This is a genomic window from Thalassovita mediterranea (genome assembly GCF_001458435.1).
GTDB lineage: Bacteria > Pseudomonadota > Alphaproteobacteria > Rhodobacterales > Rhodobacteraceae > Thalassobius > Thalassobius mediterraneus.
Window position 1 is genome coordinate 1 of record NZ_CYSF01000002.1, and the last position, 55,667, is coordinate 55,667.

59 protein-coding genes and 1 tRNA gene (1 of these 60 running past the window's edge) are annotated in these 55,667 nt (G+C 59.0%); 35 read left to right on the plus strand and 25 right to left on the minus strand.

Annotated elements, in window-relative coordinates:
* Window positions 1–502 (minus strand): IS21 family transposase (locus tag TM5383_RS01340; protein ID WP_503169796.1); only part of this gene is annotated, 502 nt, incomplete at its 3' end.
* A 42-nt stretch (window positions 503–544) separates the two neighbouring features.
* Here TM5383_RS01340 and TM5383_RS01345 point away from each other — a divergent pair.
* The 6 genes from TM5383_RS01345 to TM5383_RS01370 all read left to right on the plus strand — a co-directional run bounded on the left by TM5383_RS01345 (window position 545) and on the right by TM5383_RS01370 (window position 4,880).
* Complete coding sequence (locus TM5383_RS01345; RefSeq protein ID WP_231724988.1) at window positions 545–1,045, plus strand: hypothetical protein; 501 nt, start codon at window positions 545–547, stop codon at window positions 1,043–1,045.
* Complete coding sequence (locus TM5383_RS01350; RefSeq protein WP_058317260.1) at window positions 1,042–1,875, plus strand: hypothetical protein; 834 nt, start codon at window positions 1,042–1,044, stop codon at window positions 1,873–1,875. The genes TM5383_RS01345 and TM5383_RS01350 overlap by 4 nt, the downstream gene beginning before the upstream one ends.
* A 77-nt stretch (window positions 1,876–1,952) precedes the next feature.
* Window positions 1,953–2,495 (plus strand): DUF4453 domain-containing protein, encoded by a 543-nt coding sequence (locus tag TM5383_RS17065; RefSeq protein WP_082645357.1) that lies wholly within the window; start codon window positions 1,953–1,955, stop codon window positions 2,493–2,495.
* 8 nt (window positions 2,496–2,503) lie between these two features.
* The gene (locus TM5383_RS01360) at window positions 2,504–2,920 is read left to right on the plus strand and encodes a hypothetical protein (protein ID WP_076400217.1); all 417 of its coding nucleotides are present in this window, start codon (window positions 2,504–2,506) and stop codon (window positions 2,918–2,920) included.
* Between the two features lie 2 nt (window positions 2,921–2,922).
* Window positions 2,923–3,831, plus strand: a complete 909-nt coding sequence (locus tag TM5383_RS01365) for a hypothetical protein (protein ID WP_058317263.1) — start codon at window positions 2,923–2,925, stop codon at window positions 3,829–3,831.
* Window positions 3,832–3,836: 5 nt separating this feature from the next.
* A complete protein-coding gene (locus TM5383_RS01370; RefSeq protein WP_058317264.1) occupies window positions 3,837–4,880 on the plus strand; it encodes a hypothetical protein in 1,044 nt (347 codons plus the stop codon).
* A 415-nt stretch (window positions 4,881–5,295) separates the two neighbouring features.
* On the opposite strand, the gene TM5383_RS01375 is transcribed toward TM5383_RS01370, so the two are convergent.
* A tRNA-Ser gene (locus tag TM5383_RS01375) sits at window positions 5,296–5,385 on the minus strand.
* 330 nt (window positions 5,386–5,715) lie between these two features.
* On the opposite strand from TM5383_RS01375, the gene TM5383_RS01380 reads away from it, so the two are divergent.
* From TM5383_RS01380 to TM5383_RS01415, 7 genes are all read left to right on the plus strand, one after another.
* Window positions 5,716–6,561, plus strand: a complete 846-nt coding sequence (locus TM5383_RS01380) for a DUF2059 domain-containing protein (protein WP_082645363.1) — start codon at window positions 5,716–5,718, stop codon at window positions 6,559–6,561.
* A 291-nt stretch (window positions 6,562–6,852) separates the two neighbouring features.
* Window positions 6,853–7,434 carry a 50S ribosomal protein L21 gene (locus TM5383_RS01385; RefSeq protein ID WP_058317266.1) on the plus strand — a complete coding sequence of 194 codons (582 nt, stop codon included), beginning with the start codon at window positions 6,853–6,855 and terminating at the stop codon, window positions 7,432–7,434.
* A gap of 22 nt (window positions 7,435–7,456) precedes the next feature.
* Window positions 7,457–7,726, plus strand: a complete 270-nt coding sequence (gene rpmA / locus TM5383_RS01390) for a 50S ribosomal protein L27 (RefSeq protein ID WP_058317267.1) — start codon at window positions 7,457–7,459, stop codon at window positions 7,724–7,726.
* 311 nt (window positions 7,727–8,037) lie between these two features.
* Window positions 8,038–8,613 (plus strand): GNAT family N-acetyltransferase, encoded by a 576-nt coding sequence (locus TM5383_RS01400; RefSeq protein WP_058317269.1) that lies wholly within the window; start codon window positions 8,038–8,040, stop codon window positions 8,611–8,613.
* 56 nt (window positions 8,614–8,669) lie between these two features.
* Window positions 8,670–9,719, plus strand: a complete 1,050-nt coding sequence (gene obgE, locus TM5383_RS01405) for a GTPase ObgE (RefSeq protein WP_058317270.1) — start codon at window positions 8,670–8,672, stop codon at window positions 9,717–9,719.
* Window positions 9,707–10,813: a glutamate 5-kinase gene (gene proB / locus TM5383_RS01410; protein WP_058317271.1), complete on the plus strand. Its 1,107-nt coding sequence runs from the start codon at window positions 9,707–9,709 to the stop codon at window positions 10,811–10,813. Before obgE ends, proB begins: the two co-directional genes overlap by 13 nt.
* A 38-nt stretch (window positions 10,814–10,851) precedes the next feature.
* A complete protein-coding gene (locus tag TM5383_RS01415) occupies window positions 10,852–12,114 on the plus strand; it encodes a glutamate-5-semialdehyde dehydrogenase (protein WP_058317272.1) in 1,263 nt (420 codons plus the stop codon).
* Between the two features lie 8 nt (window positions 12,115–12,122).
* On the opposite strand, the gene TM5383_RS01420 is transcribed toward TM5383_RS01415, so the two are convergent.
* Window positions 12,123–12,755, minus strand: a complete 633-nt coding sequence (locus TM5383_RS01420) for a histidine phosphotransferase family protein (RefSeq protein WP_076400212.1) — start codon at window positions 12,753–12,755, stop codon at window positions 12,123–12,125.
* 42 nt (window positions 12,756–12,797) lie between these two features.
* Here TM5383_RS01420 and TM5383_RS01425 point away from each other — a divergent pair, with 42 nt between their 5' ends.
* The 3 genes from TM5383_RS01425 (at window position 12,798) to olsA (ending at window position 14,748) form a co-directional block, all read left to right on the plus strand.
* Window positions 12,798–12,980, plus strand: a complete 183-nt coding sequence (locus TM5383_RS01425) for a DUF3553 domain-containing protein (RefSeq protein ID WP_058317274.1) — start codon at window positions 12,798–12,800, stop codon at window positions 12,978–12,980.
* 158 nt (window positions 12,981–13,138) lie between these two features.
* On the plus strand, window positions 13,139–13,912 hold the full coding sequence (gene olsB, locus TM5383_RS01430; protein WP_058317275.1) for an L-ornithine N(alpha)-acyltransferase: 774 nt from the start codon (window positions 13,139–13,141) through the stop codon (window positions 13,910–13,912).
* A gap of 14 nt (window positions 13,913–13,926) precedes the next feature.
* A complete protein-coding gene (olsA, locus tag TM5383_RS01435) occupies window positions 13,927–14,748 on the plus strand; it encodes a lyso-ornithine lipid O-acyltransferase (protein ID WP_058317276.1) in 822 nt (273 codons plus the stop codon).
* Window positions 14,749–14,830: 82 nt separating this feature from the next.
* Here the strand turns inward: olsA and mnmA are convergent, their stop codons facing one another.
* Window positions 14,831–15,973, minus strand: coding sequence for a tRNA 2-thiouridine(34) synthase MnmA (gene mnmA, locus TM5383_RS01440; protein ID WP_058317277.1), 1,143 nt, complete (start codon window positions 15,971–15,973; stop codon window positions 14,831–14,833).
* Window positions 15,974–16,204: 231 nt separating this feature from the next.
* On the opposite strand from mnmA, the gene sciP reads away from it, so the two are divergent.
* The 5 genes from sciP to TM5383_RS17070 all read left to right on the plus strand — a co-directional run bounded on the left by sciP (window position 16,205) and on the right by TM5383_RS17070 (window position 22,078).
* Window positions 16,205–16,483 (plus strand): CtrA inhibitor SciP, encoded by a 279-nt coding sequence (gene sciP, locus TM5383_RS01445; protein ID WP_058317278.1) that lies wholly within the window; start codon window positions 16,205–16,207, stop codon window positions 16,481–16,483.
* A gap of 114 nt (window positions 16,484–16,597) precedes the next feature.
* Window positions 16,598–17,362, plus strand: coding sequence for a response regulator transcription factor CtrA (gene ctrA, locus TM5383_RS01450; protein ID WP_058317279.1), 765 nt, complete (start codon window positions 16,598–16,600; stop codon window positions 17,360–17,362).
* Between the two features lie 132 nt (window positions 17,363–17,494).
* Window positions 17,495–19,750: an NAD-dependent DNA ligase LigA gene (gene ligA / locus TM5383_RS01455; protein WP_370695950.1), complete on the plus strand. Its 2,256-nt coding sequence runs from the start codon at window positions 17,495–17,497 to the stop codon at window positions 19,748–19,750.
* Window positions 19,747–21,837 carry an ATP-dependent DNA helicase RecG gene (gene recG / locus TM5383_RS01460; RefSeq protein WP_058317280.1) on the plus strand — a complete coding sequence of 697 codons (2,091 nt, stop codon included), beginning with the start codon at window positions 19,747–19,749 and terminating at the stop codon, window positions 21,835–21,837. The genes ligA and recG overlap by 4 nt, the downstream gene beginning before the upstream one ends.
* Before the next feature lie 118 nt (window positions 21,838–21,955).
* On the plus strand, window positions 21,956–22,078 hold the full coding sequence (locus tag TM5383_RS17070; protein ID WP_268807778.1) for a hypothetical protein: 123 nt from the start codon (window positions 21,956–21,958) through the stop codon (window positions 22,076–22,078).
* Window positions 22,079–22,460: 382 nt separating this feature from the next.
* Here the strand turns inward: TM5383_RS17070 and TM5383_RS01465 are convergent, their stop codons facing one another.
* Window positions 22,461–22,913, minus strand: a complete 453-nt coding sequence (locus TM5383_RS01465; protein WP_058317281.1) for an iron-sulfur cluster assembly scaffold protein — start codon at window positions 22,911–22,913, stop codon at window positions 22,461–22,463.
* Between the two features lie 48 nt (window positions 22,914–22,961).
* Between TM5383_RS01465 and hisI the strand changes: the two genes are divergently transcribed.
* Complete coding sequence (gene hisI, locus TM5383_RS01470; RefSeq protein WP_058317282.1) at window positions 22,962–23,339, plus strand: phosphoribosyl-AMP cyclohydrolase; 378 nt, start codon at window positions 22,962–22,964, stop codon at window positions 23,337–23,339.
* Between the two features lie 16 nt (window positions 23,340–23,355).
* On the opposite strand, the gene gluQRS is transcribed toward hisI, so the two are convergent.
* The 4 genes from gluQRS to TM5383_RS01490 form a co-directional block, all read right to left on the minus strand.
* Window positions 23,356–24,210: a tRNA glutamyl-Q(34) synthetase GluQRS gene (gene gluQRS / locus TM5383_RS01475; protein ID WP_058317283.1), complete on the minus strand. Its 855-nt coding sequence runs from the start codon at window positions 24,208–24,210 to the stop codon at window positions 23,356–23,358.
* Window positions 24,210–25,577 carry a methylenetetrahydrofolate--tRNA-(uracil(54)-C(5))-methyltransferase (FADH(2)-oxidizing) TrmFO gene (gene trmFO, locus TM5383_RS01480; RefSeq protein ID WP_058317284.1) on the minus strand — a complete coding sequence of 456 codons (1,368 nt, stop codon included), beginning with the start codon at window positions 25,575–25,577 and terminating at the stop codon, window positions 24,210–24,212. The genes gluQRS and trmFO overlap by 1 nt, the downstream gene beginning before the upstream one ends.
* 49 nt (window positions 25,578–25,626) lie before the next feature.
* Complete coding sequence (locus TM5383_RS01485) at window positions 25,627–26,952, minus strand: cytochrome-c peroxidase (RefSeq protein ID WP_058317285.1); 1,326 nt, start codon at window positions 26,950–26,952, stop codon at window positions 25,627–25,629.
* 143 nt (window positions 26,953–27,095) lie between these two features.
* Window positions 27,096–27,908 carry an enoyl-CoA hydratase gene (locus TM5383_RS01490; protein ID WP_268807779.1) on the minus strand — a complete coding sequence of 271 codons (813 nt, stop codon included), beginning with the start codon at window positions 27,906–27,908 and terminating at the stop codon, window positions 27,096–27,098.
* A 41-nt stretch (window positions 27,909–27,949) separates the two neighbouring features.
* Between TM5383_RS01490 and TM5383_RS01495 the strand changes: the two genes are divergently transcribed.
* From TM5383_RS01495 to rpsI, 4 genes are all read left to right on the plus strand, one after another.
* Window positions 27,950–28,369: a PaaI family thioesterase gene (locus TM5383_RS01495; protein WP_058317287.1), complete on the plus strand. Its 420-nt coding sequence runs from the start codon at window positions 27,950–27,952 to the stop codon at window positions 28,367–28,369.
* A gap of 388 nt (window positions 28,370–28,757) precedes the next feature.
* Window positions 28,758–30,134: an aminotransferase-like domain-containing protein gene (locus TM5383_RS01500; RefSeq protein WP_058317288.1), complete on the plus strand. Its 1,377-nt coding sequence runs from the start codon at window positions 28,758–28,760 to the stop codon at window positions 30,132–30,134.
* Between the two features lie 172 nt (window positions 30,135–30,306).
* A complete protein-coding gene (gene rplM / locus TM5383_RS01505) occupies window positions 30,307–30,768 on the plus strand; it encodes a 50S ribosomal protein L13 (RefSeq protein ID WP_058317289.1) in 462 nt (153 codons plus the stop codon).
* Between the two features lie 4 nt (window positions 30,769–30,772).
* The gene (rpsI, locus tag TM5383_RS01510) at window positions 30,773–31,261 is read left to right on the plus strand and encodes a 30S ribosomal protein S9 (protein WP_058317290.1); all 489 of its coding nucleotides are present in this window, start codon (window positions 30,773–30,775) and stop codon (window positions 31,259–31,261) included.
* Window positions 31,262–31,444: 183 nt separating this feature from the next.
* Here rpsI and TM5383_RS01515 read toward each other — a convergent pair whose 3' ends face one another.
* The 9 genes from TM5383_RS01515 to guaA all read right to left on the minus strand — a co-directional run bounded on the left by TM5383_RS01515 (window position 31,445) and on the right by guaA (window position 40,065).
* Window positions 31,445–32,062 (minus strand): TetR/AcrR family transcriptional regulator, encoded by a 618-nt coding sequence (locus TM5383_RS01515; protein ID WP_058317291.1) that lies wholly within the window; start codon window positions 32,060–32,062, stop codon window positions 31,445–31,447.
* A 6-nt stretch (window positions 32,063–32,068) separates the two neighbouring features.
* Window positions 32,069–32,938, minus strand: a complete 870-nt coding sequence (gene ppk2 / locus TM5383_RS01520) for a polyphosphate kinase 2 (protein ID WP_058317292.1) — start codon at window positions 32,936–32,938, stop codon at window positions 32,069–32,071.
* 45 nt (window positions 32,939–32,983) lie between these two features.
* Window positions 32,984–33,940, minus strand: a complete 957-nt coding sequence (locus TM5383_RS01525; protein WP_058317293.1) for an alpha/beta fold hydrolase — start codon at window positions 33,938–33,940, stop codon at window positions 32,984–32,986.
* Complete coding sequence (metA, locus tag TM5383_RS01530) at window positions 33,937–34,893, minus strand: homoserine O-acetyltransferase MetA (RefSeq protein ID WP_058317294.1); 957 nt, start codon at window positions 34,891–34,893, stop codon at window positions 33,937–33,939. The genes TM5383_RS01525 and metA overlap by 4 nt, the downstream gene beginning before the upstream one ends.
* A gap of 96 nt (window positions 34,894–34,989) precedes the next feature.
* A complete protein-coding gene (locus tag TM5383_RS01535; RefSeq protein ID WP_058317295.1) occupies window positions 34,990–35,862 on the minus strand; it encodes a hypothetical protein in 873 nt (290 codons plus the stop codon).
* Between the two features lie 155 nt (window positions 35,863–36,017).
* Window positions 36,018–37,100: an OmpP1/FadL family transporter gene (locus tag TM5383_RS01540; RefSeq protein ID WP_058317296.1), complete on the minus strand. Its 1,083-nt coding sequence runs from the start codon at window positions 37,098–37,100 to the stop codon at window positions 36,018–36,020.
* A gap of 126 nt (window positions 37,101–37,226) precedes the next feature.
* The gene (locus tag TM5383_RS01545; RefSeq protein ID WP_058317297.1) at window positions 37,227–38,084 is read right to left on the minus strand and encodes a DMT family transporter; all 858 of its coding nucleotides are present in this window, start codon (window positions 38,082–38,084) and stop codon (window positions 37,227–37,229) included.
* Entirely contained in the window at window positions 38,081–38,359 is a 279-nt protein-coding gene (locus tag TM5383_RS01550) for a putative quinol monooxygenase (protein WP_058317298.1), read from the minus strand. Before TM5383_RS01550 ends, TM5383_RS01545 begins: the two co-directional genes overlap by 4 nt.
* A gap of 146 nt (window positions 38,360–38,505) precedes the next feature.
* Window positions 38,506–40,065: a glutamine-hydrolyzing GMP synthase gene (gene guaA / locus TM5383_RS01555; RefSeq protein WP_058317299.1), complete on the minus strand. Its 1,560-nt coding sequence runs from the start codon at window positions 40,063–40,065 to the stop codon at window positions 38,506–38,508.
* 378 nt (window positions 40,066–40,443) lie between these two features.
* Here guaA and TM5383_RS01560 point away from each other — a divergent pair, with 378 nt between their 5' ends.
* The 3 genes from TM5383_RS01560 (at window position 40,444) to TM5383_RS01570 (ending at window position 44,384) form a co-directional block, all read left to right on the plus strand.
* On the plus strand, window positions 40,444–41,151 hold the full coding sequence (locus tag TM5383_RS01560; RefSeq protein ID WP_058317413.1) for an MgtC/SapB family protein: 708 nt from the start codon (window positions 40,444–40,446) through the stop codon (window positions 41,149–41,151).
* A gap of 184 nt (window positions 41,152–41,335) precedes the next feature.
* Window positions 41,336–42,880 carry a trimethylamine methyltransferase family protein gene (locus TM5383_RS01565; protein ID WP_058317300.1) on the plus strand — a complete coding sequence of 515 codons (1,545 nt, stop codon included), beginning with the start codon at window positions 41,336–41,338 and terminating at the stop codon, window positions 42,878–42,880.
* Between the two features lie 364 nt (window positions 42,881–43,244).
* A complete protein-coding gene (locus tag TM5383_RS01570; RefSeq protein ID WP_058317301.1) occupies window positions 43,245–44,384 on the plus strand; it encodes a DUF6456 domain-containing protein in 1,140 nt (379 codons plus the stop codon).
* Here the strand turns inward: TM5383_RS01570 and TM5383_RS01575 are convergent.
* Together TM5383_RS01575 and TM5383_RS01580 are read right to left on the minus strand one after the other, a co-directional pair.
* Window positions 44,381–45,073, minus strand: a complete 693-nt coding sequence (locus TM5383_RS01575; protein ID WP_058317302.1) for a VIT1/CCC1 transporter family protein — start codon at window positions 45,071–45,073, stop codon at window positions 44,381–44,383. The genes TM5383_RS01570 and TM5383_RS01575 overlap by 4 nt on opposite strands.
* A 155-nt stretch (window positions 45,074–45,228) precedes the next feature.
* Complete coding sequence (locus TM5383_RS01580; RefSeq protein WP_058317303.1) at window positions 45,229–45,777, minus strand: peroxiredoxin; 549 nt, start codon at window positions 45,775–45,777, stop codon at window positions 45,229–45,231.
* Between the two features lie 320 nt (window positions 45,778–46,097).
* On the opposite strand from TM5383_RS01580, the gene lipA reads away from it, so the two are divergent.
* Entirely contained in the window at window positions 46,098–47,048 is a 951-nt protein-coding gene (gene lipA, locus TM5383_RS01585) for a lipoyl synthase (protein ID WP_058317304.1), read from the plus strand.
* Window positions 47,049–47,129: 81 nt separating this feature from the next.
* Here lipA and hpt read toward each other — a convergent pair whose 3' ends face one another.
* Window positions 47,130–47,681: a hypoxanthine phosphoribosyltransferase gene (gene hpt / locus TM5383_RS01590; RefSeq protein ID WP_058317305.1), complete on the minus strand. Its 552-nt coding sequence runs from the start codon at window positions 47,679–47,681 to the stop codon at window positions 47,130–47,132.
* Between the two features lie 80 nt (window positions 47,682–47,761).
* Here hpt and TM5383_RS01595 point away from each other — a divergent pair, with 80 nt between their 5' ends.
* The 3 genes from TM5383_RS01595 to TM5383_RS01605 all read left to right on the plus strand — a co-directional run bounded on the left by TM5383_RS01595 (window position 47,762) and on the right by TM5383_RS01605 (window position 50,353).
* The gene (locus TM5383_RS01595) at window positions 47,762–48,211 is read left to right on the plus strand and encodes a type II toxin-antitoxin system RatA family toxin (RefSeq protein ID WP_058317306.1); all 450 of its coding nucleotides are present in this window, start codon (window positions 47,762–47,764) and stop codon (window positions 48,209–48,211) included.
* Between the two features lie 94 nt (window positions 48,212–48,305).
* Window positions 48,306–49,601: an MmgE/PrpD family protein gene (locus TM5383_RS01600; RefSeq protein ID WP_058317307.1), complete on the plus strand. Its 1,296-nt coding sequence runs from the start codon at window positions 48,306–48,308 to the stop codon at window positions 49,599–49,601.
* 374 nt (window positions 49,602–49,975) lie between these two features.
* Window positions 49,976–50,353: a hypothetical protein gene (locus tag TM5383_RS01605; protein WP_058317308.1), complete on the plus strand. Its 378-nt coding sequence runs from the start codon at window positions 49,976–49,978 to the stop codon at window positions 50,351–50,353.
* Between the two features lie 295 nt (window positions 50,354–50,648).
* On the opposite strand, the gene TM5383_RS01610 is transcribed toward TM5383_RS01605, so the two are convergent.
* The 4 genes from TM5383_RS01610 to TM5383_RS01625 all read right to left on the minus strand — a co-directional run bounded on the left by TM5383_RS01610 (window position 50,649) and on the right by TM5383_RS01625 (window position 54,142).
* Window positions 50,649–51,827: an ammonium transporter gene (locus TM5383_RS01610; protein ID WP_058317309.1), complete on the minus strand. Its 1,179-nt coding sequence runs from the start codon at window positions 51,825–51,827 to the stop codon at window positions 50,649–50,651.
* 152 nt (window positions 51,828–51,979) lie between these two features.
* A complete protein-coding gene (locus tag TM5383_RS01615; protein ID WP_058317310.1) occupies window positions 51,980–52,456 on the minus strand; it encodes a CinA family protein in 477 nt (158 codons plus the stop codon).
* A 2-nt stretch (window positions 52,457–52,458) separates the two neighbouring features.
* Window positions 52,459–52,950, minus strand: a complete 492-nt coding sequence (locus TM5383_RS01620) for a phosphatidylglycerophosphatase A family protein (RefSeq protein ID WP_058317311.1) — start codon at window positions 52,948–52,950, stop codon at window positions 52,459–52,461.
* A 4-nt stretch (window positions 52,951–52,954) separates the two neighbouring features.
* Complete coding sequence (locus TM5383_RS01625) at window positions 52,955–54,142, minus strand: bifunctional 2-C-methyl-D-erythritol 4-phosphate cytidylyltransferase/2-C-methyl-D-erythritol 2,4-cyclodiphosphate synthase (protein ID WP_058317312.1); 1,188 nt, start codon at window positions 54,140–54,142, stop codon at window positions 52,955–52,957.
* Window positions 54,143–54,346: 204 nt separating this feature from the next.
* On the opposite strand from TM5383_RS01625, the gene dusB reads away from it, so the two are divergent.
* Both dusB and TM5383_RS01635 read left to right on the plus strand, forming a co-directional pair.
* The gene (gene dusB, locus TM5383_RS01630; protein ID WP_058317313.1) at window positions 54,347–55,330 is read left to right on the plus strand and encodes a tRNA dihydrouridine synthase DusB; all 984 of its coding nucleotides are present in this window, start codon (window positions 54,347–54,349) and stop codon (window positions 55,328–55,330) included.
* A protein-coding gene (locus TM5383_RS01635) for a two-component system sensor histidine kinase NtrB (RefSeq protein ID WP_058317314.1) crosses the window boundary here: on the plus strand, window positions 55,327–55,667 show its 5' end (the start). Its footprint extends 757 nt past the window's final position; 341 of the gene's 1,098 nt are visible here — the first part of the coding sequence; its start codon is at window positions 55,327–55,329; its stop codon lies off the right edge, out of view. The genes dusB and TM5383_RS01635 overlap by 4 nt, the downstream gene beginning before the upstream one ends.

A 55,667-nucleotide genomic window follows, 5' to 3' on the forward strand; every position in this document is an offset into this window, starting at 1 on the left:
CCTCGGTATTGGCCGCAGGATAGGCCCGGATGTAGCATGCGTCGCTGTGCGGCAGATCGAGGGCAAAGAAGTGTGCCTTCTGCTCGACGCCGCCGATCACGACAAGCGCTTCACCAAAATCGGCCTGTGCATGACCGGGCGGATGGCTCAGCGGCACGAACATCTCCTTGCCGGTCCGCTTCCGGTCTCGAACGTAATCCTTGACGATGGTGTAGCTGCCATCAAAACCGCACTCGTCCCGCAACCGCTCGAAAATACGCTTGGCGGTGTGACGCTGCTTGCGAGGGCGGCTCCTGTCTTCAGCAAGCCATTGGTCCATCTGGCTGGTGAACGCATCCAGCTTCGGGCGCCTGATCGGCGCTGTCCGCCGATATCCCGGCGGTTCCGAATAGGCCAACATCTTCGCAACACTGTCCCGGCTGATCCCAAAATCCCGGGCAATCTGACGCCCGCTCAATCCATCCTGGAAATGAGCGTGACGCACCTTCAAATACAAGTCCACGGTGTATATCCCCAAGCCCTCCCGAAATCCGAAAGGGCAAAAGTGGACGACTTTTACGCCGCCCGCGACAACACTATGCCGTCGCTACCGTGGCCGAGTATTGCTCCGCCGTTCACAGGTGCGCTGCAGGCTGGGCAGTTCTGCGAGCTTGACGGGACTGAAATATTCTCCTGCACGCTGAAGGGTGGCACGCGCGGTGTCGAACTGTGCAATGCGGTTTGGGCTGATGGCACCAAGGCCGCCTATGGGTTCTTCAAATCCAACGGAACGGTGGAAAAAGAAATCCTGCAGGACATGGCCACACTCACCGCGATGCCGTGGAATGGCATGGGGAATTTCATGAATGAATCCGTGACCTTTGATGGTGGCGGTGGCTACGCCTATGAGGTTTGGTGGGGCAGCGAACGCACTGCAGGGGCCACGGAAATGGGCGGGATCAATGTGCTGAAAGACGGCGCACTGATTGCCGATATCCCTTGTGATGCGGGCAGCGTGAACAGCGACCTGACCTCCCTCATCGAACTGATCGAAGCGGCGCAATGACGGTTGTTTCAAAACATCGCTTCGCGTTCTCTGCGACTGCTGCTTTGGCGCTGTCCACTTGGGGCGGCACCGCTGCGGCGCAATCCGTTTGTGGTGGCGACGTGGTATTCCAATGCGCAACAGATAATGCCGATTTCCGCGAACAGATCACGGTCTGTGCGCAGGATCAGCGCTACGCGCTGACGCGCCATGCGCTGTCCTCGGGTGAGATGTATTACGACACGCCTTTGATCGCGGATGCCAATACCACCTGGTTTCGCTGGATCGAAGACGATCAGGCGCAGGTGGAAATCGGGTTTTGGAGCGTAGATTTGGCCGAACCGGTGACCCTGCATGTGGATCTGCCGTGGGATGACATGAATGAAACCGTTGCAGATACGGGTAATTTCAACATGTGGCTGCAATCCCCACACTGGCGGGCCAGTGTGGATCAAACCTTATGTGCCTCTGATACGGTTTACGCCGCGCCAGAGGGGCTGTGGCAGGCCCAGCGCGCGCGCGGCCCTATTGGCACATTCTTTTCGCATGATGACGTCATCCCCCGCGTAGACACGGTGGGCGTGGCACGGGTGACTGATGGGGATGCCAGCCCAGAGGGCGTGCCAGTCTATGCGTCCTCGCGCCCATCGGCCGCGACACCGATCTGGTGGATGCTGCAGCCTGGCGAAACTATTGATATCCTTGGTCGCGCAGGTGATTTCATCGCTGTTGCGATCCCAACCAACGGGCTGACGCAATGTTTCTTGCGTCCCGAAGATTTGGGGAAACCCTACACAGGCCCCTGCGCTACGGGATGGGTCGATCGCGCCCATCTGCAGCACATTCAATAAAACACAAACAGGCGTGCGTGCCTCCTCCTGATGCTCTGCTCACAGAGCCAGCGCACTGCCGCCTATGGAGACGATAGATGAGAACACTTCTCTTAACCGGAGCACTGGTCTGCACAGCCGGCACGGCCAGCGCCCTATGCGAGGATGCGTGGTATTTGCGGAACTTGGCCTTTGACAGGGCAGGGTATTGCTTTGGCTCCACCTTAGGAAAATCGGTATTTAGCGCAGACTGCTCGACGAAATCCCCCCACCTGACGGACTGGGATCAGCGCATGGTCAGCGCGCATAAACAACTGGAAGCCAGCTACAGCTGCAACATCAACACGAAAGGCCGTCACTTGGCCTCGTCGCTGATCGGCAAGCTGGAGGACATCGACCTGTTGCCGACGCTTTCAGAATTTGAATCCTCCTGTGTTGGATACACCGGTGCCCCCGTCACCATGACCAGCGGCATTGGTATGCGTAACAGCTATCCGACAGGTAGCATCACGGGTGGCGAAACGGTGCATTTCCGTTTCGAACCATGGGGCGGGTTCGAGTTTGTCGAAACAGACAGCGGCACTGGCTGGGTGCCCGAAGGTGCGATCACCCCCAATTCATGCGAGGTGTTTGCTGGATGATCGGGGGTATGCGTTCATCGCTGTTGTGCGTGCTGACTCTGGTGCCTGTCATCTCTCACGCGGGCTGCCAGCCTGCTGAAACCCTTGCGCTGTCTTGCACCTTGTCGAACGGGGGACAGCTTGCACTGTGCTGGACCCCGCAGCAGGCCCGCTTGGCGTATGACAAAGCCCCAGAGGTTCCCGCCGAAGTTGGCGTGCCTTTGGGGGATGTGACGGGGCTTACATCAAGCGACTGGGCGTCTTCGACACTCATCAGTGTGGGGGCGAGTTATGAAGTTTACCTCTCTGGGCAGATAGCAGGCCTGAACCTGATCCGGGACGGTGGCAGCCCCACCTCATACATCTGCGCAACTGGAACAGTGACTGGATCGCTGGCGAACCTCAACGAAGCGGCCATTTATGCCCCAAGTTCAAAGGAAGATTAGACGTGCGATCGTTTCTAACAGTATTCGGGGCTAGTCTGCTGTGCTCTGCCGGTGTGGCGCAGGCCTTTTGCGACGACATTTTGGCGACACAGGTGCTTTGCCTCACCGAAGACGCGGATGAGATCAAAGTCTGCGCCAGCGCGCATCCCGAAACAGAAAACCCTGTGCTGGAACTTCATGTGACGCCTCAGATATCGGATGGTCCGATCTATCAGCTGGCGGCGGATGTGCCCTTTGGCATGACGCCGGGCACTGGGGGCTTTCCGTGGGATATCTACGAGTTTTCCTTTCTGCATGATGGTGGCCGGGCTGTTTTAAGCGTGAAAACCCCCATCGGCAGCATCGATACTGCTGACGCAGAGATTTGGCTGGATTTGTTTGGACACGGCACCGCGCCGGATCGCACCCTAACCTGCATGCAGCCCGCCCTCAGTGCTGAGCTTGAAAGCCTGCTGGCTTTGCGCCGCGTATCGATGAATGCGATGCGCACTGGCCCAAGCGTCGACAGCGCCGCCTATTATCAGCCCAGCAAACCGATCATCGGGGCGACGCCCTATGGCAGCTATGACTGCCGTGAGGTGGCTGGTGTTCTTAGCAACGAAGGCACCGAAAATGGGCAGATCGCGCTTTATGCGGCGCCATCAGACGGTGCAGCCATCCTTGGTTATGCATTTCCATCCGACCTTGGCTCGGCTTTCGAGTGTGTGAACGACGCTGGCTTCTCAGGCATCATCTGGATCGATCCCGACAAGGGCGATGGCAAAGGCGGCTACTTGTCCCGACAAGACTATGAGGCGCGTTTGGCCGCCTGCGCTATGGCGCCCGATGCGTGGCCGCCCAACATGGCCTATTGGGGCAACTGTTCCAGCGCCTGGGTCAAACAAAGCAATATCGCCGGTTTTGGAGGGTGACACAGATGAAACATCTTGCATGTGCGGCGGCTGTGACATTCTACGCCGCCCCGACATTTGCCGACTGCGGCACTGACGGCACGCAGATCTTTTACTGCGACACGGAAAACGCCTCCCGCGTTCAGGTGTGCCTGCGCGATGAAACGGTCCAGTTTCTTGGTGGGCCCGATCTGTCCAGCCCTGTCTATGACATATCCATGCCCGTTCGCTTCATGCCCTACCATTCAAGCGGCATTGCACACTCCGAAGAGGACTTCAGCTACATCCGTTTTTATGAAGGCAAGCGGGTTTTCACCGTGGGCGTAGATCGGGATCTGGAGTTTGCCTCGGCGGCGCTGGGGTTGGCGCATGACTTCCTGCCCTCAAACGAAGAGGCCTGTAATCCTGACTCTATCGTCGATCAATTCCAGATACTGGACCTGATCGCGCGCAGTATGGGCCGTGTCTCTCCGGTTATATCTGTGCCCGAGGTTGCATCAGACTGTGGGGCGATCCATGCCCTGCGGCCTGCGGAGTGGATGGATGACAAAGAGGTTAGCCCGATCCATCTGGGGCCAGATCAGATCACCACAGAGGTCGTACCGGTTGATCAGAAGGTGCGCGCTTGTGGTGCGCCGGTCGATGGGTGGCAGGGGGTGCGTTTTCAATCCTATGGGTTTGAGTGCGACCTGAACGCACCGGATGCGATTGGCGCTGTGTGCAGTTCCGGCTTTGTGCGTCTGTCGCAACTCTCAGAAGGCCCCGACGCCGCGCCAGAGCCCACCCGCCCACAGGCGCTTGCCTGTCAGGCTGGGGGCTTTCGGTTTGTCATGGTGCGCGCCGACAATGGATCAGTTGCAATCGAAAACGAGCAGTTGCGCCTGACCCTCCCCGAAGGATCGGGCCCCCAGACCACCACCGATACCGGGTCGGAACAAATCATGCGCTTAAACGCCAAACTGACCCTGGTACTGTCTTATGAAACGCTCAAACTTGATGTGTCCCACAGTGAACAGGGGCAGCAGTCCGGCATCTGCGTTCCCGTCGATCTAAGCGATGTGTCAAATTGATCTGAAATCCCCCCTGTCATTGGAAACCGTGACAGGGGCCTTCTGATCCATTTTCAATGAATACAATTATGACATTCCATCGCGCTTTTGCCGCAGCCGCTCCTTTGAACCATTGGACATCATGGCGACGATCTTCTCTTCGCCAGCCGCCGATATTTCCGCGCTTGAGGTAAAGCCGCCATCTCAGCACTGCACAGACCAAAGCCTGTCCGCAGCGCGCCGCCGCCCAGTGGCCGGACTTTTCGGTAGTTTCTCTGTCAGCTTGCTAGTGCGCGCAAAACCCATACCGCTTAATGAACTGACTGGCGGACAGTCAAAACCCAATTAAGAAAATCCAAAAGTCGCAGTAAGAACCTGCAAATGAAACCAAAAATGCGCCGAGCGCGACGCTATGGGGTTGTGAAATGGGAAGTAATGGCGGAGAGACAGGGATTCGAACCCTGGGTGGGCTTGCACCCACAACGGTTTTCGAGACCGCCCCGTTCGACCACTCCGGCACCTCTCCGTCCGCTGAGACCGTGGTCTTGGTGTGGGGCGATTTAAAGAGTAATGGCGGGGGGGGCAAGGGGCTTTTTTGACTTTTGTGAAAGTTTTTCGTCAGCCGCTGCGTTGGCGTGTCCAGACCTGTTGAGGTGGGTGGTGGATCGGGTGCTGGAAAAGAGCACTTAGGAACCTAAATTCATAAGGGTAGGGGGTTTATCTTAAAGCGGGGCTTGCATCACTCGCGGTGGCGGGCCACGCTGTTGGCGGGCTATGGCCCCTGTGGAGAGGACATGTTGTGTTGACATCTTTGACAAATTTGCATCGGAGCGTGGTCCGCTCTGTCTTGGGGGGCTTGACCGCGGTCTCGTTCGCTGCGCTTCCTGTTGCCGCTGCACCAGCGGCGGTAGAGGTGGCGCCGCGCACCGAGACGGTCGCCGACAGCCACAGCGCACAGATCGATGCCTTGTTCGCGGCGCTCGGTATGCCCGAGATGTTGCAGATCCTTCAGGAGGAGGGGCTGGTTTATGGCGATGATCTGGCCAACCAGATGTTGCCCAATGGCACTGGTCCTGTCTGGCAGGCGCTGGTGGCGGATCTGCATGATCCGGATGCGTTGCACGCCTTGATGCGCAGTGGGTTTGAGGAGAGCTTTGGTGATGCTGACGTGACGCCATTGCTGGCCTTCTATAATAGCGAGGCGGGCCAGCGTATTGTCGAACTGGAACTGTCCGCGCGCCGTGCCTTCATGGACGAAGAGGTCGAAGAGGCCGCCCGCGCCCGTTTCCGCAATATCGCCGTGCCTTATAATGACCACCTCGGCGCGATCGAAGCCTTCGTTGAGGAAAATGATCTGGTCGAGATGAATGTGGCAGGCGCGTTTAATTCCAACTTCATGTTTATGCGTGGTTTGGTGCAGGGCGGCGCGTTTGAAATGAGCGAGGGCGACATTCTGGCTGACATCTGGTCACAAGAGGCGGAAACGCGCGCTGACAGTCATGAATGGGTCTATGCGTTTTTGAGTATGGCCTATCAGCCGCTGAGCGCGGCAGAGATTGAGGCCTATGTCGATCTGTCACGCACCGCCGAGGGTGCAGCGATGAACCGCGCGCTGTTCGCGGGGTTTGATCGGATGTACGGTGCGATCTCGCTATCGCTTGGGGTAGCGCTGGCGCGTCAGCTGCAAGGGGAAACGCTGTAGGGCGGGCTGGTTTGCGCATCTGTGTAGGTGATTGCGCGGCTTATCTGGTCTGGTGATGTTGATGATCACTCAAGTAAATAAGGCCAAAAGGTCCATTGCAGTGCAAGTAAGTGTTGACTTATCCCCAGCAACCGACAATAAGCGCGGCTTAGGGCAGGGGTAACTCTGCCCTGTTTTGTTGTAATATCGCCCCGAGAGGGGCACGCAGTTCGCGGTGATGCAGGATGAAATGCCTGTAACATGAACGCCCGAAACGGGGACCATAGAACGCGGAAACTGAAGGAAATGCAAATGTTTGCGGTTCTGAAAACCGGCGGCAAGCAGTACAAAGTTCAGGCGGGTGATATCCTCCGCGTGGAAAAATTGGCTGCCGATGCAGGTGAAACTATCCAATTCAACGAGATTCTGATGCTGGGCGGCGACAACATGGTTGTTGGCGCACCCCTGGTAGACGGCGCGGCTGTTCAGGCCGAAGTTGTTGACCAGATCAAAGGCGAAAAGCTGATCCACTTCGTGAAGCGTCGTCGTAAGCACAGCTCCAAGCGTACCAAAGGTCACCGTCAGCAACTGACCCTGATCAAGGTAACCGACATTCTGGCCGCAGGCGCGGACAAGTCGGGCGTGAAAGCAGCCGTAGGCGCAGGTTCGGTTGCAGCAGCACCCGCCGCCAAGCCCGCAGCAGCGAAAACCGAAGCAGCCGCAGGCGCAGCCGACGATCTGACCCAGATCACCGGTGTTGGCCCCGCAGCCGCTAAAAAGCTGGCCGAAGCCGGCATCACCACCTTCGCACAGCTGGCTGCTGTTGACGCCGATGCATCGGACGTCAAAGTGAAACCCGAGTGGGTTGCACAAGCTGCCGAACTGGCGAAATAAGTAGAGCTTAAGGAGACACCTCATGGCACATAAAAAAGCTGGCGGTTCATCCCGTAACGGTCGCGACTCAGCTGGTCGCCGCCTTGGCGTAAAACTCTACGGTGGCCAGGCCGCCATTCCGGGCAACATCATCGTGCGTCAGCGCGGTACCAAGATGTGGCCGGGTGAAGGCGTCGGCATGGGCAAAGACCACACCCTCTTTGCTACCGTCGAAGGCAAAGTGACCTTCCACAAAGGTCTGAAGAAACGTACCTTCGTTTCCGTACTGCCAGTGGCGGAGGCCGCTGAGTAAGCCGATCGGTTTCGCTTTATGCAAATTGGGGGATCGGCGAAAGCCGGTCCCCTTTCTCTTTGGTACATGGTCTTTGGTACTGCGGCCATTTTGGCCAAGCGATCTCGACAAGGTTTTAAGTTCACAAGAGTTTTTGGCGGCGTGACTTGCTTTTTCGGGGTCAGTTGCCATCTGTTTGATACATCAGCGGGTTACATGCCGCGCGCGTTGACGGAAATGGTCGCTGACCATCCTGACAACACGGCAAGAGGAGGCCGCAGCACAGGCATGCTGGCCCCGGCTGATGAGATTTACTTGGAGGAGTGTTTGATATGATGCTCGACAAACAGCCGCTTGAGGCGGCGATTGAAACAGATCGGTTCGTGCTGCGCCCGCTGCGCAAATCGGACAAAGGTCTCATTGAGATGAACAGCGCCGACCTGCGTGTCGCGCGCAATACCCGCACGATTCCACATCCCTTGCCGCCGGGGGCGATTGACGCCTTTGTTGACCGCGCACTGGATGATGAGCGGACCGAGGATATGTGGGCCATCGACGGCACCCATGTGGGCGGCTGCGAGGTGATGGGCCTGATCGGGCTAGAGGAAATGGATCGCGGCCAAAGCCAGATCAGCTTCTGGGTGGCGCCGCCGCATTGGAACAATGGCATTGCCTCTGCCGCCGTTGCGGCCCTGCTAGAGGCAAACCCGCAAGGCGCGGACACCGTCTTTGCCGAGGTGTTTCAGGACAATCCGGCCTCGGCCCGTGTGCTGACCAACTGCGGTTTTGAATATCTGGGGGATGCGGAAACCTTTTCGGTTGCCCGCGGCGCCAATATGGCCACCTGGACCTACCTGAAAAAACTAAACGATCATAAAGACGCCGGTAAAAAACAAAAACAGGCGTAAGCAAAGGGGGATGTGCATGCTTGTGCATCCCGCGACCTTTGCGATAGGAGACAGTCATGAAATTTCTTGATCTCGCAAAGGTCTATATTCGTTCGGGTTCCGGCGGCAACGGCTGTGTCAGCTTCCGCCGTGAGAAGTACATCGAATATGGCGGCCCCGATGGTGGCGATGGTGGCACAGGCGGTACTGTCTGGGCTGAAACCGTAGATGGTTTGAACACGCTGATCGACTTTCGCTATCAGCAACACTTCTTCGCCGATAACGGCCGTCCGGGCATGGGCAACCAGCGCACCGGTGCCGATGGGGCGGACATCATCCTGAAGGTGCCTGTTGGTACCGAAATTCTGGATGAGGATCAGGAAACGGTGATTGCCGATATGACCGAACTGGGCCAGCGCGTGCTCTTGGCCAAGGGCGGCAATGGCGGTTGGGGCAACCTGCATTTCAAATCCTCCACCAACCAGGCGCCACGTCGCTCGAACCCCGGTCTCGAAGGGGTGGAGCGGACGCTTTGGCTGCGCCTGAAACTGATTGCGGATGTGGGCCTGCTGGGCCTGCCGAACGCTGGTAAATCCACCTTCCTTGCGGCGACGTCGAACGCACGTCCCAAGGTCGCGGATTATCCCTTCACCACGCTGCACCCCAACCTTGGCGTTGTGGGCGTGGATGGTGCGGAATTTGTCGTCGCTGACATCCCCGGCCTGATCGAAGGCGCGTCCGAAGGCCGTGGTCTGGGCGATCTGTTCCTCGGCCACGTCGAACGCTGCGCTGCGCTGTTGCATCTGGTGGATGGGTCGTCGGGCACTTTGCTTGAGGATTATCAGACCATCATTGGCGAACTCGAGGCGTATGGCGGCGGTCTGGCCGAAAAGCCACGCATTACCGTGCTGAACAAAATCGACACCCTCGACGAAGAAGAGCGCGCTTTCCTCAAGGAAGAACTGGAGGCCGTTGTTGGCGGTCCTGTCATGCTGATGTCCGGCGTCTCGCAAGAGGGCACCGAAGATGTGCTGCGTGCCCTGCGCGCCCAGATCGACGACAACCGCCTGCGGATCAAGCAGGAAAAGCTGGCCCAAGAGGGTGAGGAAGAGACGTGGCATCCCTAAGCGCAGCGAAGCGTCTGGTCATCAAAATCGGCTCCGCCCTTTTGGTGGATCGTGAAACCGGCCAGCTGCGCCACGATTGGGTGCAGGGTTTGGCGCAGGATGTGGCTCGGCTCAAGGGGCAGGGCAAGGATGTGATCCTTGTCTCCTCCGGCTCAATCGCGCTGGGACGTGGAGTGCTGGGCCTGCCTGCCACCGAACTGGCGCTGGAACAATCCCAAGCGGCGGCTGCCGTCGGTCAAATCCGACTGGCCCGCGCCTATGAGGAAGTGCTGGCGCCCTTCGGCATCACCACCGCGCAGGTTCTGGTGACGCTAGAGGACAGCACCGATCGTCGCCGTTACCTCAACAGTCGCGCGACGCTGGAACAGTTGGTCAGCCTTGGCGTGGTGCCGATTGTGAACGAAAACGACACCATCGCGACGGACGAAATCCGCTACGGCGACAACGACCGGCTGGCCGCCCAGGTCGCGGTCACGGTGGGCGCGGATCAACTGATCCTGCTGTCGGACGTCGATGGCTTTTACAGCGCCAATCCGCAGGTTGATCCCAGTGCCGTGCGCTATGACGTGGTCGATGACATCACCCCTGAGATTGAGGCGATGGCCGGCGATGGCGTGTCTGGCCTGTCCAAGGGCGGGATGATCACCAAGCTGATGGCGGCCAAAACCGCGACCAAGGCGGGATGTTCGATGGCGATCACCGAAGGATCGGTTGTGCGCCCGCTGACCGCGCTGGAACAGGGTGCCAATGCCACCTGGTTCACCGCGCAGGTGGACCCGCAACAGGCCCGCAAACGTTGGATCGCCGCGATGAAGCCCAAGGGTGATATTGTCGTGGACGCCGGTGCCGCCGGTGCGCTGGGGCGTGGCAAAAGCCTGCTGCCGGCAGGTGTTTCCGCCGTGGCGGGTGCATTTGGTCGTGGCGATCCGGTCGCCATTCTGGATGCGCAGGGTCACAAGCTGGGGCAGGGGCTAACCCGATATGACTCGGTTGAGGCAGGAAAAATTCGTGGCCACCGGTCAGAGGATATCGAAGGCCTCTTGGGCTATCCGGGCCGCGCCGCCTTGATCCATCGTGACGACATGGCGCTCTAGGCGCACTTTTAATAGTTTTGCAAAAACGGACCAGACAGATGACTGACAGCGAAAACATCCCCGCAATGATGCAAGAGCTTGGCCAGCGCGCCAAAGCCGCCGCAGCAGAGCTGGGTTTCGCCCCAGCCGCCCAACGCCAGAAGGCGCTGGAGGTGGCGGCAGACACCGTCTGGGCCAAACGCGCCGAGATCATCGCCGCCAACGCCAAGGATCTGGAATTTGGCCGTGGCAAAGGCCTGTCAGACGCGATGATGGACCGTCTATTGCTGGACGAGGCACGTATTCAGGGCATCGTTGATGGCTTGCGTGCAGTTGCCGCGCAGGATGATCCGGTGGGTGAGGTGCTGGCCGAATGGGACCGCCCCACCGGCCTGAACATCCGCCGCGTGCGCACGCCCTTGGGCGTCATTGGCGTGATTTATGAAAGCCGCCCCAATGTGACCGCCGACGCCGGTGCCCTGTGCCTGAAGGCGGGCAATGCGGTGATCCTGCGCGGTGGGTCGGAAAGCTTTCATTCTTCATCCCTGATCCACGCCTGTCTGGTTGAGGGGCTGCGCGCCGCCGACCTGCCCGAAGCGGCGATTCAACTGGTGCCGACCCGTGATCGCGCGGCGGTGCAGGAATTGTTGACCATGACCGACTATGTGGACGTCATTGTGCCCCGTGGTGGTAAAGGTCTGGTTGGTCTGGTCCAGCGTGAGGCCCGCGTGCCGGTCTTTGCACATTTGGAGGGGATCGTTCACATCTACGTCGATGCCTCTGCAGATCCGCAAAAGGCGCTGGATGTGGTGCTGAACGCCAAAACCCGCCGCACCGGCATCTGTGGGGCCGCCGAATGCCTGCTGATCCACCGCGATATCGTCGATGGTCTGGGTGCCGATCTGATCCGCATGCTGGTTGACGCCGGTGTAGAGGTGCACGCAGGCGAAGGCCTGCAGTTAGACGGCACGCTGGCCGCCAGTGACGAAGATTGGGGCAAAGAATTCCTCGACAGCATCATCGCAGCCAAGGTGGTGGATGATGTTGACGGCGCGATTGATCACATTCGCCGTTACAGCTCCAGCCACACCGACTGTGTGCTGGCAGAGGATGACGCAGTTGCCGACCGTTTCTTTGAACGGTTGGACAGTGCGATCTTGATGCGCAACGCCTCCACCCAGTTCGCTGATGGTGGCGAATTTGGCATGGGCGCCGAAATTGGCATCGCCACTGGCAAAATGCACGCCCGTGGTCCGGTGGGCGCGGCGCAGCTGACCAGTTTCAAATATCTGGTGGTGGGCAACGGAACGACCCGCGCCTGATTGTCAGGTTAGAAAATCAAATGCAGCTCCGCCTCCTTTGCAGAAATGCTGAGGGGGCGGTTTCGTTTTGCCAGTAGCGGGGGCAGCAACGCAAACTGCACCTCTTGTGGGGGCGGTGGCGTGGCATCTGTCACGTTTTGATCGGCCACGACGCGCCAGAGTTCTGAATTCCATTGTAACCGATCGCTTTCCACCTGCACCGACCATTTCACTGGTGTGCCGTCGCGCGCGCCGATGTGCACATCCCCGCCAAAGGGCAGCGCCGTATCCACGCACAACAACAAAAGTGCCAACACCTGAATGTCAGAGCGCGGTGCTGCGTCTGGCCCGTGCCAATGATAGCGAACCCGGGCATTGGCGCTAAAGTGTGGTAGCAGGGTTTGAAATTCTGCCCCGTTGATGTCTGACTGCGCTGATGCCTGACCAAATGCCAAACGAAAGAACTTCAGTCGCGCGTTGGCACAAGCGACGCTGTCGCGGATCAGGGCCAGTTCCGCTGGTTCCGCTGATCCACGCGTAAATGACATTTCCAACATCTCAATCCCGTTGGCCAGCGCCCCGAGGGGGCTAACGAGGTCGTGGCAAATCCGCGATCCGACCATTTCGGCTATGTTGCTTTGATCGCTCTGTGGTGTATTCATCCCCAAACCCCTCCGAACAGATCCCACCATAAGGATGCGATCATGACCTCTATGACGTCTTTTCTGGAACCAGGCATGCGTGTGCGCCATCCCCAACAGCCTGATTGGGGCATCGGCCAGGTCCAATCCAATATTGGCGGCAAGGTCACCGTCAATTTCCCAGAGGCGGGCAAAGTCGTGATTGACGGTACGCGCGTTGACCTGCAGCTGGTTTTTGATGATTGAAAATAGTTACTATTTAGTAAACAATTTATAGGTGTGATGCGACGGTTTTAAACATCCTGTGCGCCTAGGCGTTGCCAATAGCCTCTTGTCGCCCTAAAACCCATTGAAATCAGGGCGCGCGCTGTCTGGGTGCGCAAACGACGGGTGAGATCACTGTCATGCACACACCGGATTTTTCGACGAAGCTGGTCGAAACCGAAGAGGAACTGCGCGCCGCGCAACATCTGCGTTATCGCGTCTTTGTTCAGGAACTGGGCGGCGGTGGCGCCGATGTGGATCACGAGGCGCAGCTGGAAAAGGATCGTTTTGATCCGTTTTTTGATCACTTGATTCTGCTGGATCACGCCCGACCTGGTGCGATCAAGGATCAAGTTGTGGGTGTTTACCGTCTGTTGCGCGATGATCAGGCCGACGCTGTGGGGCAGTTCTACTCCGAAGATGAATACGATCTGACCCCGCTGCGCGCCTCGGGGCGGCGTCTGTTGGAGCTGGGCCGGTCTTGCCTGCATTCGGACTATCGTGGTGGCGCGGCAATGTTCCACCTATGGAACGCTTTGGCGGCCTATGTCTTTGAACATGAGGTTGAAATCCTGTTTGGCACAGCCAGTTTTCACGGCACGGATCTTGATGCGCTGGCGCAGCCCTTGGCGATGCTACACCACAATCACCTTGCGCCGCCTGAACTGCGCGTGCGTACGCAGCCCGAACACTATGTCGATATGAACCGTGTGGCGATCGATGACCTGGATCGCCGCCATGCGATGGTGCAGGTGCCAGCACTGATCAAGGCCTACCTGCGTTTGGGTGGCTTTGTTGGTGACGGTGCCTTTGTGGATCATGCGTTCAATACCACCGACGTGTGTCTGATTATGGACACTGCGCGGATGAACGAAAAGAAAAAAAATATTTACACGAAAGAGGTTGCGCGGTGAACGTAACTTGGGAAATGCCGCCTGAACCACCCCGTGAACCGTTGGGGGTTGGGGGGATCGTGCGGGCATTGGCGCGCGGTATTGTGCTGGGCACACTGGTGTTTGGCGGGCTGATGTTGATGCTGTTGATCCGTCTGGTCGAACGTCCGATTTATGGCGTCCGCCGGCCGTTGACGCCGTTTTTAACGCAGTTTGTCTGTCGTAATGCGTTTCGCATTCTGGGGATCGAGTTTCGCCACCGTGGCACCCCAATGCAGGAACGCGGCGCTGTGGTCGCTAACCACTCCTCTTGGCTGGATATTTTTACGCTGAACGCAACCAAGCGGATCTATTTCGTGTCCAAGGCCGAGGTGGCCGGTTGGCCCGGTATCGGCTGGCTGGCGCGCGCAACGGGCACTGTGTTCATCAAGCGCGACCGCAAAGACGCCAAGCTGCAGCAGCAGATATTCGAGGACCGCTTGCTGGCTGGTCATAAACTGCTGTTTTTCCCAGAGGGTACGTCGACCGACTCGATGGTGGTTTTGCCATTTAAAACAACGCTTTTTCAGGCGTTCTTTCATGAGCATCTGCGTCATGAAATGCACATTCAGCCGGTTACCGTGATTTATCGCGCGCCCGAGGGGGCTGATCCACGCTATTATGGTTGGTGGGGCGATATGGAGTTTGGGCCGCATTTGTTGAAGGTGCTGGCGGCCCGCCGCCAAGGTTCGGTCGAGGTGGTGTATCACCCCCCGGTACGTGTGGACGCCTATGCAAACCGCAAAGTTTTGGCGGCTGAGATGGAAGCGACTGTGCGCGGGGCTATGCCGCCGGAACGTCGCGGCCCGTCACACTAATTAGGTCATACGCTATCAAAAACGGAAAATGCCGCAGCGGGTGCTGCGGCATTTTTGTTTTCATACATAGGTTTAGGGGGCGCTATTCGCCTTTCCAGATCCAGCCGCCGCCAAAGATACGGCTGCCTTCACCGGCGTAAAACACACAGGCCTGACCGGGGCTGACGCCTTCTTCTGCGGTCAGCAGTTCCACCTCTGCCTCGGTTTCCGAAATCGGGCGGATGATCGCATCGCGTGGTGGGCGGGTGGATCGGACCTTCACCTTAAGGTGCCACTCCTTTTGCGAGGTGAACGCCTCATCCCCCAGCCAGTTGATCTCGCGCACGGGAATAGTGCGGGTTGCCAGCATTTCTTTGGGGCCGACAACGACCTGCTTGTTGTCAACGTCCAGTTTCACCACATACAGCGGTTCTGACAGGCCGCCGATGCCCAGGCCGCGACGTTGACCGATGGTGTAGTGGATCACGCCGTTATGTTCGCCCAGCACACGACCGTCCGCATGAACGATCTGTCCCGGTTCCGCCGCGCCGGGGCGCAGTTTTTCGATGACCGAGGCGTAATTTCCGTTTGGAACGAAACAGATATCCTGACTGTCGGGTTTGTCGGCAACGGCCAAGCCGTATTTCGCTGCCAATTCACGGGTCGCATCCTTGGAAGGCAGATGCCCCAGCGGGAAGCGCAGGTAAGACAGCTGTTCCGGCGTGGTCGAGAACAGGAAATAGCTTTGATCGCGGTTTGCATCCTCGGCGCTATGCAGTTCCGCGCCGTTTGCGCCCATCTTGCGCTGGATGTAGTGACCGGTGGCCATGCAGTCGGCCTCCAGATCCTTGGCGGTTTCCAATAGGTCCTTGAACTTCACCCGTTCATTGCAGCGAATGCAAGGCACAGGTGTTGCGCCACCCAGATAGCTATCGGCAAATTCGTCGATCACTGCTTCTTGGAAAATATTTTCATAATCAAGAACATAGTGCGGAAAGTTCATCTCTTCAGCGACGCGCCGTGCATCGTGAATGTCGATGCCCGCGCAGCACGCACCTTTCTTGGCCAGCGCAGCGCCGTGATCATATAGCTGCAGGGTGACACCGACGACGTCATAGCCTTCTTCGGCCAGTTGCGCCGCAACGACGGATGAATCCACACCGCCCGACATGGCCACAACCACACGGGTCTCAGAAGGTGGTTTAGCGAACCCGAGAGAGTTCACTTCGGTGGGTTGGTCCAACATCGTTGACGACTCCTTACGAAAGATCGCGGGAATATATGAAAATTGCGCGCACTCTCAAGAGGGCGTTTCACCAGCTGTTAAGCTCTCTGTCTCAGATTTGGGGATGCGGGGGCGAATATCAACCCGCGATCGCGACAGATCTGCACCGGTGGGCGCTGTGGGAACCTGTCAGGACTGGCTAACCGTGGTGGTTGCGACCGGACGTTGGTCCGCGACGAAAGGAGTGGGTGAATGTACTTGAAAAAACTCGACGGACCACGGGCGGTGACGTTGCCTGATGGCAGCCGCATGACATTGGCGGACTTGCCGCCGACTGACACAAGCCGCTGGGTTGCCAGCCGCAAGGCGGCGGTGGTGCGCGGGGTTCTTTATGGGTTGCTGTCACAGTCTGATGCACTGCGGCGTTACAATCTCTCGGACGAAGAGTTTCAGGAATGGATCGCCGCGATGTCCCTGCATGGGGAGGATGCGCTAAAGGCGACACATCTGAAGGCTTATAGAAATAGCTGAGTTGTGATAGTCTAGGGTGGTTTTGATAATATTCGATTAACCTTTAAGGTGCATATTGGTTGGGCAGGCATAAAGCCGGCGCGTCGAATCGGCGCCCCATTATTGGAGAGAGTGATGCGAATACTTCTTGTCGAAGATGATCCAACGACCTCGAAAAGCATCGAAATGATGCTGACCCATGCCAACCTGAATATCTATACAACCGACCTCGGCGAAGAGGGGATCGATCTGGCGCGCCTATATGATTACGATCTGATTTTGCTGGATCTGGGGCTGCCCGACCTGAATGGCCACGAGGTGCTGCGCCAAATTCGTCTGTCGCGGGTCGAAACGCCAATCCTGATCCTGTCCGGTGCTGATGACACAGAAAGTAAGATCAAGGGGTTCGGGTTTGGCGCCGATGATTATCTGACCAAGCCGTTCCATCGCGAAGAGTTGGTTGCGCGCATCCATGCAATCATCCGCCGCTCCAAGGGGCATTCGCAATCTGTGATCCGCACGGGCAAGATTAACGTGAACCTTGACGCCAAAACCGTCGATGTTGGTGGTGTCACGGTGCATTTGACTGGCAAGGAATACCAGATGCTGGAACTGCTATCCTTGCGCAAGGGGACCACGCTGACCAAGGAAATGTTCCTGAACCACCTCTACGGCGGCATGGATGAGCCCGAGTTGAAGATTATCGACGTCTTTATCTGCAAGCTGCGCAAGAAACTCAGTGTGGCAACAGATGGAGAGAATTACATCGAAACGGTTTGGGGGCGCGGATATGTGTTGCGCGACCCCGAAGAGGAACGGGTGGCGCTGGAAAATCTGTCCGCTGATCGTCGGGGCGGCGAAGATGCGGTGGCTGTGCCTGACCTCGCCCTGCGCGCCTGATCGCGCGCTTCTGCTCTGGACCTTGGCCCGTTCCAGCCCTATCACTTGGGGTGAACAGGACGCGAACGTCGCGGGGGGATTGTTGGGTGTTTGCCTGCAACCTCCGCCGACAGCCAAGAAGAGGGCACAGCTTTGGCAGAGCTTGAAAATGTAGCGGTAGACCAGCTGGATCAGGCGCAGGCGGCGGCAGAATTGGAACGTCTGGCGCAGCTACTTGGGGCGGCAAACGCCGACTACCACGGTGCCGATCAGCCGCAGATGTCGGATGCGCAATACGATGCGCTGAAACAACGAAATGCCGCGATTGAAGAGCGCTTTCCGTATCTGAAAAGGGCCGATTCCCCTTCGGATCAGGTGGGGGCAGCGCCGTCCGAAGGATTCGGTAAAATCCGCCATGTGGTGCGGATGTTGTCGCTGGGCAACGCGTTCGAAGACGAAGATGTCACTGCCTTTGTGACCCGTAATGCCAAGGATCTGGGTATAGACCGCGCTGCGCTGACGTTTACGGCAGAGCCGAAAATTGACGGCCTGTCCCTTTCGCTGCGCTATGAACAGGGAAATTTGGTCTATGCGGCCACCCGCGGTGATGGTGAAACCGGCGAAAACGTCACCGCAAACGCGCGCACAATTGCCGATATCCCGCAGGTGCTGTCGGGCGCGCCTGATGTGCTGGAGGTGCGGGGTGAGGTCTATATGTCCCACGCCGATTTCTTCGCGTTGAATGAGCGGCAAGCGGAACGGGGCGGAAAACCCTTTGCCAACCCACGCAACGCGGCGGCTGGGTCTTTGCGGCAGTTGAATGCCGAAATCACCCGCGCGCGACCGCTGCGTTTCTTCGCCTACGCTTGGGGTGAGCTGTCCGAGCCACTGGCAGAAACGCAGATGGGGGCGATTGAACGGCTGGCGGCCCTTGGGTTTCAGACCAACCCGCTGACACAGCTGTGCCAATCATCGGCGGACCTGATCGCGCATTATCGCCTGATCGAACAGCAGCGTGCCGATCTGGGCTATGACATCGACGGCGTCGTCTACAAGGTCAACGATCTGGACCAACAGTCGCGCCTTGGTTTCCGTTCGACCACGCCGCGATGGGCTGTGGCGCATAAGTTTCCGGCCGAACTGGCCTGGACCCATCTGGAAGGCATCGACATTCAGGTCGGGCGCACTGGCGCGCTGTCGCCTGTTGCGCGCCTAACGCCTGTCACCGTGGGCGGCGTCGTGGTGTCAAACGCGACGCTGCATAACGAAGATTACATTCGTGGCCGCAACTCCAAGGGGGAGGAGATCCGGGGCGGTCGCGACTTCCGCATTGGCGATTGGGTGCAGGTCTACCGCGCTGGCGATGTGATCCCGAAATTGGCGGATGTGGATCTGAAAAAACGGCCCGAAGATAGCGCGCCCTATAACTTCCCGGAAACATGCCCTGTTTGCGGTTCAGTCGCCGTACGTGAAGAGGGGGATTCGGTCCGCTATTGCACAGGCGGGATGATCTGCGCGGCGCAAGCAGTTGAGAAGTTGAAACATTTTGTCTCTCGTAAGGCGTTCAATATCGAAGGCCTCGGCGCCAAGCAGATCGAAGCGTTCTATGGCGATGAGGTGCTGGCGATCCAAGAGCCGGCGGATATCTTCACCTTGAAGGCGCGCGATCAGAAACAACTGGTGCGGCTGAAAAACCGTGATGGTTGGGGCGATCAAAGCGCGAATAACCTCTTTCAGGCCATTGATGAAAAACGTGAAATTCCGTTTGAACGGTTGCTGTTTGCCCTTGGAATCCGCCACATCGGTGAAACCGTCGCCCGCGATCTGGCGCTGCATTTTGGCGACTGGGCCAGCCTGATCGAAACCGCCGACCGTGCCCGTGATGCCGCATTTGCCCATCGTCAGGCAGACCTGGCCGAAGAGGCGGAGCGGATCGCCGCCACCAAAGAGGGGCGCCGCGCGGTGATTAAATCCACCCGCGACGGGGCCATCGCGCGCTGCAATGTGTCGATGCCGTCGCGCGCCGCGTGGGAGAAACTGATTTCCCTCAATGGGATAGGTGCCTCTGTTGGGTTGTCGCTGACGGATGCGTTGGCCAACAACGCCGAACGCGCGGCGATTGAGCGATTGGTTGAGCAGTTGACCACCATCATCGCACCCGAAGCGCCCGCCGCCGACAGCGCGATCAGCGGCAAAACCGTGGTCTTCACCGGCACGCTGAACATGAAACGCTCGGACGCCAAGGCACAGGCCGAGGCGCTTGGCGCCACTGTGGCCGGATCGGTGAGCAAGAAAACCGATTATCTGATAGCCGGACCGGGTGCCGGATCGAAGGAAACCAAGGCACGGGATCTGGGCGTCACCATCCTGACCGAGGATGAGTGGCTGCAAATGATCGGGGCGCAATGACGGGGCGGCCCGAACCCCTTTATCCGCTGTTTGCGGATCTGGAAACGCTGGCGGGGGTGGGCCCGAAAACGGCGCAGAACCTTGCGGCGCTGGATGTGCATCGCCCGGTTGATCTGATCTATAACCTGCCTAACAGTGGCGTGGATCGGGCCCTGCGCGACACGGTGCAGGGTGCGGTCCTGCCAGAGGTGATCACCGTCAAGGTCACCGTCGGCCAACACCGCGCGCCGCGCAATCGCGGCGGCGCCTATCGCATCACGGTGGAAGATGCGCAGACCACCTTCCAATTGGTGTTCTTCCACGCCCGTGGCAGCTATCTGCAGGATCAACTGCCCGAAGGGTCCGAACGGGTCGTTTCTGGCAAGGTCGAATTTTTCGACGGCATCGCCCAGATGGTGCATCCCGATCACATGCTGCCGGTGGCGGAGGCGGGCGCTATTCCTGCCTTTGAACCCGTCTATCCGCTGACCGCGGGCGTGAGCCTGAAGCAGATGGGCAAGGCCGTGACCTCAGCCTTGAAACGGGTGCCGGACCTGCCTGAATGGATTGATCCTGAACAGAAAAAGCGTGAGGGCTGGCCGAATTGGGCCGATGCCATTGCTGCTGTACATGCGCCCACACGGGCGGAGGATCTGGCCGCCACATCGCCTGCGCGGCAACGGCTGGCCTATGATGAATTGATGGCGCATCAGTTGACCTTGGCACTTGCACGCAGTCAGCTGAAACGCGCGCAGGGGCAGGTGACGAAGGGCACCGGCAAGTGGCAGGCGCAGGTTCTGGCGTCGCTGCCCTATAAACCCACCGGCGCGCAATCCCGCGCGATCGGCGAAATTCAGGCCGATATGGCACAGCCGCACAAGATGAACCGCCTGTTGCAGGGCGACGTGGGCGCGGGCAAGACGCTGGTGGCCTTCATGGCGCTCTTGACGGCCGTAGAGGGCGGCGGGCAGGGCGTGATGATGGCCCCGACCGAAATCCTGGCGCGTCAGCATATGGAGGGACTGTTGCCCCTGGCCGAAGAGGCGGGCGTTGTGCTGGAATTGCTGACGGGCCGCGATAAGGGCAAGGAGCGGGTGGCGAAACTGGCCGCATTGGCGCGCGGTGACATTCACATTCTGGTCGGCACCCATGCGGTGTTCCAAAAGGATGTGGAGTTTAGCGATCTGCGGCTGGCGGTGGTCGATGAACAGCACCGCTTTGGCGTGCGGCAACGGTTGGAGCTGGGCAAAAAGGGCGCGGCCGCGGATGTTCTGGTGATGACCGCCACGCCGATCCCACGGTCGCTGTCGCTGGCGCAATACGGCGACATGGACGTGTCGGTGCTGGATGAAAAACCGCCGGGCCGCAAACCGATCAAAACCGCGATGGTCACGACCAACCGGATGGAAGAGGTGGTAAACCATCTGCGCAAAGCGGTGGCCGAGGGCAAGCAGGCCTATTGGGTCTGCCCCTTGGTCGAAGAGAGCGAAGTCATGGACCTGACCGCCGCTGAGGAGCGGTTTAAACACCTGCGCGCGGTTCTAGGCGATGGCGTTGTCGGCATGGTTCACGGTCAGATGCCCGCAGCGGAGAAGGACGCCGCGATGGCGGATTTCGTCGCGGGGCGCACCAGCGTCTTGGTCGCCACCACGGTGATCGAGGTGGGGGTCAATGTGCCCAATGCCACGATCATGGTGATTGAACGCGCCGAAAGCTTCGGCCTGGCGCAGCTGCACCAGCTGCGCGGGCGTGTGGGGCGTGGGGCGGCGGAATCGACCTGCCTGCTGCTCTATCAAGCGCCGCTGAATGACACCGGCGAACGTCGCCTGACCACCCTGCGCGAGACCGAAGATGGGTTCCGCATTGCGGAGGTCGATCTGGAAATGCGCGGCGCGGGCGATCTGATCGGCACCGCGCAGTCGGGCCTGCCACGGTTCCGGGTGGCGGATCTGGAAACGCAGGCGCCGTTGATGGCAGTGGCGCAAAGTGATGCGCGCAAGCTGCTGCATGACGATCCGACGCTAGAGAGTGCGCGCGGACAGGCGGCGCGTGTTCTGTTGTGGTTGATGCAGCAGGATCAGGCGATCCGTTTGATTTCAGTAGGTTAACCTTCTCCAAGGGGCGAATGGGAACATTTGTTCGCAAATGTTCTCAAAAAGTTCTTTACTCGACTCGGGTGATATGAGAACAAAGTAGCAACACGAGAGAGGGAAGGGAGATCACACCATGATCCGCGACATCAAAGCTGCCATCATTCGTTCATCTGATACCCTGCTGGCTGACACCATCGGTGCCGCCGCATTGGTCGCCATGTTTGTGATTGGGCTGCATCTGCCGCTGCTGACCTGATCTGTTTGCCAGACGTTTATCTGCCTGCCTGATCATGCCACCCCGGCCTGCGCCACCTGTCCCCATGCGGCGTATTTGACCTGCCTGTTTGAACCTGACGTCCTGCGTCGGATCAGCCTGTCCCACAGTGATCTGCATCCCAGCGGATCACCGGTCCAACTGGAAAGCCTCTTCCCGGGGCGGGGTGGAACTGCACATGATCATGCAACTGTACCGCCGCCATTCCTGACGGAATGTGCGGCGGCTTTTTATTTTGGGGAGATGTTTGTAGGAGGCCCCGGATCAGGTCCGGGGCGCGACGATTGCTCATCCACCTCGGATCACATGGGGGCAACGAGTAGCTCACCCGCCCCGGACTTGATCCGGGGCCTCTGCGGAGCGGTCAGGCGCTTGCGCGGGCCTGTGCCTGATCGATGGCTTCCAGCGTTGCCTCTAGTGCCAGCATGATCGACGCGTGGCGGTTTTTATAGTCACGGGCGGGGATCAGCACCTCTAGCCCGCCAAAAGGCGCATCGGGGATCGGGCCGTCGTTTTTCAGCATCTCTTTCAGCTGATCACGCGCCGTCTCAACAGTGGCGCGATCAGTGCCGATCACTGCGGCGCCAACGATAGCGGCGGCGGCTTGGCCCAGTGCGCAGGCCTTCACATCTTGGGAAAATGCGCTGATCCGGTCCTGATCCAGCTTGACCTCAACCTGTACGCTGGATCCACACAGCGGCGAGCGGCGTTTGGCGCTGCCATCGGCATCGTCCAGCGGGTCGATATGCGGGATATCGGCGGCCAGTTCCAGAATACGGGCAGAATAGAGTTTTATCAGGTCGGTATCGCCGGACATGGCTTTTCCTTTGCTTGCGTTCCCCATAGATAGGAGGCTGTAGCGCAGATGCAAAAGGTTTTTCCGATGGCTTTCGACCCAGCAACCCTCAAATACGACGACAAGGGGCTGATCCCCGCAATTGCGCAGGACGCCGACAGCCATGAAGTGCTGATGATGGCCTGGATGAACGCCGAAAGCGTGGCCCGCACGTTGGAAACGCGCAAGGTGACCTATTGGTCGCGTTCACGCCAAAGTTTCTGGGTGAAGGGCGAAAGTTCCGGCAACGTGCAAGAGCTGGTGGATTTCCGCTATGACTGCGACCGCGATTGCCTGCTGGTCATGGTGCGCCAGACGGGTCCGGCATGCCACACTAACCGCCGCAGCTGTTTCTACACTGCCGTGCGCGATGGCGAGGATGTGGAGCTGATGACGCCGATGGCGTGATCAGCGGGTACGCCCGTCACAGCCCGACCATGCGGCGGATGTCGGCGGGGCTGGCGCCGTCGGTGCGGTATTTGGCGATGGCGCGGGCGTCGTCGCGTTTGGCGAGGCGTTTTCCCTTTGGGTCGCGGATCAGGCGGTGGTGGTGGTAGGCGGGTGTGGGCAGCGCTAGCAGCTGTTGCAGCAGAACATGGATTTGCGTGGCCTCTGCAATGTCTTGGCCGCGCACCACATGGGTGATGCCTTGGTGCGCGTCATCCAGTACCACGGAGAGGTGGTAAGATCCCAAAAAATCACGACGCGACAGGATGATATCACCCACGGTTGATGTCATGTCTTGCGCCGAGACGGTCACGGTTTGCGGCGTTTCTCCGGTTTCTTCATATCGGATTGCGGCTGTGTCCAGCGCCGCCACCGCGCGGGTCATGTCGAGGCGCAGCGCGGCACCTTCGGGCATTTTTGCAGGGCGCGGTTTGTCGCGGCAGGTGCCGGGGTAGATCAATCCGTCGGGGCCAAAGGCAGGCTCCACCCCTTCTTGTGGGGCGCTGAGGGCGGATTGGATATCGCGGCGGGTGCAGTCGCAGGCATATAGCAGGCCGCGTTCCCATAAACCCTCCAGCGCTGCGCGATAGGCGGGCAGGCGGTCTGATTGGCGCAGCGGTTCCGCGTCCCAGGTGAGGCCGAGCCAGCGCAGGTCATCGTAAATCTGATCCTCCCACGCGGGGCGTGCGCGGGTGCGATCAATATCCTCTATCCGCAAGAGAAACTCTCCGCCTGCCGCGCGGGCCATGTCGTGGGCCAAGAGGGCAGAGTAGGCGTGACCCAGATGCAATGGCCCTGTCGGGCTGGGGGCGAACCGGGTCACGAAGGGCATTAGTTTTCCTGTGTGGCCTGCGTATCGAGCCACTCTTGAAACACCTGTTTGGCGCGGTCTGTGTAGGCCTTGTAGCGGTCTTTGCGGCCGCGGCGGCCACCTTTCAGGCCCTCGACCGGACGGAACAGGCCAAAGTTCACGTTCATCGGCTGGAACGTCTTCGCCTCGGCCCCACCGGTGATGTGGTGGATCAGCGCGCCCATTGCGCTGTCCTGTGGGGCGGTTTCTAGGTCTTGGCCGAGAATTTCGGCGGCTGCCAGACGACCGGCCAGCAGGCCCATCGCGGCGCTTTCCACATAGCCCTCAACCCCCGTTACCTGACCGGCAAACCGGATGCTGGCCCCGGTGCCAAGGCGCGATTTCAGGCGCATTTGATCGTCCAGCAAGGTGGGGGAATTCAGGAAGGTGTTGCGGTGGATGCCGCCGAGGCGGGCAAAACTTGCATCCTCCAGCGCGGGGATCATTTTGAACACCTCGGTCTGGGCGCCGTATTTCATCTTGGTCTGGAACCCAACGATGTTGAACAGCGTACCCAGTGCGTTGTCGCGGCGCAGCTGTACCACGGCGTAGGGTTTGTTTTCCGGATCATGCGGGTTGGTCAGGCCGACCGGTTTCATCGGGCCAAAACGCAGCGTGTCGTGGCCGCGTTCTGCCATCACCTCGATCGGCAGGCAGCCGTCGAAATAGGTGGCGGTTTCGCCATCGTGAAATTCGGTCTTCTCCGCCGCCATCAGGGCCGCGATGAAGGCGTCGTACTGATCCTTGGTCATCGGGCAGTTGAGGTAGGCCTTTTGCTCTTCCTCCGTCTCGCCCTTGTCATAGCGCGACTGCATCCATGCCACGTCCATGTTGATCGACTCTGCATAGACAATCGGCGCGATGGCATCAAAAAACGCCAACCGTTCCGCGCCGGTTTCTGCCTGAATGGCTGCGCCCAGTTTGGCGGATGTCAGCGGGCCGGTTGCGATGATCCAATGCCCTTCGGTCGGCAGTTCCGTCACCTCACCATATTCGACGCTGATATTGGGGTGATCCAGCAGCGCCTGCGTCACGCTTTCGGCAAAGGGATCGCGGTCCACGGCCAATGCGCCACCCGCAGGCAGGCGGTGTTTGGCGGCCATCTGCATGATCAGCCCGTTGGCCGCGCGCATTTCCCAATGCAACAGGCCAACCGCGTTTTGTTCATGGTCGTCCGAGCGGAAGGAGTTTGAACACACCATTTCCCCAAACGATCCCGTCTGATGCGCAAAGGTTTCCACCTCTGGCCGCATCTCATGCAGGACCACTTCGACACCCATGTTTGCAGCCTGCCAGGCCGCTTCCGATCCGGCGAGGCCGCCGCCGACGATATGCAGTTTTTTATCCATGGCCGCGATGTAGGGCAGATTGATCGTTTTGGAAAGGGCTGAGGCGCGTTTAGGGCTGATCCATCGGCAGGCCCGACGGCACGCTATCCGGCACACCCAGGCGCCCCTTCAGTGATGCTTCATCCGTCAGTGCGCTTAGGAAGGCGAGGATCGCGCGCATCTCGGCCTCTTCTAGATCAATGCCGGACAATTCATTTGCGGCGGCGATGTCCAGCAGTTCGACCTCATCATCAAGGGCGGCAAAGTCGTTCAGGGGCAGGGGATGCAGAATGGCCTGTGTGCGGTCATAGGTCAGTAGGCTATCCACCGGCCCCATGTGGTGCAGCAGCATCTCCTGTAGGTCGGGGAAGGCGCCGGCGTGGCCGTAGGGTGCGGTTTGGGTGATGTTGCGCAGGGATGGCGTGCGGAAGCGGTAGAAATCGACCAGTTCGCCCGTGACCATGTGACGGCCGGTGTCGCTATAAGGCACCTCGCCCCCTTTGCCGGGGCCGATCTGGGGCGTGGCGATGGCGTGGAAATCCTGATCGGTTTGCAGCAATCCCGCGTGACAGCCAGAACATCCCGCTTCGCCGTAAAACAGCGCCATGCCGTGCTGGGCCTCGGCGCTCATCGCCATATCATCGCCTGCCAGATAGCGGTCAAAGGGGCTGTTCACCGCGCGGAACTCATAGGCGATGAAGGCGGCGATGGCGTTGGCAATGTCGGGCATTGTGACAGCGCGGTCGCCCTGTAGGGCGCCGAAACGCTGGCGGTATTCAGGGATTGCCTCAACCCGCGCGGCGAGCAATGCCCATGCAGTAAATGGGTCATTTTTATGCACCGCGTCGGCAACAGGGTTTTCGTCCGGCTGCCCTGCCATCTCTTCCGGTGATAAAACGGGCAGCATGGCCTGTGCGGCCAGAACGCTATCAACGGCACCCGGTAGCGGGCGATCCGGTGGCATTTGGAACCCGAAGGGAGCGGTCGGATCAGTGGCCACGCGGCCATCATGAAACATTACGGTGATGTCGGTGGCGCCAAGGTTCCAGAGGGCAGGGGCGTTGCGCGGGATGCGGGCCGGAACCGTTTCGCCCGCGCGCAGTTGGCGGTCGGGGCCAAGGCCAATGCCGCCGTCCCCGATTGACAATGACATTCCATCAGAGGTGCCAAGGCTAGGATGGTGACAGGTGGCGCAGGCAACCGTTTGATTGCCGGACAGCACCGGATCGTAGAACAGTTTTTGTCCTAGCAGTACTTGGGTCAGATTTGGTTCGGGAAAGGTTGCGTGGGTCGCCGCGGCCGGTAGATCCAAAAGATCCCTTTCGACAGCGTCACCGGCCAATGAGAGTGTGGCCGTGAGAGATGTGACGCCAAAAGCGGCGACCCAGGCTCGCATGATCAAGGGGCCATGTTTTGGCCCACATTTAGGCAATAGCAGGCGGAATTGAGGCAGGAAAGTGGTCACTTGGAAAAAATCCACATAGAATTTGGAAACAATTGCCTCAACTTGCGCACGTTTTGTGGCCTCCGGCGGTTAACTTACTGATCCCACTCGGGTTTGCGTTTTTCAAGGAAGGCTTCGATGCCTGCCTCTGTCTGGCGGTGCAGCATGTTTTCCACCATCACATCCCCCGTGTAATCGTAGGCGTCACTCAGGCCCATTTCCAACTGTTTGTAAAACGCTTCTTTGCCGATCTTGACCGCTACGCCCAGTTTTTCGGCGACCATATTGGCCAGCGCCTCGGTTTCGGTCTGTAGATTCTCAGGCGCCACCACACGGTTCACTAGCCCCAGTGCCTCGGCCCTTTCGGCGCTGATGAATTGGCCGGTGGTCAGCATTTCAAACGCCTGTTTGCGCGGGATATTGCGGCTCAGTGCGACCATCGGGGTCGAACAGAACAGTCCGATGTTCACCCCGTTCACGCCAAACCGTGTGCCGGTGGCGGCAACGGCCATGTCACAGCTGGCAACCAGTTGACAGCCTGCTGCGGTGGCGATGCCATGCACCTCGGCAATGACCGGTTGGGGCAGGCGCTGCACGGTCTGCATCATGGTGGCGCAGCGATCAAATAGATCCTTGAAATAGGCGCGGCCCCCGTCTTCGCCTGCACGGGCGGCGGTCATCTGTTTCAGGTCGTGTCCGGCGCAAAATGCCTTGCCCGCGCCAGATAGGATAATGGCGCGAATGCTGCTGTCGTTGGCCAGTTCTTCAAACGTTGATTGCAGGGCGGCCAGCATCTCATCACTTAGCGGATTTAACTTCTCCGGCTGGTTTAATGTCAGCCGCGCCACCGCGCCTGTGTCGCTACGTTCTAAAATCGCCATCTTGCCCTCCTCCTCAGGTTGCCTCAATCCTAGACTGTATAAGAAGGGGAGGCCAGAGGAGGAGTGCAATGCCCTTGCAAATGACGCCGGAGGAGCTGCAGACGTTCATCGCGCAGGTGTTCCCGCAGATCAAAGATGATTTTGTCATCGAAGAATTGGAAGAAATGCGCATCAAGGTGCGGCTCAAGGTGCGTGATGACCACCTGCGCCCGGGCGGCACGGTGTCCGGCCCGTCGATGTTCGGGTTGGCGGATGTGTCGGTCTATTTCGCCATCATGGCGATGGTTGGCCCCAAGGCGCTGGCGGTGACCACGTCGTCGTCATTGGATTTCATGCGCAAACCGGTGGCCAATGCGGATCTGATCGCAGAATGCCGCCTGTTGAAACTGGGCAAGGTTCTGGCGGTGGGGGATGTGCTGATGTTCTCGGACGGGGATGATCAGCCAGTGGCGCGCGCCAGTATGACCTATTCGATCCCGCAGCGTTGATGTTGTTTTGCGTGGTGCCAAAATGAAAAAGGGGCCAATGAAAAAGGGGCCGGAGAGTGATCTCCGGCCCTAGTGTTATTCCGGCGTGGACGGGGAATGTCATTCACACCAGAACGGCGACGGGCCTCCGTATAAGCCGCGTCACATTAAATGCCGGGGATCCGCAAGCGCGTGATCGGGCGACGCTGCTGCGCGCAACGCCAGCGGGCCGGCAAGACGGGAAATTGTATCGGGAATATCGCGGTCTAGGCGGGGTGGGCTGGTGTTTTTGCGGCCAGATTTCCACAGAACTTCGCTAATCCGTCGATTGTATTGACACAATTTCGCAATATCGCTACAAGTATCTTGATACAAAATCGCGATACAATCCGTCTAGGAAAACATTGTTATGGGTACAAATTGGCTGCCGGACCTCTCGAATGCGGGCCGATCCAAGTATAAGGCGCTGGCCAATGCGATCCGGGACGGGGTGGCCGTTGGAGAGTTGCGCAGCGGTGAAAAGCTGTTGCCGGTGCGTGAACTGGCCTATCAGTTGTCGGTCACACCCGGCACAGTGGCGCGGGCCTATTCGCTGTTGACCGAAGAAGGTGTGCTGAGCGCCGGCGTCGGGCGCGGCACCTTTGTCGCCGAAACAACGACCCGCAGTGATCCGTCCCATGACTGGCCCCTGACACTTAGTTTGCGCAGCCCGCTGCTGCCTGACATGGGGCAAAGCGAATTGATCCGCGACGCGATGCGCAAAACTGCGGATACCATTGGCGCACGCGACCTTCTTAGCTATCCGACCCGCGCGATGGACCTGCCGCTGCGCCGCGCGCTGCGCCGCTGGATGTCGGATCTGCCTGTTGGGGCCTTCACGGCAGAAGAGCTGGTCCTGGCCCATGGTGCGCAAAATGCGCTGTTGATGGTGATGCAGACAATTCTGCAGGGGCCTGATCCGGTGATCGCGGTGGAGGATCTGACCTACACGGGCTTCCGCCGCGCTGCCGCCCTATGTCGCGCACGTGTGGTTGCCGTGCGCACAGATGAAGAGGGGCCGGTTGTCGCCGATCTGGAACGATTGGTGCGCGAAGAAGGGGTGCAACTGTTCTGCACCTCGTCCGAGGTCAGCAATCCCACTGTACGTTTCACGTCAGCCCGCCGCCGTCGCGAGGTGGCGCAAATGGCGCGGCGGTTGGGGCTGCATATTCTGGATGATGACTGTTATTCCATCGGCAATCATCGGGATGAAAGCTATTATTCCTTGATGCCTGAGCGGGGCTGGTATGTGTCCTCGCTGTCCAAGGCGCTGACGCCTGCGTTGCGCGTAGGATATGTGGTGCCGCCCAAGGATTATGTCGCTGATCTGGAACGTACTGCGCATTTCAATTCCTTCGGGCTGTCGCCTGCGCTGAGCGATCTGGCGCTGCACTTTATGGAGGACCCGCGCATGTTGACCGTTGCGGCCAAGGTGCGGGCGCGGGTCAACGAACTGGTGCGCACAGCAGTCAATCATTTAGGCGCCTATGACCTCAGCTGGAATGAGGATGTGCCGCTGTTGTGGTTGCGCTTGCCTGAAGGCTGGCGCACAGCCAGCTTCCTACACGCTGCCGAAAGCAGTGGCGTTTTGCTGCGCAGCGCCGAGGATTTTGCCCTGCGTGACAGCCGCGCCCCTCATGCGGTGCGCATTGCGGTCAACGGAATGGTCGATCAGGAACGGTTCGAGGCAGGGATTCTGCGTCTGGCAGAGTTGTTGGACAATCCGCAGGAAGAAATCGGTGTCTGAATAGGGTTTGTGCGTGGGGTATTTTAATACCTAATTTGTAAAGCATTGATTTTAATAGATTAAAACTGCATTGATGTAGTTGACCGTAAATTCAGGCGCTGTATAACCCCGCAATCGAATTCGGAAATCGGGCTTTGCCCTGTTTCCTTCACTGAACAAGGGTACTCCCGCGATGAAAACCTTCTCTGCTACTCCGGCAGACATCGACAAGAAATGGATCATCATCGACGCCGAAGGCGTGGTGCTGGGCCGTCTCGCTTCGATCGTCGCCATGCGTCTGCGTGGCAAGCACAAGCCGTCCTTCACTCCTCACATGGATATGGGCGACAACGTGATTGTCATCAACGCTGACAAAATCCAGCTGTCCGGCAACAAGCGTGCCGACAAGAAATACTACTGGCACACTGGCCACCCGGGCGGCATCAAGCACCGCACCGCCGGTCAGATCCTGGAAGGCGCCTATCCTGAGCGCGTCGTAACCGCAGCCGTCAAGCGCATGCTGCCGGGCAACCGCCTGTCGCGCAAGCAGATGACCAACCTGCGCGTTTACGCTGGTGCTGAGCACCCGCACGAAGCCCAGAGCCCTGAAGTTGTGGACGTGAAGTCCATGAACTCCAAGAACACCCGGAGCTAATTAGATGACCGATCAAATCAATTCGCTCGAAGAGCTGGGTGCAGTTGCAGGCGACGCCGCAGCCGTGGCCGAAGTAGAAGTAAACCGTGAGCCGGTTCGTGACGAACTGGGCCGCGCCTACGCAACTGGTAAGCGTAAAGACGCTGTTGCCCGTGTATGGATCAAGCCGGGTTCCGGTAAAGTATCCGTAAACGGCCGCGACATGAGCGTGTACTTCGCCCGTCCGGTTCTGCAGCTGATCCTGCGTCAGCCGTTCGAAGTTGCCGGCGTTGAAGGTGAGTTTGACGTTGTTGCCACCGTTAAAGGCGGCGGTCTGACCGGCCAAGCTGGCGCGGTTAAGCACGGCATCTCCAAAGCTCTGCAGCTGTACGAACCGTCGCTGCGCGGCGCCCTGAAAGCGGCCGGCTTCCTGACCCGTGACTCGCGCGTTGTTGAGCGTAAGAAATACGGTAAGCGTAAAGCACGTCGTTCCTTCCAGTTCTCGAAGCGTTAATTCGTTTCACTGGAATATGGTTCAAAGGGTCGCCTTCGGGCGGCCCTTTTTTGTTGGATGGAAGGTGGAGCGGGATGTGTCTTCGGCGCCCGATCTTAGCGCGGGCATGAATTCAGTCCCCGCCGTTGTTGTTCGCAGGTGATAGATGTGTGCAATTATGTCGAGCCGCGTTGGGCGATTGGCCTAGTGATCAGGATCAATCAGTCCAAGGCCGCGCAGGTAAATCCCGATTCCGCTTTCCAGTAGCGCATCGGCCTCAAACGGGGACTGGGTGCCGGGGGAGTTTCGGGCAAACAGTTCCACCACCCCGTGGCTCATCGCCCAGATATGGGCAGAAAACATCGCTGCGGGTGGGCGTTTGTCGGCGGGGATGTGTTGTGACAGATCGGTGGCAGCCTTTTCCAGCACCCCTTGGGCGCGGCTGGCGACCGCTGCCAATTCGGGGGTGCGGTTGACGGACATCCCGCTTTCAAACATCGCGATATAGTGGCCGGGGTGTTTGCGGGCAAAGGCCATATAGGCACGGCCCGTCGCCTCAAACGCGGCGAGGGCTGAGGGCTGGCCGCTGTCATAGGCAAATTGCATCACATCGGCAAAGATCTCATAGCCCTGACGCGCGGCCTCGGCGATCAGGTCCTCGCGACCGGCAAAATGGCGATAGACCGCCGCGGGGGTGACACCCGCGGTTTTCGCGGCCTCTGACAGGGTGAAGCCGGTGGGGCCTTTCTGTTCGATCAGCTGCAGGGCAGCATCGACCAGCGCCTGACGTAGATTGCCGTGATGATAGCCGCGTTTAGACATGGATGATCAGACGTCCCAGATCTCTGGGCCTCCACAGATGGATGGGTCGGGTGCGCCGACAGCGGCCGCATCCTTGTGCGTGTAGTCGATGGCGGACAACACATGGCGGATCGCGGCAAGGCGCGCGCGTTTTTTGTCATCTGTGCGCAGGATTGTCCACGGGGCCTGTGCGCTGTGACTGCGCGTCAGGGTTTCTTTGATCGCGGCGCTGTAGTCGTCCCAACGCTTCAGCCCCTCAACATCAATCCAGCTGAGCTTCCACTGTTTCAACGGATCGCTTTCACGGGCCAGAAAGCGGCGCAGCTGCTCACCACGACCGACGTTGAGCCAGAATTTGAACAGCAGGATACCGTCGTCCACCAGCATTTGTTCAAATGGCGTCACCTGATGGAAAAAGCGTTCCCGTTCAGCCACTTCGCAGAAGTTGAAAACATGTTCCACCACACCACGGTTATACCAGCTGCGATCAAAGAAGGCGATTTCACCCGCACTTGGCAGGTGGTCAATGTAGCGTTGGAAATACCACTGGCTTTGTTCGGCGTCGCTGGGTTTTGACAGGGCAACAACATTGGCGCCGCGCGGGTTCAGGTTTTCGCGGAACCGTTTGATGGTGCCCCCCTTGCCTGCGGCATCGCGGCCTTCGAACACAATTGCAATGCGCGCACCGCTGTCACGCGCCCAGGATTGCAATTTCACAAGTTCGATCTGCAGCGCGTCCATGTCGCGAGCATAGTCCTTGCGCCGCATTTCGCGGGCGTAGGGATAGCTGGGCGATAGAATGTCGTCCTTGTTCGCCTGCGCGATGGCAGTGCGCAGATCGTCTGGTGCGCTGTCGCGGTAAAAGGCGCTGATGGCACCGTCAAAGGGTAGATCCATGTGGGCCTCCTGCAATTGATAACCCACGGGTACTATGGGTGGAATCTATGCGCTGCGCAATCCGGCGCGCTTGGCAGCGCGGTGAATGGCGCTCATCACGTCTTCACGCGCGACGTGGTGCGGCATGTGGCCAACGCGCGGGATCAGCGTCAGGCTGGCACTGGACACTTTGTGCGACAAGGGCAGGGCGTGGATTTCCATCGGGACAATGTCGTCTTCTTCGCCATGCACGATTTCCGTTGGCACCGTGATCGAGGAATACAGCACCTCCAGCGCGGCCAATTCGCGGGCCAGATTGCTGCGGTGCATCGCATTCACCCGCAACGCCCCGCGGCGCAGGCTGAGGCGTGCGCCGATATGGCTGGCATAGCCCAACGGTGGACGTTGAGGGGCGAAAATCTCGCCCAACTCACGCTCGATCACGCTGTCGGGGACAAAGGCGGTCATCAGCGGGGCGGAAAACTGCGTCAGCACCGGATTGGCGTTCAGCCAGTAGTAAAGCGGCATCGCACTATCAAAGGGTAACGCAGGGGAGCTGAGCGTGACCAGCGCCGCCAACCGGTTGGGAAACCGCACCGCCCAGGCCAGCGCCACCGCGCCGCCGTAGGAATGCCCCACAACGATCGGCAAATGCGCACCAAGGGCGCCTGCGGCCTTCTTCAGCACCCGCGCCTGTTCCACGATCGAGTTGTCGGAGGGCAGGACATCACTGTAGCCCATGCCGGGGCGATCCATCACCAGCACGCGGTAGCTGCTGGACAGGCGGTCGGCCAACGACATGGTGAAATCACGGGTATTGCCAGACAGCCCGTGGATCAGCACCAGATCGGGGCCGCTTTCGCCCTTGATGACGACGTGAACCTTGCGCCCGTCGACCTCGATGATCTGACCTTCGGGCGGATGGTTTTGCACCGCTTCCTTCTCTTGCGTCGTGGCGCGGATATGCACCCAGCCTGTCAGGCCCGCAATCAACGTCAAGAGATAGGTCAGCGCATCTGTCACTGGGGGTTAACCCGCCCGTCCGATCCGTCCTTGATGCCGATATCGGCAATGTCAAAGGGCGTTGTCTGATAGATCTGATTGATCCAGTTGCCGTACAGCAGATGCGCGTGGCTGCGCCAGCGGTTTTGCGGTTCATTCGAGGGATCATCGTCCGGGTAGTAGTTCATCGGTACATTGATTTCGGTGCCGGCGGCTACGTCGCGGTCGTACTCTTCCTTCAGGGTGCCACTGTCGTATTCAAAGTGGTTGAAGATATAGAGAGCGCGGTGCGCCGGATCCTCGACCAGACAGGGGCCAACCTCGTCACTGCCCAACAATGTGGTCAGGCCAGACACAGCGTCCACTTCGGCCTGATGGATTTCGGTCCAGCGGCTGACAGGGATCACGCAATCATCGGAAAAGCCACGCAGGTAGGGCGACGCCGGTGCGCGGTTTTGGTGACGGAAACAGCCGAATGCCTTGTGATCCAGCATATGTTTGGCAACACCGTTGAAATAGTTGATCATCGCCATGCCACCCCAGCACACGCCAAAGGTGGAATGCACGTGGGTCTGCGTCCAGTCAAAGATCTGTTCCAGCTCACCCCAGTAGTCCACATCCTCGAACGGCAGATGTTCGATCGGGGCACCGGTGATGATCAGCCCGTCGAATTTCTGGCCCGAAGCCAGCACTTCGGAAAACGGGTGGTAGAAACTGGCCATATGTTCGGCCGCCGTGTTGCGGGTTTTGTGATCGCTCATGCGGATCAGCGTCAGTTCAATCTGCAACGGGGTGGCGCCGATTAGGCGGGCAAACTGGTTTTCCGTCTGGATTTTCTTCGGCATCAGGTTGAGGAGGCCGATTTTCAGTGGTCGGATATCCTGCCGTGTGGCCCGATCATCCGACATCACCATCACGCCTTCGCGCGAAAGCACGTCATAGGCGGGTAGGTCGGCGGGCAATTTAATCGGCATTTTATCCGGGCTCCTTCTCGGGATCTGATGGTATTGGATTCACGCAGCGTGCCAAACGGTGCGCTGGCTGCGATAGGGCTGCGTAAGCGCCGGACCCTATGCGGGGTTGACGCTACGCTCAAGGGCCATTGCGATCAACTTATCGAAATCATCCGCACTTTTGACTTGTGCCACTTCGTCCATATGCAGCGTAACACCCCAGTTGCGTGCCATCGCCTCATAGCGTGGCTGGCGATGCGCCAGCGCCTGTGCGTAGGTCCAACGGATGAATTCATCCGGGTCGACTTGTTCTTCGCGCATCTGAAAGAGGTGCAGGTATTCGTTCCACACACGATCCAGAAAGGCCGCCTGATAGGACATTGGTTTGGGCGCTTTGTCGAAACGACGGATCAGCTCTTCGGTGTGATCTTCGCTGCCTTTGAGCCAAACCAGCAAGGTGTTGTTGGCCAGCATCTTGAGGATGGGGTTATCGGGATCTTCGGGGTCGACCCATTCGCAGATCGAACCGCCGGTGTCACAGATGAAATGCGGGTAGCCATAAAGCGCCTCGGCGCGTTCGATGAAATAGGGCGTGTCCATCAGAGCTTTAACCTCTGCCTGACGGAATTGGCCCTGACGGCGGACGTATTCATCATAGGGTAAACCACCCTTATCCACGTTGCCGGGTTTGCCCAAATAGGCGGACACTGGGTTCAGGTTTTCAAAAGTGATGTTGGATCTGATCTGGATCGAGTCCGTCATCAAAAGATCGCGCAGGAAAGGGACCTTCATCGCTTCGCGTTTGGCGTTATCGGCGATGTATTCGCCCATGTAGCGCGTGCCAATGCGGTAGTCGATTGAATAGTGGAACCAATCCCCCTGATCGCGCAGCAGGTTGGAAAGGTAGGTTTTGCCCAGACCGGACATGCCAAAGAACAAAATCCGTTTCTGTGGCGCGTTCAGCCAATCATCCGCACTGCGATAAATCATTATTAATCCCACTGTTGTTACGAAAGTCCTAGCGGTGGGCACTTGGGGCGTCAATTGCTCATCGGTGTAGCATACAACAGCGTTGTATGATGGGCCGCCAAAACGCAAAAGCCGGGCACAAGGCCCGGCTTTCTATAGATTTGGTGATCGTCAGATCAGAAGCTGTGGGTCAGCTTGACGCCGAAACCGGTCGCAGTGTTATTGGTGAACTCGCCACCCACAGTCGAGGTGGTCGCATCGCCCAGCCATACACGGCGCACGCCGCCCGAAATCGCGGTGCCTTCGGCAACCTGATATTTCAGACCCAGAGTGATCGAACGGAAACCATCGGTCGGGCCCAGGTTGCCGCTGAGGGTGCCATCGCCAGCCTCATAGCCAAGGGTCACAGAACCGGACAGTTTGTCGGTCAGCTGACGGCCCACACCCAGCGAGTAGGTGGTGGTGTCGCTATCGTATTCTACCAGCGACGCGCCGCCCAGACCGGTGGGGGTGATGTCGAAGTTGCTCCAGTTCACCCAGCGGGCCGACGCCATCAGCAGGGTGCCGGGTGCGATGCCGGTCTGGAAGTCGAGGTTCACCGACTTCGGCTTGACGATGGTCATCGGCGCTTCGGGCAGGGTGGTCATGCCAATCTGCTGCTGGGTGGTGAAGTCCTGCTCAACCTCAGAGTTGTAGGTGATCGCCGCACGCAGAGCGATGTCGGGGATTTCATAGGTCGCACCGATCAGGTAACCGAAATCGGTTTGGGTGTCGGTGGTCATGTTGTAAATGTTGGGACCAGTGATCAACAGATTGTTGACGCGGCCCTCGGTGCGGATCGCACGTACACCACCATGCACTGCAACGCGGTCCGATACACGGTAGCGCAGCACTGCGGTGATTGCGTTGGTGTCAACCGACGCGGTCGCGCCCTGGAACGGGTAACCGGTGCCGGTGGGGTAGGCGACGTCTGCGCCAAACGGCTGGTCGAACAAAATGCCGATCGACAGTTTGTCGTTCAGTTCTTGTTTGTAGCCCAATGCAACCTGAGTGTAGTTTTCGGCGATGTTGCCAGAGCTGACTGCGCCGCCGCCAACTGTGCCCGAAATGTTGGCGTTTACGCTGCCGAAGCGCAGCTCAACAACATTGCCCTTTTCGAACATGAAGTCGATGCCTTGACCGGTGCGATCCAGACCACCTGCCTGCGCGGTACCTGCAGTTACAGCGATTGCTGCAACCCCTGCCAGAAACTTTTTCATGCATTCCTCCCCTGCATGTTGGATTTGTTATCCTTATGCATAGCCAAGCAGAAATCCGCCTGTCAACGCGACCCTAGCGTAAACTTGTCGCAGTCCGGGGTTCTACCCCTTGAAAGTTTAAAATCGCTACCGTGATAATTCCGCACGAATGTTGATGCTGTTGGCGGTAAAGATAATTACCGCCCCAACCAGCACCCAAAGGTCCAGTGCTTCGCCGTAGACCAACAGCCCCAGTACTGCGATCAGCGGCAGGCGTAGGAAGTCGACCGGCATCACCACACTGGCAGGGGCCAGTTTCAATGCAGTGGTCATGCAGAAATGCGCCAGCAATCCCGCCAATGCGATCAGCACCAGCCAAGGGGTGGCGCTCAGGGATGGTAGGGCAATGTCGCCATCATATCCCGCTGCGATCAATCCCATGACGGCCTGCATGGCGGTCAGGTAAAACAGCACACAGGTGATGGTTTCGCTGCGCGTCAACAGGCGGGTGAAAACGGCAGATCCGGCAAACCCAATGGCGGCAACGGCGGCAGCGATTTGACCAACCGACAGCGTGTCAGCGCTGGGGCGGGCCACAATCAGAATGCCGATGAAGCCCAAAACACCCGCCAAGGCGCGCGCTTTTGTGATCCGTTCCCCCAGTAACAGCGCAGACAACAGGATCGCCCAGAGGGGTGATGTGAACTCTAACGCAAACACCTGCGCCAGCGGTATCGCCGTCAGTGCAAAGAACCACAGGTTCTGACCGGTAAAGTGGCACAGATTGCGCAGGGCATGCAGGCCAAGGTTGCGGCGGCTGACCTCATGCAAATGGCCCGTCGCCCCCGCCACTGCCAGCACCACCATGAAACCAACGATGCTGCGAAACAACATGATTTCAAAGGTATCAAGCTCTAGGCTAATAGCTCGTCCCGCCACCGCCATTGAAGAGAAAGAGACAATCGCGCCACTCATCCAGAGGGCGGCTTGAACCGTGGTGTTCATACTTCGCTAATCTCATATTCGCGCGGCAATCCGGCGGTCACGCGCGCCCAGTCGCTGGCCGCACCGCGAGCCTGATGGGCGTCAAAGGCGGCGCGATCGGAAAACAGCTCATCCACCTCAAATCTGCCACCGTCGCGTTCGACGACATCAAACTTCAGGCAGCCGGGCTCTAGCCGTGTCAGGCGGATGTGTTCCGGCAAAGCCGCGCGCACCTCTGCCAGTCGCTCGGTCGTGCAAATCATCGCGCCAGTCAGCTGGATCTGTTTTTGTGTCATTACTCGCTCCTCTTGAGGCACCATAGCGGGGGGCAGGTCTGTCTCGCAAGTGTTTTCTGTGCAGTAGCCTGTCACAGAACCACCGGGTTCAATGAAAAACGGCGGCACCCGAAGATGCCGCCGCTTAGAAATCTCAGACTGCAGGATCACTCCAGCTCGATGGTGCCCGGCGGCTTCGAGGTGACGTCGTAAAAGACGCGGTTCACGCCTTTCACCTCGTTGATGATGCGGGTCATCGTCTCACCCAAAAACTCATGGCTGAACGGGTAGTAATCCGCGGTCATACCATCAACCGAGGTCACCGCGCGCAGGCCAACGGCGTAGTCGTAGGTGCGGCCATCGCCCATCACACCCACGGTGCGCATCGGCAGGATGGCGGCAAAAGCCTGCCAGATCTCGTCATACAGACCGTGCTTGCGGATCTGGTCGATGTAAACCGCATCCGCTTCGCGCAGGATGTCCAGCTTGTCGCGGGTGATCTCACCGGGGCAGCGGATCGCCAGACCCGGTCCGGGGAAGGGGTGGCGACCGATGAAGCTGGCGGGCAGGCCCAGTTCGCGACCCAGCACGCGGACCTCATCCTTGAACAGACCACGCAGTGGTTCGACCAGTTTCAGGCCCATTTTTTCGGGCAGGCCACCCACGTTGTGGTGCGATTTGATCGTCACCGACGGACCGCCGGAGAAGCTGACCGATTCAATCACATCAGGGTAGAGCGTACCTTGAGCGAGGAATTCGGCACCTTCGATCTGGTCGGCGTATTTCTGGAACACGTCGATGAACAGCTTGCCGATGATCTTGCGCTTGGTTTCTGGATCGCTGACGCCCTCCAGCTCACCAAGGAACAGGTCGCTTTCGTCGGCGTGGATCAGGTTCAGGTTGTAGTTGTCGCGGAACATCGCGACGACTTCCTTCGCTTCGTTTTTGCGCAGCAGGCCGTGATCCACGAACACACAGGTCAGCTGATCACCGATCGCTTCGTGCAGCAGGATCCCGGTGACAGAGCTGTCAACGCCGCCAGACAGGGCGCAGATCACCTTCTTGTCGCCCACTTGCGCGCGGATGTCTTCGATCATTTCCTGACGGTAGGCGCCCATGGTCCAGTCACCAGAGAAGCCGGCCAGTTTGACGAAGTTTTCGTAGAGTTTCGCACCCTTGGGGGTGTGGTGAACCTCAGGGTGGAACTGAACCGCGTAGAAATGACGTTTGGTGTCGGCGGTGATCGCAAACGGCGCGTTGGGCGAGGTTCCGTAAACCTCAAACCCTGGGGCGATTTCGCTGACGTGGTCGCCGTGGCTCATCCAGACCTGTTCGTCGCCATCCGCGAACCAGCCATCCAGAATATCCAAGCTGTTTTGCGGGGTGACGAAGGCACGACCGAATTCGGCGGTGCCGTGGCCGCTTTCGACCTTGCCGCCCAGCTGGTGCATCATCACCTGCTGACCATAGCAGATGCCAAGGATCGGCACGCCAAGGTCAAAGATCCCTTCGGGCGCGCGCGGGCTGCCCTCGCGGGTGACGCTGTCGGGCCCACCGGAGAAGATCACAGCCTTGGGCGCCATGTCGCGCACAAAGTCGATGGTGACATTCTGATAGGGGTGGATTTCGCAATAGACGTTCAACTCGCGCAGGCGACGCGCAATCAGCTGCGTAACCTGGCTGCCAAAGTCGATGATAAGGAGGCGGTCGTGTGATGTCTGGGTCATGGACGCGCATTAGGGCAGAATGACCCGATCCGCAAGGATAATTCGCCCCATGAGGACGTCATTTGCCGCCGATTTTGTGCCTCTCTGGTGGACGCGGCGCGGTTGCCCACCGATTGCGAGATGTTTGCGTGATTTTCAGGCTGTCAGTTGCCCCGCGCGTGATTTTTGTGCGTTTTGCTTGCCCTGCGGGGGCAGTCGTGGCAACAATCCCGCCTTAATTCGTGCTGATAACAGTTTGTGTTGCATAGGAAAGATGGGTTTTGTGCTGATCAAGTGCTGCCGTTTGGCTGAGCCAGATCACACATTTACCTCAACCAGCGCCACAACCAGACTGCGCCACAGACGCCCTTGAAAGGATGCAATTTGACCGAATTTTTGATGACTTACTTTCCGGTGACGGCCGAATTCACTGCCGCTGCATTCAACCTGTTGCTGGCGCTGGTCTGCGGCGCTTTGGTGGGATCGGAACGGCAGGTGCGTCAACGGATGGCGGGGCTGCGCACCAATGCGCTGGTGGCGCTTGGGGCGGCGTGTTTTGTGGTGTTTTCCACCCTGTTCCCGGATGAGGTCAGCCCAACCCGTGTCGGCGCGCAGGTGGTGTCGGGGATCGGTTTTCTGGGGGCAGGGATCATTTTTCGCCACGGGTTCACCATTCATGGGCTGAACACGGCGGCAACATTGTGGTGTTCGGCAGCGGTGGGCCTGATTGCGGGGGCGGGGGCCTATCCCTATGCAATACTGGCCACGGGGATGATCATCTTTGTCAATCTGGGGCTGCGCCCGCTGGTCAAATGGCTGAAGCGCAAAACCCGCGCTGGCGTGCCCTTGACGCAAGAGTATCGCATCGTTTTGCGCTGTGATGAGAAAGACACCACCAAGGTACGCGCCCTTGTCATGCAGGCATTGTCGCAGCGTGCGGTGCGGGTGACCGGGTTTGAGGTGCAGCGCGAAGGCGAAGTGAGCGAGCTGGAAATCATGATAGAAGTCAACGACCTGTCTCAAGAGGCGATTGACGGTATCATCTCTCCCTTGATGATTGATGCGCGGGTGGACAGCGTAAACTGGGATGCCCTGTCCGAAGCATAGGGCGACTGTCCGAGGGGTACACAAAGATGCGACGCTGTGATGTCGCAATGGGAACGGTGTATGCGCAGCGAACCGCGCGAATATGTCGCTTTTGGGTGTGAGGTGACGTTCCCGACAAGAAAAGTTGCGCCCCTCGCGGTAGGTTTATGCTGAAAACTCTTATTCAGCACTTGAGGGGGGCAAAATGTCCGAAGCAGGATCGCGCAGACGCGCAAGAGGTGGCGGCGGCGCAGCACGTCGTGCAGCACGTAGCGCAGTATCGTTTGAAACCGCCAAGTATATCGAGCGTAACATTCCGAACTTTGAGGTTCTGACCGAAGAAGCGCTGGAAATCATCGAAGCAAACGCGGAAACCATCCTCGAAGAGGTTGGCGTCAACTTCGTCAACAACCCTGCCGCGCTGGACCGCTGGCGCGAAGCGGGTGCTGACGTTGACGGCGAACGTGTTCGCATCCCGCGTGGTCTGGCCCGTCAGCTGTGTTCCACCGCGCCGAAACAGTTCACCCAGCACGCCCGCAACCCTGAGCGTAACGTCGTCATCGGCGGCCGCAATCTGGTGCTGGCACCTGTTTATGGCCCGCCCTTCGTGCATGACGCCAAACAGGGCCGTCGCTATGCCACGATGGACGATTTCCGTAACTTCGTGAAGCTGGGCTACATGTCCAAATGGCTGCACCACTCGGGCGGTACCGTTTGTGAACCCACCGATGTTGCGGTGAACAAACGTCACCTCGACATGCTGCACGCCCACATGACCCTGTCGGACAAGCCGTTCATGGGCTCGGTCACCGAACCCAGCCGTGCGCAAGACAGCGTTGAAATGTGTGAAATCTTGTTTGGTAAGGATTTCGTGCAGGAAAACACCGTGATGACATCGCTCATCAACATCAACTCGCCGATGACCTTCGACGACGTGATGATGGGTGCGCTGGAAGTCTACGCGCAGAACAACCAAGCCTGCATCATCTCGCCCTTCATCGTGGGCGGTGCAATGGCGCCTGTTTCCGTGGCAGGTACGCTGACACAGGTTCTGGCCGAAACGCTGGCCGGTATCGCCTACAGCCAGCTGATCCGTAAGGGTGCGCCGGTGATCATGGGTGCGTTCGTATCCTCGATCGACATGAACTCGGGCGCGCCGACCTTCGGCACCCCTGAGGCCAGCCAAGTGACCTACGGCGTCGGCCAGCTGGCCCGTCGTCTGAACCTGCCTTACCGTTCGGCTGGTTCCTTCTGTGGTTCCAAACTGCCCGACGCGCAGGCGGCTTATGAAACTGCCAACAGCCTGAACATGGGCCTGCTGGCCGGTGTGAACTTCATGCTGCACTCCTGTGGCTGGCTGGAAGGTGGTCTGGCGGCTTCCTACGAAAAATTCGTGATGGACGCCGACCAACTGGGCGCGCTGCACAAAATGGCCGAAGGTGTATCCATCGACGCCAATGCACAGGCGATGGACGCCATCCGCGAAGTGGGCCCCGGCGGTCACTACCTGGGCTGCGCGCACACGCAGGCGAACTTCAAAACCGCGTTCTGGCGCTCGGACCTCTTGGACTACAAGCCGTTTGAAACCTGGGCCGACGAAGGCAGCCGTGACACCATGGCGCTGGCCGGTGAGCGTGTAGAAAAGATGCTGAGCGACTATGAGCAGCCCGCACTTGATCCCGCGATCAATGAGGCGCTGAACAGCTACATCGCCAACAAAAAGGCATCGATGCCCGACGTCATCGGCTAAGGCTAACCGTCACATCGATCCAAAAAAACGAAAGGCGCGCCGAACCTAAGGCGCGCCTTTTTCTTTTGTGTAACCCCCTGAAAACGCGCACGATGTTAACGCTGATTTTTGCCGCTTCGTCGTTGATTTCCCCACAGGGATTCGCGCAACGACGTGGTTTCGCGTGAAATATCATCACCTTGAAAGGTGTTGCGCACCCAGGACCTGCGCACGGCGCTTTTCCTCCGTGTTCATAATTCGGCAACAAAGATTGATCCACGCCTCGGACGTTAACGATTGCTTAGCCGCTTCGCTGAAGGGTCATGGGCGCAGGTGTGCTGCAGGTTTGGGACGGCCTGAGCATCAATTCAAGGAGGCCAAGATTATGCAAACAATGGTGCAAGAAACGGTGAACACAAACGCACAGACCGCCGCGCAATCACGCGCTCCAGCTCGGCATTGTCGACAGGATGCAGCAGAGGCTGACGCATGTGCATTTCCCGATTGGGTGCCATCCGCTGCGCGTCTTTATCTGGCACATGTGGAACACGGACAGCCGATGCGCCGTCTGGCGCGGTTGTCGGGGTGCCATGCCTCAACCGTGATGCGCCAGATCCGCAAGCTGGAAACCCAGCGTGATGATGTGTTGGTGGATCTAGCGTTGCAGCGCCTTGGAACCCATCACTCCTTCAAAGAGGAGGCCGTCATGCGCCCATCGTCGACCAACGAGAACACCGCACCTGAGGGGCAGGCGGTATTTGCCAAATCCCGACTATTGCTGACTGGGCTGGCGCAAAAGGGGCATGTGCTGGCGGTGGCTGCGGATATGGAGAAGGCGGTTCTGGTGGATGCTTCGGGCGGGCGTAAAACCGTTGTGGATCGCGCGCTGGCAGAGGCGTTGGCGCTGCATGGCTGGATCGAATGTGCCCAGCCGGGGCGGGTGTCGCGCTACACGCTTAGCGCAGAGGGGCGGCGCCAGCTGACGCTCCGCTCTGCGACGCAGCCCGCGGGGTTTGCTGAGGCGCAGGCCAGCTTTCACACGATGGTGCCACTTCAACCGATGCGTCCGCAACCAATGTCACCCTTTCAAGGGGCTGGTGATCGGTTGGCGTCAACGGATACGCCGTTGGCGTTGCTGGCCCGTCGTCGTGATAAATCAGGGCAGTTGTTTTTGCACCCGTCCTTCGCCGCTGCCGGTGAGCGCCTGCGCGAAGATTTTGAACTGGCCGCGTTGCGCCCTGAGGACGAGGCCCTGTGGAACCCTCTGTTTGGTGGATCGGTCCAACCACATGCGCAGCCTGCAATTGCTGCCGCACGACAGCGCATCAGTTACGCGCTGGAGGTGCTTGGTCCGGGACTGGCGGATGTTGTTCTGCGCTGCTGTTGTTATCTAGAGGGGTTAGAGGCCGCCGAACGCCAGATGGGGTGGTCTGCGCGGTCTGCCAAAATTGTGCTGCGCATCGCGCTGCAACGTTTGCACCTGCATTACATCGATCTGGGGGACGAGGGGGCCTTGATCGGTTAACCGCCGATCAGCCAGCCCACGCCATAGGCGGCACTGGCGCACAGTCCGCCGATCCCGACGGTTTCCAGCTGTGCCTGCCATAGGGGTTCTGCAGTCACAAACCGGCGCAGACCGCCGAGTGTGATCAACGCCATCACAGTCGCCGCAACAGATGTCGGCCATTGCATCGGGGCAGGTAGACCAAACAGGTAGGGTGCAATCGGCATCAACCCGAAAAGAATGAAAGAGATAAACGTCACACAGCCGTTGCGCGCTGGATGATCGCCTTCGGGACGGGGCAGCGCCAGATCCTGTGACAGGATCTGATCTGCGGCGACCTGCGGATGACGGGCGATCAACGCGCTGATCTGTGCCGCATCACCATCTGGAATGCCTTGTCGCGTCAGGGCCTGCTGCAGGCGGTTGCGGGCCGTATCGGGGTTGGTTTTCAGGACCTGTAGCACGTCGCGGCGATGGCGTCGGTACATTTGGTGTTGCGATCGCGCCGACAGAAACTCCCCTAGTCCCATCGACAATCCGTCCGCCAAAAGGTTCGCAAGGCCAAACAGAATGACCGCCAAAACCCCGATTTCCGCAGGTGTATCACCGCCAGCGCCAGCAAATCCGGCGACGATAGCAAAGGTGGTGACGATGCCGTCATTGCCGCCATAGATCACCTGTTTCAGGGAACGGTGCGGTGTAAGTGCCATATCGGTGCCTCCGCAATTCACGGGGATTATGGCAGGGCAATCGCCTGCTGCCTTTGATCAGGCGCAAGCGCCGCAGGCAGCGGCAACACAAAATAAAACCCCGCGACGGGCAAAACCTGTCGCGGGGCCAAGGCATGTATCAAAGGGGGCAGGGATTACTCTGCCGCTACCTCTGCGCCTGCTTCCAGATGCTTCAGCAGGTTCTCGGGCGAGCTTTCGCCATAGGGATCTTCGCCGTGGTTGTCGCTCAGGCCCGGCTCTTCGAACCATGCTTCGACCTGACCGTCGTTGATGATCGCCGCATAGCGCCAGGAACGCATGCCAAAGCCCAGGTTGTCCTTGGCGACCAGCATGCCGGCTTTACGGGTGAATTCACCGGAGCCATCGGGGATCACTTTGACGTTCTTGATGCCCTGAGCTTCGGCCCATTTGTTCATCACGAAGCTGTCGTTCACCGACATGCAGTAGATCTCTTCGATGCCCAGCTCGTTGAACTTGGCGAAGTTGTCTTCAAAACCCGGCAGCTGGTAGGTGGAGCAGGTGGGGGTGAACGCACCCGGCAGCGAGAACAGGATTACGCGCTTGCCAGCGAAGTAATCGTCGCTGGACATGTCCTGCCAACGGAAGGGGTTCGGGCCGCCTACGGATTCGTCACGAACGCGGGTGCGGAAGGTTACTGCGGGGACTTTCTGGCCTGCTTGCATCTGTCTATCCTACATTAAGATCACAACTCTGGCGGTTCTTTATAACGATTCCAAACTGGCGGCTAGATGGGAATGTCTCTGCGCTGCAGAATTGGCGTTTTTCAGGATAAATGGCCCCAAGGAAAAGGTTTGTTGCTGATCTGTTGTGCAAATTGCTGCGATGCAAAAATGCAGGTTATGGTCGCGAATTTTGTCGGTTTTGAGGAGCTATGCGTCGTGTGCATAGCTTTTTTCAGGCAATGGTACTTTCGGATTGCTGCCGTTATACTAAGTCGACCCTCACAGGTGACTATCAGGACCAAACGTCAGGATGAACGACAGTGCGTGATCTTAAGATTCCTCAGCAGCGGCACCCCGAAAAGGCCCACCGCCCGGACAATGCCCAGCCAAAGAAACCCAGCTGGATCCGCGTAAAAGCGCCCGTGTCTGATGGGTATAAAGAAACCCACAAAATCATGCGCGAAAACAAACTGGTCACAGTTTGCGAAGAGGCGGGTTGCCCCAACGCCGGTGAATGCTGGTCGCAGGGTCACGCCACCATGATGATCATGGGCGATATCTGTACCCGCGGCTGTACCTTCTGCAATATCGCGACCGGCAAGCCTGACAGTCTGGATGTGTTTGAACCGGGCCGTGTTGCGGATGCGGTGCAGAAACTGGGGCTGAACCATGTGGTGATCACCTCGGTGGACCGCGACGACCTGAAAGATGGCGGCGCAGAACATTTCGCCCAGACCATTCGCGCGGTGCGTCACCGTTCGCCGGGCACCACGATTGAGATTCTGACCCCCGACTTCCTGAAATGTGACATGTCGGTGCTGGAAACCATCGTTGAGGCGCGCCCTGACGTGTTCAACCACAACCTTGAAACTGTGCCAGGCCTGTATCCTGAAGTGCGCCCGGGCGCGCGCTACTTCCATTCCTTGCGCCTATTGCAGCGGGTGAAAGAACTGGACCCGACCATGTTCACCAAATCCGGCATCATGGTCGGTCTGGGTGAAGATAAACAGGGCGTGCATCAGGTGATGGACGACATGCGCGCCGCTGACATCGATTTCCTGACCATTGGGCAATACCTGCAACCGACCCCGAAACACCACGCGGTCGATCGCTTTGTGCATCCGGATGAGTTCAAAGCCTATGAAAAAGCCGCCTATGGCAAGGGTTTCCTCATGGTTTCGGCGACGCCGTTGACCCGTTCGTCCTACCATGCGGGTGATGATTTCGCCCAGTTGCGTCAGGCACGGATGGAAAAGCTGGGTCAGGCCTAAGGTCACGACACACCTTCCGAGACGAAGAAAGCCGCCCCGTGATCAAGGGCGGCTTTTCTATTTCAGCGCTGATGTGGTCGCTTAGACCTCATCTTCGTCGACAAATCGCACCTTGCCGATGAAGGGCAGGTTGCGGTTACGTTGGGCGTAGTCGATGCCATAGCCGACAACAAATTCATCCGGAATCTCAAACCCGATCCAATCCGCCTTTACATCCGCCTCACGGCGCGACGGTTTGTCCAGCAGCGCAATGGTGCGCAGTTTACGCGGGTTACGCCCTTTCAGCAGGCGCAGAACGTGGGTCAGGGTAAAGCCGGTATCAACGATATCCTCAACCACCAGAACATCACGGCCCTCAATCTCGCCACGGATATCCTTCAGGATCCGCACCTCACGAGAGCTTTCCATATCGTTGCCATATGACGACGCCTCTAGGAAATCGACCTCTACCGGCAGGCCCAGTTCACGCACGATGTCGGCGATGAACACAAAGCTGCCGCGCAGCAGGCCGACCACAATCAGCTTATCGGTGCTGCCAAATTCAAATTCGATCTCACGCGCGAGGGATTCAATCCGGGCGGCGATTTGCTTGGCTGAGATCATTTCGTCGATGACATAAGGACGCTTGGACATGAGACCCTCTTGCAATTTCGTCGACACTCTACGAAATGAACCTGTAAGATACCACGTGAAAAGATCGAAAAGACCGCGAAATGCCCACACACTCCGAAACGCGCCAGATGCCCTATACGGCCCAGCAGATGTATGACCTCGTGGCGGATGTGGCGACCTATCCGAAATTCCTGCCCTGGTGCGCTGCGGCCCGTATCCGCAAGGTGACGCCGCAGGGTGACGGCACCGATGTGATGGAGGCGGATCTGGTCATTTCCTTCAAGGTGTTTCGCGAACGTTTTGGCAGCCGCGTGGTGCTGTCGCCGGAAACCAAGCGGATTGATACAGAATATCTGGATGGCCCATTCAAATACATGAAGAGCTACTGGCAGTTTTCCGACCGTGACGATGGCCAGTGCGACGTGTCCTTCTTCGTGGATTTTGAATTTAAGAACGCGGTGTTTCAGGGCATCATCGGTGTGGTGTTCAATGAGGCGATGCAGCGTATCGTGCGCGCCTTTGAAAACCGCGCGGCGGCGCTTTACGGCTGACATAGAACGCTTGATCTGACGGATTTCTGGCAACCTGCAGGGCTTTCCTCATCGCGGCGGCTGAATTAACCTGCGCGGGAACAAGGGGTGTGTCATGCAGAGTTTCAGCCAACAGTTAAGCGCATTTGCCTGTCAAACCGCATCCAGCGACCTGCCAGAGGCGGCGCTGTCTGTGATGCAACTGTCGCTGATCGACTGGGCGGCCTGCGCGATTGCGGGCCGTGATGAACCCGTCGCCCAGATCCTGCGCGCCCAAGCGATTGAGGAGGCGGGCGCTGCGCAGGCTACTTTGGTCGGTGGCGGCATGGCGCCCGCACGCATGGCGGCACTGGTCAATGGCACGATCAGCCACGCACTTGATTACGACGACACCCATTTCGCCCATATCGGCCATCCCTCCGTAGCGGTGATCCCCGCCGCGCTGGCCGTGGCGCAAAAGATCGGCGCAGATGCGGCGGCGTTTCAGGCGGCCTGCCTCATCGGGGTGGAGGTGGCAGTGCGCGTTGGTGTCTGGCTGGGCCGCGATCATTATCAGGGGGGATTTCATCAAACTGGCACAGCTGGCGCGTTTGGCGCCACGGTGGCGGCGGCGCGCCTGATGGGGCTGAGTGCCGCGCAATGCCAGATGGCGCTGGGGCTGGTGGCAACACGGGCCAGCGGTCTGAAATCGCAATTCGGCACCATGGGCAAACCCTATAACGCCGGCCTTGCCGCCAGCAACGGGGTGGAGGCGGCGGAACTGGTCGCACGCGGGTTCATCGCCAACCCCGATGCGCTGGAGGCGGCGCAGGGCTTCGGGCCAACGCATATGGGGCAGGGCGATCCGCTGGCCCTGGCCGGTCTGGGTGAGGCTTGGCTGCTTGAAACCGTCAGTCACAAGTTTCACGCCTGTTGTCATGGCTTGCACGCCGCGTTGGAGGCGATGAATGACCTGTTGCCATTGCGCCCCGAGGATCTGCGCGCGATCGAGGTGCGCACGCATCCCCGCTGGATGAGCGTGTGCAACCAATCCGCCCCGATGACCGGTCTGGGGGCGAAGTTTTCTTACGGCACCGTGCTGGCCATGTCGGTGCTGGGCCATGACACCGCGCGGCTTGACAACTACCGCGACAGCCTGTGCGTTGATCCGGCCCTGCAGGCCTTGCGCGCGCGGGTGCATGTGGTTGCAGACGACCGTGTCAGCGAAACCGCGACACGGTTGAAGGTGCAAACCCGCCAAGGCATCTATGAAGCGGCGCATGATCTAATCGCACCGATGGATCTGCCCCAACGCAAAGCCAAAATCTTGCGCAAGGCAGAAAGCCTTTTGGGTCGCGACACAGCGGGTGCCGCTGTATTGGCGGTTGAGGGCGCAGGCAGCCCCGCAGAATTTGCTGCCCTTCTGGCGTGATCCGGTTCTGATCTGACCTCTCTAGCTTTGATACTCTGGCCTGTGGTCGCTGCAGGACGTTTTGTACCTGTCGCCTCGTCAGCATCAGCTCTCGCGTCCGCGAATCCCCCATTTTCCCCGCCTGATACATCCCGAAGGATATATCGCGGATATATCCTTTCTGGACCCGCACCAGCGGTTCGAGAGCGCGGATTTTACTCCCATCCGGCAGGATGCAGATCACCTTCCGCCGGAACCGCCTAAGCCCCTTAGGACGATCGAGAGGGCGCGCCATACTTTATCTCAATTGAGGCGATAAAGGCGGATATCTATATTCGTTTGTAGAGAGCACGAGCAAACAATCGCATAAGCGACAAACGAGAAAGAGACACACCATGACCCAGATGACCGTTCTGAACACCGCTGAAATCATCAACAACAGCATCGTTGCACATTACGTTCTGGGTCATCAGCTGCGCGCAGCCGCCATCGACGGCAACTGCAGCCTGCCGGTGCGCGCCTATAAAAACGCCGAGAAATGTGGTCTGGGTAAACTGATCTCCTTCCTGAAAGACAACGCACAGATGACCACCCGCGCCAAAGAAGTTGACGCGCTGCATGTTGACCTGCACGACGCTGCCTGCGGTGTTGCGGCCCTGATCGCCACTGGCAACTTCGACGCGGCGATTGATGAACTGGCCACCGGCTACTACGCCGACGCAGCTGCGGCCCTGACCAAGGCACTGTCGCACTGGAAAGTTGAGATTTCGTAAACGCCACAGACTTTTTCTGCTCTCTCAAACAAAAAAGCGCCCCCAAACGGAGGGCGCTTTTGTTTTTGCGAAAAACCTGCGGGCGTTAAGGGAATGTTCATCAATAGGCTTTAGAACCGTTTCGCGCCTTGATGATTGAGACTGTTAAGGAATCGAAATGAGGAGATGCGATAGATTGAAATTTTTAGGTCTGGAACGCAGCGCTGACATGTCGTGTTCGATAAAAGATATCAGACACTGCTGAAACGCAAAACGGGCCCCGAAAGGCCCGCCTGCTGATGCGTCGGTTTGTACCTTAGGACGAGTGGTCGTAGGCGCGTTCGCCGTGGACGGTGAGGTCCAGACCGTTCACCTCGGTCTCCAGATCTACCCGCAGGGGGAAGACCATGGCAACCAGTTTGGCCAGTACGACTGAGACCACCAGAGTAAAGACGCCTACGATGGCCAGGCTGCCCAGTTGCGCCGCCCAGCTGCCTGCGCCGAAACCGGCGATCATGATGGTGCCGAAGATGCCGCCAACGCCGTGGACGGCAAAAACATCCAGCGTGTCGTCGATGCGCAGCTTGTTGCGTACGAGGTTCACCGCTTCCTGACACAGGACACCTGCGACTGCACCGATGATCAGCGCCTCTACCGGACCGACGAAGCCGGAGGCGGGGGTGATCGAGGCGAGGCCCGCAATGGTGCCGGTGACCAGACCAACGAGGGAGGCTTTGCCGTGTTTCTTGTATTCCCACGCCAACCAGGTCAGCGATGCGGTGGCGGCAGAGATGTGGGTTACGGTCAGAGCCATCGCAGCGCCGCCGTCAGCCGCCAGCTGCGAACCACCGTTAAAGCCAAACCAGCCGACCCACAGCATCGCGGCGCCGATCATCACGTAACCGGGGTTGTGCGGCGGGGTTGTCTGGTGCTTGCGTGCGCCCAGCATCACGGCCAGTACCAATGCGGCAATCCCTGCGGTTTCGTGCACAACGATGCCACCGGCGAAGTCCTTGACACCAACGTCGCCAAAGATGCCGCCATCAGCCAAGAAACCGCCGCCCCAGATCCAATGGGTTACAGGCGCATAGACCAGGACCATCCATAGGGCCGAGAAGGTCAGTACGAAGGCAAAACCGATACGTTCCACATAGGCGCCGACGATCAACGCCGGGGTGATGATCGCAAAGGTCATCTGGAAGGCAAAGAACAGAACCTCGGGCAGGTTGCCCGACAGGGTGTCTGCGTCGATTCCGTTGAGGAAGGCCTTGCCCAGACCGCCCCAGATCGCATTGCCGTCACCAAAGGCGATAGAGTAGCCGACGGCGAACCACAAAACGCTCATCAGACAGGCGATGGCGTAGCAGTGCATAAAGACGCTGAGTACATTTCGTGCGCGCACCAGACCGCCGTAAAACAGCGCCAGTCCGGGGAGTGTCATGAACAGCACCAGGGCTGTCGCGACGATGATCCAGGCGGTATCCGCTCCGTTCATAACTGTGATCCTTCTTTTCCCGATTTCGGGGAGGCATCTCAGATCGGGCGCAAAAGAAAACAGCAAAGGCCTAAAAAACAGGTCAAAAAACACCCGTTTTGCAAAGCGGTTAAATATTAGGCGAAATAATTAGGCTTATGATTAATTAATAGTCACGCCGTATTTGCCGCAATTTGCAGCAGGGTGAGTGCTTTTTCAGCGGCGGCGCTGCGGACCTTGTCGCGGCCCAGCGGCCCAAACTCCACCGTTTCGCTGACCGGCGGGGTGGTTTCAGTCGCGATTGCAAAACAAACGCGGCCCTCTGGCTTATGCTCGGATCCGCCGGGGCCAGCGATGCCGGTGATCGCCACGGCGACCTGCGCGTCGGAGTGGCGCAGCGCGCCGGCGGCCATTTCGCGCGCGACCTCCTCTGACACAGCGCCATGGGCGTTGAGTGTTGCGGCGGACACGCCCAGCATCTGCTGTTTGGCGGCATTGGTGTAGGTGACGAAGCCGCGATCAACCACGGCAGAGGACCCCGGCACATCGGTTAGCGCCGCCATCACCATGCCGCCAGTGCAGCTTTCTGCTGCGGTGGCCATCCAGCCGCGTGATTTCAGTGCGTCGAGTACCGCAGCCGCCAAAGTCATGATCAGATCCCCAGAACGCCGTGGCTGATATAGGCGCCCAGCATGACCACCACAGCGGCGAAGACACCGGCGATCACGTCGTCTAGCATCACGCCCAGCGCATCGCCGCGGCGGTCAGCCCAGCCCACGGGGCCGGGTTTCAGGATGTCGAACGCGCGAAACGCGACAAAAGCCGTGACCCAACCCGGCCAGAGGGCCAGCATCCCCGCGCCGGAATGTGTGATGCCGATAAACACCGGCAGCAGCGCGATCCATTGGCCTGCGACCTCGTCGATCACGATCTCTGACGGGTCGTGGTCATCCTTGCCGCGGGTTTCTTCGGCGGTGGCCCACCAACCGATGGCAAACACGGTCGGGATCGCCAGCGCAAAACCGATGAGGCCGAAAACCCAGTAGACAGCCGCCGCCGCGGGCAGGGCGGCCAGCGATCCCCAAGTGCCGGGGGCAGGGCGCATCAGGCCCGCGTAGAAAAAGGTGGCGATTAGTTTGGTCATCGCATCACACCTTGATCAGGGTTGCGGTGGCAATGGCGGCGATGCCCTCTTCACGTCCGGTGAAGCCGAGGCGTTCCGAGGTGGTTGCCTTGATCGACACGCGGTCGCGGGCAAGGCCCAGAATGCGCGCCATTTCATCCATCATCGCATCCGCGTGCGGGCCGACCTTGGGGTATTCGCAAACCAGCGTGCAGTCGACGTTCGAAATGGTGAAGCCCTTGCTGCGGGCCAGATCGGCGGCGTGTTTCAGGAAAATCTCACTCGCCGCGCCTTTCCACTGTGGGTCGGATGGGGGGAAGTGGCGGCCAATGTCGCCTTCGGCCATCGCGCCATAAAGTGCATCGGTGACCGCGTGCATGCCCACATCGGCGTCTGAATGCCCCTGCAACCCACGCCCGTGGGGGATTTTCACGCCGCAAAGGATCACGTGATCCCCGTCGCCAAACCGGTGCACGTCATAGCCATTGCCCAGACGGATATCCATGTGATCTTCCTTATGTTCTAGTGCCTGCATAGCCACTTGTTGCGCTTGCAGGATCTCTTCGGCGCGGGCGAAATCGCCGGGCCGGGTGATTTTCAGGTTGCTGTCCTCGCCCACAATGATGCGGACGTCAATGCCAGCGGCGCGCGCCACCTCTACGTCATCAGCGGCACCGCCGGGGTGGGCCATATGCGCGGCCAAAAGGGGCGCGAAATGAAACGCCTGCGGGGTTTGCGCACGAAACAGCCCGCTGCGATCCTGCAATCCGTTGACCAGACCGTCGTTGCCCCGCCACAGGGCATCCACCACCTCTAGTCCCGGGGCGGCGGCGGTGTCACGATCCAGCGCGTCAATCAGCGCGGTGATTAGATCGGCGGACAGACAGGGGCGCGCGACGTCGTGGATCAGCACCTTGGCGGGCGCGTCTTGCCCATCGGATGCCAATGCCTGCAATCCGTTCAGCACGGATTGGTCGCGGCTGGCCCCGCCCGCGCAATGGCGCAGCTTGGGGTGATTGGTCCAATCGCCCAGCAGGTCGAAATCGTCGGGATGCAGCACCACCATCACCTGATCAATGCCCGGATGATCTGCCAGTGCTGCCAGAGTCCAATCCGCCACCCGACGGTCTAGCAGCGGACGCCACTGTTTGGGCACACCAGCACCGGCACGGGTGCCGCGTCCTGCGGCCACGATCAGCGCGGCTGTGGTCATGAAATGCTCCGTTTGGCGGTTGTTTCTGTTTGCCCCCATTGCATACGCCGGACGGGGATCAAGGGCAATCACCCGCCCGATCCGGAGGCGAATGCCTAAAAATTATGCATTTGACATTTGGGCGGCTAAAAACGTAGCGGCAGTCGTTGAAACCGTCACATTCTCTGGTCTAGCCAGTAGATAACGCACAAGGATTAAGCACTCATGCCGCTCAGGCTTGCAGATAAAACCATCACCACCCCCGTCTTTCTGGCGCCCTTGGCCGGAATCACAGATCTGCCGTTTCGCGATCTGGTGTCGCGCTTTGGCGCTGGTCTGGTGGTGAGCGAAATGGTCGCCAGTCAGGAAATGGTCCAGGCGAAACCCGGCGTGCGCGAACGCGCTGAACTGGGCTTTGACAAGGTGAATACCGCCGTACAGCTGGCCGGCCGCGAAGCATCGTGGATGGCGCTGGCGGCCAAGATGGTCGCCGACAACGGCGCCCAGATTATCGACATCAACATGGGCTGTCCGGCGAAGAAGGTGGTGAACGGTTATTCCGGTTCCGCCCTGTTGAAGGATCTGGATCACGCGCTGACCTTGATTGAGGCGGTGGTCGAAGCGGTGGATGTCCCGGTGACACTGAAAACACGTCTTGGCTGGGATGACGCGCTGTTGAATGCACCAGATTTGGCGGTGCGCGCACAGAACGCCGGTATTCAGATGATCACCATTCATGGCCGTACCCGCTGCCAATTCTACAAGGGCAGCGCCGACTGGGCGGCGATCAATCGGGTGAAAGAGGCCGTATCGATTCCGGTGATTGCTAACGGTGACATTTGTTCGCCGAATGATGCCCGCCGTGCGCTGGACCTGTCTGGTGCTGACGGGGTTATGATTGGCCGTGGGGCGCAGGGGCGCCCGTGGCTGCTGGCGCAGGTTGCGGCGGACCTATACGGCCATGCCGCCCCAATCGTCCCCGACGGGCAGGCGCTGGTGGATATGATCATTGGGCATTACGAAGCGATGCTGTCTTTCTACGGTCCTGATCTGGGCCTGCGCGTCGCCCGCAAGCATCTGGGATGGTACATGGACGAGGCGGGGACAAGCGCCGCCAAGCGTCGTGCCGTCCTGACGGAAAAAACACCAGACGCAGTGATCGCCCTGTTGCCAGACGCGATCCTTGCCCCGCAGGAGGATGCGGCATGACGGTAGAACTGACACCAGAAGCAGGGCTGTGGTCGTCGTTGCCGATCCCCGGCATTCTGATCGACCCTCAGGACAAAGTCGCGGACATCAATTCCGCCGCCGAGGGGTTCCTGAATTCGTCGAAAAAATCCATTTTGGGTGAACCCGTTTGGGACCGTGTCACTGTCGATGCCCCGATGGAAGAAGCGTTTGAGCGTGCGCGCAGTACCAACTCGCCCTTGTTTGTGAATGACGTGGATGTGGGAACGGGATCGCGTGCGCCGTTGCATTGCAACCTGCAGATTGCGCCACTTCAGGGTCAGCCGGGGTATATGATCTTCCTCATCAGTCCGCGCGA

Coding starts and splice junctions, on each gene's coding strand:
- TM5383_RS01350 (WP_058317260.1), top strand. CDS start 1,042: ATGACGGTTGTTTCAAAACATCGCTTCGCGTTCTCTGCGACTGCTGCT.
- TM5383_RS17065 (WP_082645357.1), top strand. CDS start 1,953: ATGAGAACACTTCTCTTAACCGGAGCACTGGTCTGCACAGCCGGCACG.
- TM5383_RS01360 (WP_076400217.1), top strand. CDS start 2,504: ATGCGTTCATCGCTGTTGTGCGTGCTGACTCTGGTGCCTGTCATCTCT.
- TM5383_RS01370 (WP_058317264.1), top strand. CDS start 3,837: ATGAAACATCTTGCATGTGCGGCGGCTGTGACATTCTACGCCGCCCCG.
- TM5383_RS01385 (WP_058317266.1), top strand. CDS start 6,853: ATGTTTGCGGTTCTGAAAACCGGCGGCAAGCAGTACAAAGTTCAGGCG.
- rpmA (WP_058317267.1), top strand. CDS start 7,457: ATGGCACATAAAAAAGCTGGCGGTTCATCCCGTAACGGTCGCGACTCA.
- TM5383_RS01400 (WP_058317269.1), top strand. CDS start 8,038: ATGATGCTCGACAAACAGCCGCTTGAGGCGGCGATTGAAACAGATCGG.
- obgE (WP_058317270.1), top strand. CDS start 8,670: ATGAAATTTCTTGATCTCGCAAAGGTCTATATTCGTTCGGGTTCCGGC.
- TM5383_RS01415 (WP_058317272.1), top strand. CDS start 10,852: ATGACTGACAGCGAAAACATCCCCGCAATGATGCAAGAGCTTGGCCAG.
- TM5383_RS01420 (WP_076400212.1), bottom strand. CDS start 12,755: ATGAATACACCACAGAGCGATCAAAGCAACATAGCCGAAATGGTCGGA.
- TM5383_RS01425 (WP_058317274.1), top strand. CDS start 12,798: ATGACCTCTATGACGTCTTTTCTGGAACCAGGCATGCGTGTGCGCCAT.
- olsB (WP_058317275.1), top strand. CDS start 13,139: ATGCACACACCGGATTTTTCGACGAAGCTGGTCGAAACCGAAGAGGAA.
- olsA (WP_058317276.1), top strand. CDS start 13,927: ATGCCGCCTGAACCACCCCGTGAACCGTTGGGGGTTGGGGGGATCGTG.
- mnmA (WP_058317277.1), bottom strand. CDS start 15,973: ATGTTGGACCAACCCACCGAAGTGAACTCTCTCGGGTTCGCTAAACCA.
- sciP (WP_058317278.1), top strand. CDS start 16,205: ATGTACTTGAAAAAACTCGACGGACCACGGGCGGTGACGTTGCCTGAT.
- ctrA (WP_058317279.1), top strand. CDS start 16,598: ATGCGAATACTTCTTGTCGAAGATGATCCAACGACCTCGAAAAGCATC.
- recG (WP_058317280.1), top strand. CDS start 19,747: ATGACGGGGCGGCCCGAACCCCTTTATCCGCTGTTTGCGGATCTGGAA.
- TM5383_RS17070 (WP_268807778.1), top strand. CDS start 21,956: ATGATCCGCGACATCAAAGCTGCCATCATTCGTTCATCTGATACCCTG.
- TM5383_RS01465 (WP_058317281.1), bottom strand. CDS start 22,913: ATGTCCGGCGATACCGACCTGATAAAACTCTATTCTGCCCGTATTCTG.
- hisI (WP_058317282.1), top strand. CDS start 22,962: ATGCAAAAGGTTTTTCCGATGGCTTTCGACCCAGCAACCCTCAAATAC.
- gluQRS (WP_058317283.1), bottom strand. CDS start 24,210: ATGCCCTTCGTGACCCGGTTCGCCCCCAGCCCGACAGGGCCATTGCAT.
- trmFO (WP_058317284.1), bottom strand. CDS start 25,577: ATGGATAAAAAACTGCATATCGTCGGCGGCGGCCTCGCCGGATCGGAA.
- TM5383_RS01485 (WP_058317285.1), bottom strand. CDS start 26,952: ATGCGAGCCTGGGTCGCCGCTTTTGGCGTCACATCTCTCACGGCCACA.
- TM5383_RS01495 (WP_058317287.1), top strand. CDS start 27,950: ATGCCCTTGCAAATGACGCCGGAGGAGCTGCAGACGTTCATCGCGCAG.
- TM5383_RS01500 (WP_058317288.1), top strand. CDS start 28,758: ATGGGTACAAATTGGCTGCCGGACCTCTCGAATGCGGGCCGATCCAAG.
- rplM (WP_058317289.1), top strand. CDS start 30,307: ATGAAAACCTTCTCTGCTACTCCGGCAGACATCGACAAGAAATGGATC.
- rpsI (WP_058317290.1), top strand. CDS start 30,773: ATGACCGATCAAATCAATTCGCTCGAAGAGCTGGGTGCAGTTGCAGGC.
- TM5383_RS01515 (WP_058317291.1), bottom strand. CDS start 32,062: ATGTCTAAACGCGGCTATCATCACGGCAATCTACGTCAGGCGCTGGTC.
- ppk2 (WP_058317292.1), bottom strand. CDS start 32,938: ATGGATCTACCCTTTGACGGTGCCATCAGCGCCTTTTACCGCGACAGC.
- metA (WP_058317294.1), bottom strand. CDS start 34,893: ATGCCGATTAAATTGCCCGCCGACCTACCCGCCTATGACGTGCTTTCG.
- TM5383_RS01535 (WP_058317295.1), bottom strand. CDS start 35,862: ATGATTTATCGCAGTGCGGATGATTGGCTGAACGCGCCACAGAAACGG.
- TM5383_RS01540 (WP_058317296.1), bottom strand. CDS start 37,100: ATGAAAAAGTTTCTGGCAGGGGTTGCAGCAATCGCTGTAACTGCAGGT.
- TM5383_RS01545 (WP_058317297.1), bottom strand. CDS start 38,084: ATGAACACCACGGTTCAAGCCGCCCTCTGGATGAGTGGCGCGATTGTC.
- TM5383_RS01550 (WP_058317298.1), bottom strand. CDS start 38,359: ATGACACAAAAACAGATCCAGCTGACTGGCGCGATGATTTGCACGACC.
- guaA (WP_058317299.1), bottom strand. CDS start 40,065: ATGACCCAGACATCACACGACCGCCTCCTTATCATCGACTTTGGCAGC.
- TM5383_RS01560 (WP_058317413.1), top strand. CDS start 40,444: ATGACTTACTTTCCGGTGACGGCCGAATTCACTGCCGCTGCATTCAAC.
- TM5383_RS01565 (WP_058317300.1), top strand. CDS start 41,336: ATGTCCGAAGCAGGATCGCGCAGACGCGCAAGAGGTGGCGGCGGCGCA.
- TM5383_RS01570 (WP_058317301.1), top strand. CDS start 43,245: ATGCAAACAATGGTGCAAGAAACGGTGAACACAAACGCACAGACCGCC.
- TM5383_RS01575 (WP_058317302.1), bottom strand. CDS start 45,073: ATGGCACTTACACCGCACCGTTCCCTGAAACAGGTGATCTATGGCGGC.
- TM5383_RS01580 (WP_058317303.1), bottom strand. CDS start 45,777: ATGCAAGCAGGCCAGAAAGTCCCCGCAGTAACCTTCCGCACCCGCGTT.
- hpt (WP_058317305.1), bottom strand. CDS start 47,681: ATGTCCAAGCGTCCTTATGTCATCGACGAAATGATCTCAGCCAAGCAA.
- TM5383_RS01595 (WP_058317306.1), top strand. CDS start 47,762: ATGCCCACACACTCCGAAACGCGCCAGATGCCCTATACGGCCCAGCAG.
- TM5383_RS01600 (WP_058317307.1), top strand. CDS start 48,306: ATGCAGAGTTTCAGCCAACAGTTAAGCGCATTTGCCTGTCAAACCGCA.
- TM5383_RS01605 (WP_058317308.1), top strand. CDS start 49,976: ATGACCCAGATGACCGTTCTGAACACCGCTGAAATCATCAACAACAGC.
- TM5383_RS01610 (WP_058317309.1), bottom strand. CDS start 51,827: ATGAACGGAGCGGATACCGCCTGGATCATCGTCGCGACAGCCCTGGTG.
- TM5383_RS01615 (WP_058317310.1), bottom strand. CDS start 52,456: ATGACTTTGGCGGCTGCGGTACTCGACGCACTGAAATCACGCGGCTGG.
- TM5383_RS01620 (WP_058317311.1), bottom strand. CDS start 52,950: ATGACCAAACTAATCGCCACCTTTTTCTACGCGGGCCTGATGCGCCCT.
- TM5383_RS01625 (WP_058317312.1), bottom strand. CDS start 54,142: ATGACCACAGCCGCGCTGATCGTGGCCGCAGGACGCGGCACCCGTGCC.
- dusB (WP_058317313.1), top strand. CDS start 54,347: ATGCCGCTCAGGCTTGCAGATAAAACCATCACCACCCCCGTCTTTCTG.